Origin of the sequence: Citrobacter sp. RHB20-C16, from assembly GCF_013890155.1 — a bacterium.
GTDB lineage: Bacteria > Pseudomonadota > Gammaproteobacteria > Enterobacterales > Enterobacteriaceae > Citrobacter_A > Citrobacter_A amalonaticus.
In genome coordinates this window covers 2241150-2298820 of the sequence record NZ_CP057630.1, presented here as the reverse complement: position 1 = coordinate 2298820, position 57671 = coordinate 2241150, and the positions used below count along the sequence as shown (strand labels likewise).

At 54.2% G+C, this 57671-nt stretch carries 51 protein-coding genes and 1 other RNA gene (2 of these 52 cut by a window edge); 23 read left to right on the top strand and 29 right to left on the bottom strand.

Annotated features, from left to right (window positions below; genetic code table 11):
• The 5 genes from HVX64_RS11040 to ttrS all read right to left on the bottom strand — a co-directional run.
• Positions 1-1946: the 5' portion of an aldehyde ferredoxin oxidoreductase gene (locus HVX64_RS11040; protein ID WP_043000828.1), read on the bottom strand. Its footprint begins 157 nt before the window's first position; 1946 of the gene's 2103 nt are visible here — the first part of the coding sequence; it begins with the start codon at positions 1944-1946; its stop codon lies off the left edge, out of view.
• A 20-nt stretch (positions 1947-1966) separates the two neighbouring features.
• Complete coding sequence (locus HVX64_RS11035; RefSeq protein WP_043000829.1) at positions 1967-2593, bottom strand: ferredoxin-like protein; 627 nt, start codon at positions 2591-2593, stop codon at positions 1967-1969.
• 446 nt (positions 2594-3039) lie between these two features.
• The gene (gene fumD / locus HVX64_RS11030) at positions 3040-3249 is read right to left on the bottom strand and encodes a fumarate hydratase FumD (protein ID WP_044254724.1); all 210 of its coding nucleotides are present in this window, start codon (positions 3247-3249) and stop codon (positions 3040-3042) included.
• Positions 3250-3342: 93 nt separating this feature from the next.
• A complete protein-coding gene (gene ttrR, locus HVX64_RS11025) occupies positions 3343-3945 on the bottom strand; it encodes a tetrathionate respiration response regulator TtrR (RefSeq protein WP_044254727.1) in 603 nt (200 codons plus the stop codon).
• Positions 3920-5692: a tetrathionate respiration histidine kinase TtrS gene (gene ttrS / locus HVX64_RS11020; RefSeq protein WP_155985535.1), complete on the bottom strand. Its 1773-nt coding sequence runs from the start codon at positions 5690-5692 to the stop codon at positions 3920-3922. Before ttrS ends, ttrR begins: the two co-directional genes overlap by 26 nt.
• Positions 5693-5871: 179 nt before the next feature.
• Here ttrS and ttrB point away from each other — a divergent pair, with 179 nt between their 5' ends.
• From ttrB to ttrA, 3 genes are read left to right on the top strand one after another with little or no spacing between them, the layout of a single operon-like run.
• Positions 5872-6600 carry a tetrathionate reductase subunit TtrB gene (ttrB, locus tag HVX64_RS11015; RefSeq protein WP_043000833.1) on the top strand — a complete coding sequence of 243 codons (729 nt, stop codon included), beginning with the start codon at positions 5872-5874 and terminating at the stop codon, positions 6598-6600.
• The gene (gene ttrC, locus HVX64_RS11010; protein ID WP_099434105.1) at positions 6600-7622 is read left to right on the top strand and encodes a tetrathionate reductase subunit TtrC; all 1023 of its coding nucleotides are present in this window, start codon (positions 6600-6602) and stop codon (positions 7620-7622) included. Before ttrB ends, ttrC begins: the two co-directional genes overlap by 1 nt.
• Positions 7615-10680 (top strand): tetrathionate reductase subunit TtrA, encoded by a 3066-nt coding sequence (gene ttrA, locus HVX64_RS11005; protein WP_044254730.1) that lies wholly within the window; start codon positions 7615-7617, stop codon positions 10678-10680. Before ttrC ends, ttrA begins: the two co-directional genes overlap by 8 nt.
• A gap of 92 nt (positions 10681-10772) precedes the next feature.
• Here the strand turns inward: ttrA and HVX64_RS11000 are convergent, their stop codons facing one another.
• Genes HVX64_RS11000 through HVX64_RS10990 form a run of 3 tightly spaced genes read right to left on the bottom strand, consistent with a single transcriptional unit; the run spans position 10773 to position 13290 of the window.
• Positions 10773-11585 (bottom strand): MetQ/NlpA family ABC transporter substrate-binding protein, encoded by an 813-nt coding sequence (locus HVX64_RS11000; protein WP_043000836.1) that lies wholly within the window; start codon positions 11583-11585, stop codon positions 10773-10775.
• A 21-nt stretch (positions 11586-11606) separates the two neighbouring features.
• Positions 11607-12275: a methionine ABC transporter permease gene (locus tag HVX64_RS10995; protein ID WP_043000837.1), complete on the bottom strand. Its 669-nt coding sequence runs from the start codon at positions 12273-12275 to the stop codon at positions 11607-11609.
• Positions 12268-13290, bottom strand: a complete 1023-nt coding sequence (locus HVX64_RS10990; protein WP_043000838.1) for an ATP-binding cassette domain-containing protein — start codon at positions 13288-13290, stop codon at positions 12268-12270. Before HVX64_RS10990 ends, HVX64_RS10995 begins: the two co-directional genes overlap by 8 nt.
• A gap of 523 nt (positions 13291-13813) precedes the next feature.
• On the opposite strand from HVX64_RS10990, the gene pykF reads away from it, so the two are divergent.
• Both pykF and lpp read left to right on the top strand, forming a co-directional pair.
• Positions 13814-15226 carry a pyruvate kinase PykF gene (gene pykF, locus HVX64_RS10985; RefSeq protein WP_043000839.1) on the top strand — a complete coding sequence of 471 codons (1413 nt, stop codon included), beginning with the start codon at positions 13814-13816 and terminating at the stop codon, positions 15224-15226.
• Positions 15227-15534: 308 nt separating this feature from the next.
• Positions 15535-15771, top strand: coding sequence for a murein lipoprotein Lpp (gene lpp, locus HVX64_RS10980; protein WP_001082307.1), 237 nt, complete (start codon positions 15535-15537; stop codon positions 15769-15771).
• A gap of 76 nt (positions 15772-15847) precedes the next feature.
• Here lpp and HVX64_RS10975 read toward each other — a convergent pair whose 3' ends face one another.
• The 8 genes from HVX64_RS10975 to HVX64_RS10940 form a co-directional block, all read right to left on the bottom strand.
• Positions 15848-16843: a L,D-transpeptidase family protein gene (locus HVX64_RS10975; RefSeq protein WP_044254734.1), complete on the bottom strand. Its 996-nt coding sequence runs from the start codon at positions 16841-16843 to the stop codon at positions 15848-15850.
• A gap of 97 nt (positions 16844-16940) precedes the next feature.
• The gene (gene sufE / locus HVX64_RS10970) at positions 16941-17357 is read right to left on the bottom strand and encodes a cysteine desulfuration protein SufE (RefSeq protein ID WP_044254737.1); all 417 of its coding nucleotides are present in this window, start codon (positions 17355-17357) and stop codon (positions 16941-16943) included.
• A gap of 12 nt (positions 17358-17369) precedes the next feature.
• On the bottom strand, positions 17370-18590 hold the full coding sequence (sufS, locus tag HVX64_RS10965; RefSeq protein WP_044254740.1) for a cysteine desulfurase SufS: 1221 nt from the start codon (positions 18588-18590) through the stop codon (positions 17370-17372).
• Complete coding sequence (sufD, locus tag HVX64_RS10960; RefSeq protein WP_044254743.1) at positions 18587-19858, bottom strand: Fe-S cluster assembly protein SufD; 1272 nt, start codon at positions 19856-19858, stop codon at positions 18587-18589. The genes sufS and sufD overlap by 4 nt, the downstream gene beginning before the upstream one ends.
• Positions 19833-20579, bottom strand: coding sequence for a Fe-S cluster assembly ATPase SufC (gene sufC / locus HVX64_RS10955; protein ID WP_043000844.1), 747 nt, complete (start codon positions 20577-20579; stop codon positions 19833-19835). Before sufC ends, sufD begins: the two co-directional genes overlap by 26 nt.
• 9 nt (positions 20580-20588) lie before the next feature.
• Positions 20589-22076 (bottom strand): Fe-S cluster assembly protein SufB, encoded by a 1488-nt coding sequence (sufB, locus tag HVX64_RS10950; RefSeq protein WP_044254746.1) that lies wholly within the window; start codon positions 22074-22076, stop codon positions 20589-20591.
• A gap of 8 nt (positions 22077-22084) precedes the next feature.
• Positions 22085-22453 carry a Fe-S cluster assembly scaffold SufA gene (gene sufA, locus HVX64_RS10945; protein WP_044254749.1) on the bottom strand — a complete coding sequence of 123 codons (369 nt, stop codon included), beginning with the start codon at positions 22451-22453 and terminating at the stop codon, positions 22085-22087.
• Positions 22454-22926: 473 nt separating this feature from the next.
• Positions 22927-23802 carry a LysR family transcriptional regulator gene (locus HVX64_RS10940; protein WP_043000847.1) on the bottom strand — a complete coding sequence of 292 codons (876 nt, stop codon included), beginning with the start codon at positions 23800-23802 and terminating at the stop codon, positions 22927-22929.
• Positions 23803-23925: 123 nt separating this feature from the next.
• Between HVX64_RS10940 and HVX64_RS10935 the strand changes: the two genes are divergently transcribed.
• Positions 23926-24777, top strand: a complete 852-nt coding sequence (locus HVX64_RS10935) for a Vmh family MBL fold metallo-hydrolase (protein WP_044254752.1) — start codon at positions 23926-23928, stop codon at positions 24775-24777.
• A 68-nt stretch (positions 24778-24845) separates the two neighbouring features.
• Here HVX64_RS10935 and HVX64_RS10930 read toward each other — a convergent pair whose 3' ends face one another.
• From HVX64_RS10930 to HVX64_RS10920, 3 genes are all read right to left on the bottom strand, one after another.
• Positions 24846-25034 carry a YdiH family protein gene (locus tag HVX64_RS10930; protein WP_042282711.1) on the bottom strand — a complete coding sequence of 63 codons (189 nt, stop codon included), beginning with the start codon at positions 25032-25034 and terminating at the stop codon, positions 24846-24848.
• A 99-nt stretch (positions 25035-25133) separates the two neighbouring features.
• Complete coding sequence (menI, locus tag HVX64_RS10925) at positions 25134-25544, bottom strand: 1,4-dihydroxy-2-naphthoyl-CoA hydrolase (RefSeq protein ID WP_043000849.1); 411 nt, start codon at positions 25542-25544, stop codon at positions 25134-25136.
• A complete protein-coding gene (locus tag HVX64_RS10920) occupies positions 25541-28597 on the bottom strand; it encodes an FAD-binding and (Fe-S)-binding domain-containing protein (protein WP_044254754.1) in 3057 nt (1018 codons plus the stop codon). The genes menI and HVX64_RS10920 overlap by 4 nt, the downstream gene beginning before the upstream one ends.
• Positions 28598-28803: 206 nt before the next feature.
• Here HVX64_RS10920 and ydiK point away from each other — a divergent pair, with 206 nt between their 5' ends.
• The 9 genes from ydiK to HVX64_RS10875 all read left to right on the top strand — a co-directional run bounded on the left by ydiK (position 28804) and on the right by HVX64_RS10875 (position 38191).
• Positions 28804-29916, top strand: coding sequence for an AI-2E family transporter YdiK (gene ydiK, locus HVX64_RS10915; protein ID WP_043000851.1), 1113 nt, complete (start codon positions 28804-28806; stop codon positions 29914-29916).
• Positions 29917-30102: 186 nt separating this feature from the next.
• Positions 30103-30210: antisense sRNA RprA (gene rprA / locus HVX64_RS10910), an RNA gene on the top strand.
• 194 nt (positions 30211-30404) lie between these two features.
• On the top strand, positions 30405-30761 hold the full coding sequence (locus tag HVX64_RS10905) for a YdiL family protein (RefSeq protein ID WP_044254942.1): 357 nt from the start codon (positions 30405-30407) through the stop codon (positions 30759-30761).
• Between the two features lie 129 nt (positions 30762-30890).
• Entirely contained in the window at positions 30891-32114 is a 1224-nt protein-coding gene (locus tag HVX64_RS10900) for an MFS transporter (protein ID WP_044254757.1), read from the top strand.
• Between the two features lie 246 nt (positions 32115-32360).
• The gene (locus HVX64_RS10895; protein WP_043000853.1) at positions 32361-33605 is read left to right on the top strand and encodes an MFS transporter; all 1245 of its coding nucleotides are present in this window, start codon (positions 32361-32363) and stop codon (positions 33603-33605) included.
• 23 nt (positions 33606-33628) lie between these two features.
• Entirely contained in the window at positions 33629-34495 is an 867-nt protein-coding gene (ydiB, locus tag HVX64_RS10890) for a quinate/shikimate dehydrogenase (RefSeq protein WP_090050002.1), read from the top strand.
• 33 nt (positions 34496-34528) lie between these two features.
• Complete coding sequence (gene aroD / locus HVX64_RS10885; RefSeq protein ID WP_044254765.1) at positions 34529-35287, top strand: type I 3-dehydroquinate dehydratase; 759 nt, start codon at positions 34529-34531, stop codon at positions 35285-35287.
• Between the two features lie 143 nt (positions 35288-35430).
• Positions 35431-37026 (top strand): acyl CoA:acetate/3-ketoacid CoA transferase, encoded by a 1596-nt coding sequence (locus HVX64_RS10880; RefSeq protein WP_044254768.1) that lies wholly within the window; start codon positions 35431-35433, stop codon positions 37024-37026.
• Between the two features lie 13 nt (positions 37027-37039).
• Positions 37040-38191, top strand: coding sequence for an acyl-CoA dehydrogenase (locus HVX64_RS10875; protein ID WP_042319326.1), 1152 nt, complete (start codon positions 37040-37042; stop codon positions 38189-38191).
• A 70-nt stretch (positions 38192-38261) separates the two neighbouring features.
• On the opposite strand, the gene HVX64_RS10870 is transcribed toward HVX64_RS10875, so the two are convergent.
• Complete coding sequence (locus HVX64_RS10870) at positions 38262-39152, bottom strand: AraC family transcriptional regulator (RefSeq protein WP_044254771.1); 891 nt, start codon at positions 39150-39152, stop codon at positions 38262-38264.
• A gap of 328 nt (positions 39153-39480) precedes the next feature.
• On the opposite strand from HVX64_RS10870, the gene HVX64_RS10865 reads away from it, so the two are divergent.
• From HVX64_RS10865 to fadK, 5 genes are all read left to right on the top strand, one after another.
• Positions 39481-40248: an electron transfer flavoprotein gene (locus tag HVX64_RS10865; protein WP_044254775.1), complete on the top strand. Its 768-nt coding sequence runs from the start codon at positions 39481-39483 to the stop codon at positions 40246-40248.
• Between the two features lie 20 nt (positions 40249-40268).
• Complete coding sequence (locus tag HVX64_RS10860) at positions 40269-41204, top strand: electron transfer flavoprotein subunit alpha (RefSeq protein WP_044254778.1); 936 nt, start codon at positions 40269-40271, stop codon at positions 41202-41204.
• A 56-nt stretch (positions 41205-41260) separates the two neighbouring features.
• Positions 41261-42550, top strand: a complete 1290-nt coding sequence (locus HVX64_RS10855; RefSeq protein ID WP_044254781.1) for an FAD-dependent oxidoreductase — start codon at positions 41261-41263, stop codon at positions 42548-42550.
• A complete protein-coding gene (locus tag HVX64_RS10850) occupies positions 42547-42840 on the top strand; it encodes a ferredoxin family protein (protein WP_043000861.1) in 294 nt (97 codons plus the stop codon). Before HVX64_RS10855 ends, HVX64_RS10850 begins: the two co-directional genes overlap by 4 nt.
• Before the next feature lie 94 nt (positions 42841-42934).
• Entirely contained in the window at positions 42935-44575 is a 1641-nt protein-coding gene (gene fadK / locus HVX64_RS10845; RefSeq protein ID WP_181825407.1) for a medium-chain fatty-acid--CoA ligase, read from the top strand.
• Positions 44576-44612: 37 nt separating this feature from the next.
• On the opposite strand, the gene ppsA is transcribed toward fadK, so the two are convergent.
• Positions 44613-46991, bottom strand: coding sequence for a phosphoenolpyruvate synthase (gene ppsA / locus HVX64_RS10840; protein WP_043000863.1), 2379 nt, complete (start codon positions 46989-46991; stop codon positions 44613-44615).
• A 333-nt stretch (positions 46992-47324) separates the two neighbouring features.
• Between ppsA and ppsR the strand changes: the two genes are divergently transcribed.
• The 3 genes from ppsR to hemP all read left to right on the top strand — a co-directional run bounded on the left by ppsR (position 47325) and on the right by hemP (position 49688).
• Positions 47325-48158, top strand: coding sequence for a posphoenolpyruvate synthetase regulatory kinase/phosphorylase PpsR (ppsR, locus tag HVX64_RS10835; RefSeq protein ID WP_043000864.1), 834 nt, complete (start codon positions 47325-47327; stop codon positions 48156-48158).
• 156 nt (positions 48159-48314) lie between these two features.
• Positions 48315-49361, top strand: a complete 1047-nt coding sequence (gene aroH, locus HVX64_RS10830; protein ID WP_043000865.1) for a 3-deoxy-7-phosphoheptulonate synthase AroH — start codon at positions 48315-48317, stop codon at positions 49359-49361.
• A gap of 144 nt (positions 49362-49505) precedes the next feature.
• Positions 49506-49688 carry a hemin uptake protein HemP gene (gene hemP, locus HVX64_RS10825; protein WP_044254783.1) on the top strand — a complete coding sequence of 61 codons (183 nt, stop codon included), beginning with the start codon at positions 49506-49508 and terminating at the stop codon, positions 49686-49688.
• Between the two features lie 4 nt (positions 49689-49692).
• Here the strand turns inward: hemP and selO are convergent, their stop codons facing one another.
• From selO to pheT, 8 genes are all read right to left on the bottom strand, one after another.
• A complete protein-coding gene (gene selO, locus HVX64_RS10820) occupies positions 49693-51135 on the bottom strand; it encodes a protein adenylyltransferase SelO (protein ID WP_044254785.1) in 1443 nt (480 codons plus the stop codon).
• A 61-nt stretch (positions 51136-51196) separates the two neighbouring features.
• The gene (locus tag HVX64_RS10815) at positions 51197-51910 is read right to left on the bottom strand and encodes an EAL domain-containing protein (RefSeq protein WP_044254787.1); all 714 of its coding nucleotides are present in this window, start codon (positions 51908-51910) and stop codon (positions 51197-51199) included.
• Positions 51911-52131: 221 nt separating this feature from the next.
• On the bottom strand, positions 52132-52596 hold the full coding sequence (locus tag HVX64_RS10810) for an NlpC/P60 family protein (protein WP_043000869.1): 465 nt from the start codon (positions 52594-52596) through the stop codon (positions 52132-52134).
• Positions 52597-52674: 78 nt separating this feature from the next.
• Complete coding sequence (btuD, locus tag HVX64_RS10805) at positions 52675-53424, bottom strand: vitamin B12 ABC transporter ATP-binding protein BtuD (protein WP_044254789.1); 750 nt, start codon at positions 53422-53424, stop codon at positions 52675-52677.
• Positions 53424-53975 carry a glutathione peroxidase gene (locus HVX64_RS10800; protein WP_044254791.1) on the bottom strand — a complete coding sequence of 184 codons (552 nt, stop codon included), beginning with the start codon at positions 53973-53975 and terminating at the stop codon, positions 53424-53426. The genes btuD and HVX64_RS10800 overlap by 1 nt, the downstream gene beginning before the upstream one ends.
• Positions 53976-54038: 63 nt before the next feature.
• The gene (gene btuC / locus HVX64_RS10795; protein ID WP_043000872.1) at positions 54039-55019 is read right to left on the bottom strand and encodes a vitamin B12 ABC transporter permease BtuC; all 981 of its coding nucleotides are present in this window, start codon (positions 55017-55019) and stop codon (positions 54039-54041) included.
• Between the two features lie 100 nt (positions 55020-55119).
• The gene (ihfA, locus tag HVX64_RS10790) at positions 55120-55419 is read right to left on the bottom strand and encodes an integration host factor subunit alpha (RefSeq protein ID WP_001229265.1); all 300 of its coding nucleotides are present in this window, start codon (positions 55417-55419) and stop codon (positions 55120-55122) included.
• A gap of 4 nt (positions 55420-55423) precedes the next feature.
• On the bottom strand, positions 55424-57671 hold the 3' portion of the coding sequence (pheT, locus tag HVX64_RS10785; RefSeq protein ID WP_044254795.1) for a phenylalanine--tRNA ligase subunit beta. 140 nt of this gene lie beyond the right edge of the window; the window shows 2248 of its 2388 coding nt (coding positions 141-2388); its start codon lies off the right edge, out of view; its stop codon occupies positions 55424-55426.

Here is a 57671-nt window from a genome sequence, read left to right as displayed (position 1 = left end):
TTGTCGGTGCCTTCGCTAAAGACCGGAATCTTCGGATCCTTATCAAACACCCACGAGCAGATCAGATCGTGCGCATTGCGCATATCGTTGGTCTGCATCAGTTTCACCGTGTAGGCGCGATGTAGAGTGAAAATACGTTCTGCGGCTAAATCGAGACTGGCCTGAGTGGTTTCATCACCGGTTACGGCCTGAAAGAATTTGGCTTCCAGATCGAGATCCCCGCGATAGTTGCGACTTTTCAGCGGCGACACGGTCATCGGCCAGACCCAGTTACACAGCGTGACAGCGTTATGCAGGCACACTTTCAGCAACGTCCATTTGGCATATTTAATTTTTGCCGCGTTGATGGGCGTGTAATTTTTCGTTTCATCGTAGGCGTCTGGTGAACCAAACAGTTCCGCGGCGACTTCCCGCTGGAGTGTTAAAGGCAAACCCGAGCCGATGAAATTGATGTGGGTGTGGGTCATACAATCGCGGTTGAACATGCAGTTGGTGATGGCCCCCACCTGCGCCGAGGCTTCGTTGGCGTGGTGAACCGGAAAACCAAACGGTGACCACAGTTTATTTTTTTCATACGCCCAGTATTCATCACCCAGTTGCCAGCGCTCGGCAATGGCATACGACCCATCCGCCAGATGGCTAAGTTCACCCACGCGATGCGCCAGACGATAATAGAAATCCTTGATGAAATTCGGATCGCCCGCTTCCAGTTGATCCCAGCGGATCTGGGCATATTCTTCCGCCGGCAGGACGCGTTTAAACACCCCTTTGCTGTAGCAATACGTAAAGTCGCGGTGCAACTGGCCGTAGTTACACCAGATACCGTAGTCATCAAACAGATTCAGACCCACCAGGTTGCCGATGACCCGGCCATCGCCTTTGTCTTCAAAGTCCTTCGGACCGTTCGGGAAAATGGTGGTATGGACGAAGTTCGCCACGCAGGTATTCCCGCCGGTGCTCGGCACGCCAAAGTCCTTCACGCGAGGAATGTTCATCTGCGTCATGCAGCGAATCGGACAAGAATGGCAGCCGCTCATTTTCACCGTGTACTTTTCCGCTGCCGGACCTAAATCGAAGACCGATTTGTAGGTCCTGAAGCCGACGGTGTTCTGATTACCCGGCGGGATCTCGCCGGTCTCGATCGGCCCACCTTCCGCCGCGCCCCAGAACAACCCTTTGCGTGCAGTCCAGCGTGACGCGGGCGAGGAATATTCCGCCCATGCCTGCGGTGTGCTGGGCACAACATGGTTATTATTCGCGCCAATCAGCTCCGTCATCATGTAATCATTCAACCGCTTCATCTCTTTGCGATCGGCAATGTTGACGCCTTTGGTCCCTTCCACGGCGATGGCTTTCAGATTTTTCGACCCCATCACCGCGCCGGTCCCTGCGCCACCGCTGTGGTTGCGGCTATTGAGCATACAGGAGAGCGGCACGAGGTTTTCACCCGCCTGACCAATCGCCGCCACGCAGGTTTCTGGTGACGTCATCCGGCAAATTTCTTCCGTGGTTGCACGGGTGCCTTTCCCCCACAGAAAATCGGCTTTTTCAATCGTGACCTTGTCGTCTTTAATATTGAGCCAGACGGGGGATGCCGCCTTGCCTTCAATGATGATGGCGTCATAGCCGGCAAATTTCATTTGTGCGGCAAAAAAACCGCCCATATGTGCATCGACAACCAGATTGCCTTTTGTGAATGTAGAGAGCGACGTGATATTAACGCGAGAACTGCATGGAGCGCCGGATCCGGTAAGCGGTCCCGTCGCAAAAACTAATTTATTGCCTTCATCAAAGGGTTTAGTGCCAGCGGGAACTTCGTCGTACATAATTTTGTAGCCGAACCCCATACCGCCGACAAATTTTTTAAATTTACTGGAATCTTCAAGGGTAATATCGCCTGTTGTAAGATTGACCCGTAAAATATTACCTGTCCAACCGTTAGCCATAATGTTTTCCTTTGCAAGATTCAAACAGTAATATCTTTCCACTCGATGATTTTTAATGCCCCGGTCGGGCAGGCACTGGCGCACTCACCGCATAACACACATTTTGATGATTTCTTCGTTTCGGTATTGACGGTGGCCATCATCCAGGGACACGCGGTAGTACAGGCGCTGCAACCGATACAGCGTCGGTGGTCAACGGCAATGCAACCGTCTTCCTGGCTCCAGGTAATCGCCCCAATGGGGCACACCTTCATGCACTGCGGATCTTTGCACTGACGACAGGTGTCCGGGGTGTAGTTCAGATCGCCATACAGGCCGCCGCCGGAGCCTGGTCCCTTGTCGCCAAAGAAATAATGACGGTGAATTTTAATGCGGGAAAAGAAGGTGCCGACGGCACCATCATTGTAATTGGTACAAGAAATTTCACAGCGATGGCAACCGGTACAGCGGGCGCGTTGGGTTACCAGCACCCCTTTCGGCGTGGAGATCAACCCCACGGTGCCGCTATCGATATCTTCTTGCTTACAGCCAAAAAGTGACAGTAACGCGGGCGCGATGGTTAACCCTGCCAGGCCTTTTCCTGATATACGCAGGAATTCCAGCCGCGTTAAGCCAGTATCTAATAATGGACGATCAACCTGGTTCATTTATTTTGCATCCTCTTCGCAAACGCAGTGCCGACAACACGTCCCAGGCTGATGCTAATTATGCTGAAACAGAGCCTCTGATGTTGCCTCCCACAGCTGAAGTTCTGCCATAACCGGATTGCATAAATAACGCAACTTAACGCAAATAAACTAATCCTTTAGGGTTAGGCGAAATAAATAATGGGAGTTATTGGTAGGTATGACTTTGATCATTATCAATTAAAAATGGGAAGGGAAATATTAAATGCGTAGTGATATTTATTATCATAAAGACAGTGAAACACTGTTCCACCAGATTACAAATAAATGTGAAATTGTTCCCAACTATAAATTAAAAAGCGGCCGTGATATATTAAAAAATATAGCGAATTAGCCAATAACGGTAATATTGCCCCTGAATAATTCGCGTTTCAGGAAATAAGGGATGCGTTCATCCCCTAATGCGGTTAGCTGGCCAGCGCTTTGATTACCGTTTCCATTGCCTGTTTTTCGAGGTCGCTACGCTGAATACGCTGGTTCGCCAGTGCGGTTCTCAGTACCCCGGCAATCACGATATGTTTGGGTTCCTGTCCCAGATCGCGCATTTCCAGCACCACTTTGCCAACCACTCTGCACATCTCACGGTACAGTTCATCGTCTTTTGTCAGGTTTCCCATTATTGTCTCTCATTGCTGGTCCAGTTAAACAGCATATATCAGACTGCAGGCGATGACAAAAAACAAAGAAAATCAAATAAATAACTCGCGGTACTATTCAACGATATGCGTTTCTTTCAATTGTTGCCATTTGTTGACCAGTGCCGCCAGATTTGCCGCCTGCATTTTTTCCATCACCCTGGCGCGATGTACTTCTACCGTGCGTACCGCGATGTTCATCACCTGCGCAATCTCGCGGTTAATCAGTCCATTAACGACGAAACCTGCTAACTCACGTTCTTTTGCCGTAAGTGCGCGATAACAGGTGATGATCTGTTGTCGGGCTACGGCCTGTTCCGATACCACCAGCGCACGCTCCAGCGCCGTTTGCAGCGGTCTGGCACTGACCGGTTTTTGCAAAAAGTCTACCGCCCCCTGCTTCATCTGCTCGACGGCCATCGGCACGTCGCCATGTCCGGTCAGAAACACCACTGCCAGCGTACTTTCGCGCTGGCGCAACACCGCATGGACATGCTTACCATCCATGACCGGCATCCGCATATCCAGCAGCAGTACACCCGTCTGATACAAATCGGCCTGCGCAAGAAAAACAGCCCCTTCTTCCCAGCACGTGACCGGATAGCCCAGGCTCTCCAGAAGAAAGGCGCAGGCATCGGTGACCGCCACATCATCATCCAGTAAATGAATTATCGTCATTGCCGCTCCTGTCCTCCCGTTGAGTAAAATCCAGTACAACCGCCACGCCAGGCAGCCCGTCAGGCGCGGTCTGATTTCGCAGGTTAATCTCTCCCTGACCGTAACGTACCAGCCGCTGACAAATCACCAGCCCCAGTCCCATCCCCTCTTTCCGACTGGTTTTGAAGGGCTGAAAGGCTTGCTGCAATAAGGCATCGTTGATACCGCCGCCATTATCCTGCAACGTCATGTGCACGCCCTGTGTCGACGCTGAGGCGTCAATCCACAACGCGGTGGCACCCGCCTGCGCCGCGTTGAGGATCAGATTAGCCAGCACCTGCTCCAGCAAAACCGGCGGCAGCAACATCGTCAACGCGCGATCGATATTGCTGTGTAAAATTAACATCGGAAACTGCTGTGCCATGCGTAACAGTTGCCAGACATGTTGAACCGCCTCGCGAATGCTGATGTTCTCCCACTCTTCCGTGCGGATCGGGCTTCCCTGAGCCTGACTCACCCAGCGCCGCAAATTACGCAGCGTCTCGGCCCCGCGCTGCGCCTGCCGATCGATATGCTCGAGCGCAGGCAGTAACGCGTGCGCCGGATCCTGAGACTGCAGGCGAATCAGGCTGCCCTGCGCGTAATGGCGAATAGCCGACAGCGGTTGATTTAGTTCGTGCGCGAATCCGGAGGTCATTTCGCCGAGAACGCTCATCTGCCTGGCCGTTTCCAGCGCCTGCTCCTGCTGGCGCAACTGGACGCTGTTGCGTTCAAGTTGTTTACCACGGCGACGAACCAGCAGCATCACCCAGATGTAGTTCAGGGTCAGCAAAAGCAGGATCAGCGCAGTCCCGCCCATCAGCCACTGATGTTGTATCAGCCAGCTTTTCACATCCAGCCATAAGCGTCGCTGCTGTGGATGCTGCTGTACGTCGCGCAGTAACGCCTCCACCTGGCTGGTCGACGCCGGCGCCCCCCAATGGAAAGCGGAGGTGTCAGGTGCAGCCAGCAGCGCGCGGGTGACGCGATCGGCCAGCGCATCACTGACCGCAGGCAACGCGGCAAACGACCAGTCAGGATAGAGCGGCGTACTGGCTAAACAGGCAATATTTCCGGGACGGTTGAGCACCGCGACAAAATCGGTTTTATCAACCAGTCCCTCTTCGTCCATTTTTTCCAGCAGGCAGACCGGAACAATCACCGCCTGCACCGCGTTTTCACGGAGTAAATAAAGAAGCGCATCGGCTGGAAAACCAGTAAAACGCAGGTTGAGGTCGCGCTCCGGGCGCAGGCCGGCGTCGCTCAACGCTTTGTATCCCAGCAGGTAGCCGCCGAACGCCTGAGAATCAATGGCCCCCACTGTTTTACCGATCAGGTCGTGCACGCTGGTGATACCGCTGTCGCGCCGGGCAAGGATCGCACTGCCAATGACGTTCCCCGTGCCGCGCGCAGAACGCAGAGACGCCAGCCAGCGCAGCGGTGAATGGCTGTTCAGTTGCACAAACTGTGCCGGGTTGGTCACCACAAATTGTACGCCTGCGTTGTTGACCGCCGCCTGCATCTGGTGCAGATCCAGCGGCAGAATGTGGAACCGTTCTCCGGGAATCTGCTGATTAAGCTGCGTTTCCAGCGCCTGCCAGTGGTTACGGGTGGAGACCTCACCCCGCATCGCCAGAATCCCGATATTCCATGCGCCCGCCAGCGAAGCGCCGCTGAACATTAAGGCCGACGCCAGCAGCGTCAGCCTCATCACCTTTTTACCTCTCACACCCTTATCCCCGTTGATTATGTTGTTTTAGATCAACAACCCGCCGGGTATGTGGTTAACCACAATAGAGCTGCCCCCGCCACGATTTTTACACTGTAAATCATCGACATTCTTTATTCATCACACGCAACCCAACGGCGTGACAAATGTTTCGTTGTTGCCTTGAGACGGGAGAAAAAATGGACAGCAGTAAACGGCAGTTTCTCCAGCAACTGGGCGTCCTGACCGCAGGCGCGTCGCTGGTTCCACTGGCGCAGGCGAAATTTTCTTTTTCACCTGAACGCCACGGCGGTTCCACACAGCAGCGTTACGCGATGCTTGTCGATCTGCGCCGCTGCATCGGCTGTCAGGCCTGCACCGTCAGTTGCGCGATTGAAAACCAGACGCCGCAGGGCGAGTTCCGTACCCATGTGAATCAGTATCAGGTCCAGGTGGCGGATGAGGTGACCAATGTGCTGTTACCGCGTCTGTGCAACCACTGCGACAATCCGCCCTGCGTACCGGTTTGTCCGGTGCAGGCCACCTTTCAACGCGAAGACGGTATCGTCGTGGTCGATAACACCCGCTGCGTCGGTTGTGCCTACTGTGTGCAGGCGTGTCCTTATGACGCCCGTTTTATCAATCATGAAACGCAGACCGCCGATAAATGCACGTTTTGCGTCCATCGTTTAGAGGCCGGACTTCTCCCCGCCTGCGTGGAGTCCTGTGTTGGAGGCGCGCGCATCATCGGCGATATCCGCGATCCGCAAAGCCGTATTTCGCAATTAATCCGCACCCATCATGACACCATCAAGGTGTTGAAACCGGAAAACAACACCGTGCCCCATGTCTTCTATCTGGGACTGGATGAGGCGTTTGTCTCCCCGTTGATGGGCCGCGCACAACCCGCACTCTGGCAGGAGGTCTGATAATGTCACCCTTAATCATTGAAGAGGTGCTGACCCGTCCACAGGCGGTGAGTTGGCTTCCCTGGGCAGTACAGTATTTCTTTTTCATCGGTATTGCCGCCTGCGGGGCGCTGTCTGGTGCCGTCCTGCACTGGCGGAAAAAGGATAATCCCGCCCTGGAAAACCTGACGCTGCTGATTACGCTAACCTGCGCAATCACCGCACCGCTGGCGCTAACCGCCGATCTCCACCAGACAGCCCGTGTCTGGCATTTCTATGCGTACCCTACGCCGTGGTCATGGATGCCGTGGGGCGCCCTGTTTTTGCCGCTGTTTACCGCGTTCCTCGGACTCTGGTTTCTGGCGCAGGTTTACAGGCAACTCACTGGTAAAAGTTACGCTGTCACAAAATGGTTCGCGTGTGCCAGCGCGCTGACCGCGATAGGCTTGTTGCTCTATACCGGGCGGGAAGTCTCTGTGGTGCAGGCTCGCCCCGTCTGGTTCAGTTATGCCTTTGTGCTGGTGATGTTCCTGAGTGCGCTACAAACCTTTTTAGCGTTGTTAATCGTCGGGCTGCGCGATGATTTTCCAACGCAAAAGCGCCTCGCGCTCGGACAACTGCTGACACTGCTCGCCCTTGCAGCCGTCATTATTTTCTGGGTCTGCGGCGATACGCTTTCCGGTATGGCCATCCGCCAGTGGCTGGCAATCTCCGCATCGGCACGCCATTACGCCTCAGGCTGGCTGGCATTCTGGCTGATCTCATTGCTGTTTAGCGTTATCGCCCTGCGTCGTCCGCTGTCATTGCCTCTGCGTAGCCTGCTGGCGTTGAGCGCGATGGCGCTATGCTGGCTCATGCGCTGGACGCTGCTGATTCAGGGGCAGACGCTGCCGAAATTCAACGCCCAGTTCAACCCATACGCCCTGCCCGCCGGAACCGACGGTTGGCTTGCCATCCTCGGCACCTTCGGCCTGTGGATAGCGCTGCTTATTATTATTCGCGAAAGCGTGAACGGACTCGCAAGGAGACTGCAACATGGCTAATTTAACCCGTCGTCAGTGGCTCAAAGTCGGCCTGGCCGTCGGCGGTATGGCGACATTCGCCCTCAGCTATCGTGACGTCGCGAAGCGTGCCATTGACGGCTTGATCAACGGCACCTCGGGTAAAATCACCCGCGACCACATCATCGGTAACGCGCTGATCCCGGAAGCCAACGCGCACCCGCGCTGGCAGCAGAATACGCAGCAAACCATCGCCATGACCCAATGTTTCGGTTGCTGGACACAGTGCGGCGTCAGGGTACGCGTTGATCAACAAACCAACCGGGTGCTACGTATTGCCGGCAACCCGTATCATCCGCTTTCTCATGAGCATCATATTGACGCGTCGGTGCCATTCAGTACGGCGATGGCGCAACTGGCGGGCGAGAACGGTCTTGATGCTCGCTCGACGGCCTGCGCCAGGGGCGCGACGCAACTGGAAGGTCTGTACAGCCCGTTGCGTATTCTTGAGCCGATGAAACGCGTCGGTAAACGCGGCGAAGGTAAATGGCAGCGCATCAGCTTTGAACAATTGATCAATGAAGTGGTGGAAGGCGGCGACCTGTTTGGCGAGGGTCACGTTGACGGCCTGCGCGCCATTTACGCCCCGTCGACCCCCATTGATCCGCAACATCCGGGGTTTGGTCCTAAATCCAACCAGCTTCTGGTCACCAATACCAGCGACGATGGGCGTGATACATTTCTACGCCGCTTTGCTCTCAACAGTTTCGGTAGCAAGAACTTTGGCGCGCATGGCTCCTATTGTGGACTGGCCTATCGCGCAGGTTCTGGCGCGCTGATGGGCGATCTCGATAAAAACACCCACGTAAAGCCCGACTGGGATAACGTCGAGTTCGCGCTGTTTATGGGCACCTCGCCCGCACAGTCGGGCAACCCGTTTAAACGCCAGGCCAGACAGCTTTCCAGCGCACGCCTGCGCGATGATTTCAGCTATGTGGTCGTCGCCCCGGCGCTGCCGTTAACCACCGTGTTAGCTGACGATCACGGTCACTGGTTACCCGTGATCCCCGGCAGCGACTCTGCGCTGGCGATGGCAATGATCCGCTGGATTATCGAAAACCAACGCTACAACGCCGATTATCTGGCGCTGCCCGGCGCAAAGGCCATGCAACACGCTGACGAGAAGAGCTGGACCAACGCCACGCATCTGGTGATCGCCGACGATCTTCCCGGACTGGCGGGACAGCACTTAACGCGTCGCCATCTGGACCCTTCCGCGGCCAATGATCCACTGGTTGTTAATGAACACAACGAGCTGGTCCCCGCCAGTGATTGTCTGCACGCCACGCTGTTTGCCACGCGCCAGGTCACGCTCGCCGACGGACGTAGCGTGACGGTGAAGAGCAGCTTCCAGTGTCTGAAAGAATCGGCGGAAAAAATGACGCTCACGCAGTACAGCCAGCAGTGCGGTGTGGCTGAGGACAACATCATCGCGCTGGCGGATGCCTTTACCCGTCACGGACGTAAAGCGGCGGTCGTCACCCACGGCGGCATGATGGCAGGAAATGGTTTCTATAATGCGTGGGCGGTGATGATGCTGAACGCGCTGATCGGCAACCTCAGTCTGGAAGGCGGCGTCTTTGTCGGCGGCGGAAAATTCAACGGCGCAACGGACGGCCCACGCTACAACATGGCGAGTTTTCAAGGAAAGGTGAAGCCTAAAGGGCTGAGCATCGCGCGAAGCAAAACGGCGTATGAATCTTCTGAAGAGTACCGTGACAAGGTCGCCGCCGGGCGTTCCCCCTTCCCGGCTAAAGCACCGTGGTATCCGTTTGTCGCCGGTCAACTGACTGAGTTGCTGAGTTCCGCGCTGGAAGGGTATCCGTACCCGCTGAAAGCGTGGATCTCCAACATGACCAATCCCTTGTATGGCATACCCGGTTTGCGCGCGGTGGCTGAAGAAAAGCTGAAAGATCCGGCACGGTTGCCGCTGTTTATTGCCATCGACGCGTATATGAACGAAACGACGGCCCTTGCGGATTACATCGTACCGGACACGCATAATTTCGAAAGCTGGGGATTCAGCGCGCCGTGGGCTGGCGTCGCCAGTAAAGCTACCACCGCTCGCTGGCCGATTGTTACCGCTGCCACCGCCACAACCGCCGACGGTCAGCCGGTTTCGATGGAGGCATTCTGCATCGCGGTGGCAAAGCAACTGCATCTGCCGGGGTTTGGCGACAATGCGATATCCGACAGCGCAGGGAACCATTATCCGCTCAACCGTGCCGAAGACTACTATCTGCGCGTTGCCGCCAATATCGCGTTTATGGGGAAGGCCCCGGTCGCCGAAGCGGTAACGGAAGATATTGAACTCACAGGCGTCCGCCGCATTATGCCCGTCATTGAGCAGACGCTAAAGGCAGAAGAAGTGCGTCGGGTGGCGTTTATCTACTCACGCGGCGGGCGTTTCGCACCGGACAAGAGCGGACGGGCAGAAAACCGGGTCGGCAACGCGTGGGAAAAACCGCTGCAAATCTGGAACGCCGAGGTTGCCGCTCATCGTCATGCTATCACTGGCGAGCGCTACAGCGGCTGTCCGGCGTGGTATCCGGCAAGACTCTCTGACGGACGTTCGGTGGACGACCTGTTCCCGCTGGCACAGTGGCCGCTCAAACTTATCTCGTTTAAGTCCAATACCATGGCCAGTGCGTCTGCGGTAATCCCACGTTTGCACCACGTTAAGCCGGTCAATCTGGTGGCGTTGAACCCGCAGGACGGTCAGCGTTTCGGGCTTTCCCATGGCGACACGGTGCGGATCACCACACCGGGTGGACAGGTTGAGGCGCAAATTAGTTTGCTGCACGGCGTAATGCCTGGAGTCATCGCGATCGAGCACGGCTATGGGCATCGGGAGATGGGCGGCGCGCAACACACGCTGGACGGTGAACCGCTGCCGTTTGATGCGAAAGTGAAATCGGGGATTAACCTGAACGACCTGGGATTTGCCGATCCGACGCGAAAAATCAGTAACACCTGGCTGGACTGGGTGTCCGGCGCCGCGGTCCGTCAGGGGCTGCCAGCAAGAATTGAGCGGGTCTGACACTTGCACGGATGGCAATGCTCGCGCGTTTTACCCGGCCTACAGGACAACGTAGGCCGGGTAAGGCGAAGCCGTCTCCCGGCAAAAACGGATCAGTTATTCACCGGAATGACCGCGCCTTTGTATTTGGCGCGGATCCACTCCTGAATCTCTTTTGAGTGCAGGACGTTAACCAGTGCGACGATATCCTTTTTCTTCTCGTCGCCACGATGTACGGTAATGATGTTGGCATACGGGTTGTTCTCACCGCTTTCCACCGCGATCGGGTCGTGGACCGGATCCAGACCAGCGTCGATAGCGTAGTTGGCGTTAATCACCACCGCATCACCTTCATCGTTGTTGTACATTTGCGGCAACAGCGCGGCTTCCACGTTAGGCAGGAACTTCAGCTTCTTCGGGTTATCCACGATGTCGCTGATGCGTGCGGTCACTTTGTCCACGCCCGGCTTCAGTTTGATTACGCCCTCTTTCTCGAAGATAGACAGAATACGCCCCTCTTCCGACACCGCATCACGCATGATGATTTTGCCGCCTTCCGGCAGATCCTTCAGTGATTTAACCTTTTTCGAATAGATGCCGATAGGCTCAATGTGGATGGCGCCCGCACTGACGAAATCGTAGGTCTTATCCCCGGCATGGTCTTTCAGCACACTGTTCAGATAGGGAATATGCTGGAAGTAGTTGGCATCAATCTCACGGCCCGCCAGCGCGGTGTTCGGCAGGATGTAGTCCTGGAACGGTTTAATCTCCAGATCGATCCCCTGTTTCGCCAGAATCGGTTTGGCCTGTTCGAGGATTTCGGCATGCGGTACGTTGGACGCGCCCACGGTCAGCGTGTCCGCCCAGGAGGCGAAGCTCAGGGCACTTAAGGTGGCTGCGGCGAGAAGTGTCAGTGATTTTTTCATGATAATGGTTTCCGTATTTTATTAGCGTTTATCTAACAGAGAAGTGATCACATCGCCGCAGAACTGGATAATGAAGACGATAACCAGAATGGTCACTGTCGCCACCAGCGTGACGTCGTTGTGGTTGCGCTGGAATCCTTCCAGATAAGCCAGATTCCCTAAACCACCTGCCCCGATCACCCCAGCCATCGCGCTGTAACTGACCAGCGCAATCAGCGTCACGGTGATACCGGACACCAGAGCGGGTGACGATTCAGGTAACAAAACCCGAAAAATTAAGGTGCCAAGACGAGCGCCCATTGAACGTGTGGCTTCAATGACGCCCTTATCCACTTCGCGCAGGGCGATCTCAACCAGGCGCGCGTAGAATGGCGCGGCACCGACAATCAGCGCCGGTAAGGCGGCATTCGCGCCAAGAATGGTGCCGACAATCGCTTTGGTAAACGGGATCAGTAAGACGATCAAAATAATGAACGGGATCGAGCGGAAAATATTCACCACCAGCGAAATGCCGCTGTACAGCACACGGTTCTGGAACAGCCCGCCGCGTGCGGTAAGAAACAGCGCCAGTCCGAGGACGATACCGAGAACAAAGGTCGCAATCCCGGAGAGCGCGGTCATGTACAGCGTCTCCTGAGTAGCGGCAAACAATTGATCCCATTTCAGATGGGGAAACAGATTCTCAGCCATGTTGAATCACCTCACCGTCAATGCCGCTTTTTTGCAGGTCGTCCAGAATGTTATTGAGTTGCTCTTCCGACGCCACCACGTGCAGCCACAGCTGGCCGAACACGCCATGCGCCGTCTGGGTCATTTTGCCGTGCAGGATATTGAATGGCAGACCGTAGCGCAGGGTCAGTTCGCCAACGATCGGCTGATGCGTGCTGTGCCCGGTAAAGGTTAATTTAATTACCGTGCCGCCCAGTTCGCTCGCCAGTTGCGGGTTAAAGGCTTCTTCATCAGCATACTGTCCCACCTGGCGGACAAACTGCCGGGTAATCGGCTGTTGCGGATGCGTGAAGACGCTCAAGACGTCGCCCTCTTCCACCACCTGACCGTTCTCCATCACTGCCACACGATCGCAGATTTTGCGCACCACGTGCATTTCGTGGGTGATCAACACAATCGTCAGTTGGAAGCGGCGGTTGATATCAAGTAGCAGATCAAGAATTTGATCGGTTGTTTGCGGGTCCAGCGCCGACGTGGCTTCATCGCACAGCAATACATCCGGGCTATTGGCCAGCGCGCGTGCAATCCCCACGCGCTGCTTTTGCCCGCCGCTCAGCTGTGACGGAAAGGCATTTTCGCGCCCCGTCAACCCTACCAGTTCAATCAGTTCCGCCACGCGAGCCTGAATTTTTGCTTTTGGCGCACCGGCGATTTGCATTGAAAAGGCGATGTTGTCGCGCACGGTGCGCGACCACAGCAGATTAAAATGCTGGAAGACCATGCTGATTTTCAGGCGCGCCTGGCGCAGCGATTCGCCGCGAGCGGCAGTAATATCATGACCGTTGATGGTCACGCTGCCCGCGGTTGGTTTTTCCAGCCCGTTGAGCAGACGAATCAGGGTGCTTTTCCCGGCACCGCTGTAGCCAATAATTCCGTAAATCTGTCCCTGCTCCACGGTCAAATTGACATTATCAACCGCAGTAATGGATAGCCGGCCTGGCGTGAACACTTTCGAAATATTTTTCAGGACAATCATGTCGTTTGGGTATCCGCGGCTGCTTATTGTTATCCTGCCAGTGCTTTCAGCTATTTAGCAGTATGGATGTCCAAACGAGTGTAATCAGGGTAATTTAGATTTGAAATGATTTAAAAGTCATTTGTTATAACTTGAAGGAATAAGTTGGGTTGCGCAACACAGCCTGGTTTTTGCGTTTGCGCAATTGGCAGACACGACTTGTTTAATAACAATTTGTTGTGTAACTGCCTGGATGTATTCTGAAACACCGTTTCCATTTTCCTTTTGTGTCTGTTTCAGCGTATAATGCGTGACAATTGTCACTTGAATGGTTTCAGCACATTGACCTGTCATACTCAGAGACTACAAAACGTCCCTTTTTGTCGGGCTGAACGACGAGCACACATTCCTCTGCACGCTCTATCGATGTCACCTATCCTTAGTGCGAGGCATCACAACTTTCGTAATACAGGTTTAGCTTCCAGTCAGTGCGTTCCGGAAGCCGGCTTTCCATATCCTTCTCAACTTAAAGACTAAGACTGTCATGAAAAAGACGAAAATTGTTTGCACCATCGGTCCGAAAACCGAATCTGAAGAGATGTTAACCAAAATGCTGGACGCGGGCATGAACGTCATGCGTCTGAACTTCTCTCACGGTGACTATGCAGAACACGGTCAGCGTATCCAGAACCTGCGCAACGTGATGAGCAAAACCGGCAAGAAAGCGGCCATCCTGCTCGACACGAAAGGTCCGGAAATCCGTACCATCAAGCTGGAAGGCGGTAACGACGTTTCCCTGAAAGCGGGCCAGACCTTTACCTTCACCACCGATAAATCCGTGGTGGGGAATAACGAAATCGTTGCCGTGACCTACGAAGGTTTCACCTCCGATCTGTCCGTGGGTAATACCGTACTGGTCGACGATGGTCTGATCGGTATGGAAGTCACCGCGATCGAAGGCAACAAAGTCATCTGTAAAGTGCTGAACAACGGCGACCTCGGCGAAAACAAAGGCGTTAACCTGCCAGGCGTTTCTATCGCCCTGCCGGCGCTGGCAGAAAAAGACAAACAGGACCTGATCTTTGGTTGCGAACAAGGCGTTGACTTTGTTGCGGCCTCTTTTATCCGTAAGCGTTCTGACGTGGTTGAAATCCGTGAGCACCTGAAAGCGCACGGCGGCGAGAAGATCCAGATCATCTCCAAAATTGAAAACCAGGAAGGCCTGAACAACTTCGACGAAATCCTAGAAGCGTCTGACGGTATCATGGTTGCCCGTGGCGATCTGGGCGTTGAAATCCCGGTTGAAGAAGTGATCTTCGCGCAGAAGATGATGATCGAAAAATGTATCCGTGCGCGTAAAGTGGTTATCACTGCGACCCAGATGCTGGATTCCATGATCAAAAACCCGCGTCCGACTCGCGCTGAAGCGGGCGACGTGGCGAACGCCATCCTCGACGGCACCGATGCGGTGATGCTGTCAGGCGAATCAGCAAAAGGTAAATACCCGCTGGAAGCGGTCACCATCATGGCGACCATCTGTGAGCGTACCGACCGTGTGATGACCAGCCGTCTGGACTTCAACAATGACAGCCGCAAATTGCGCATCACTGAAGCCGTCTGCCGTGGCGCGGTGGAAACCGCGGAAAAACTGGAAGCACCGCTGATCGTGGTGGCCACTCAGGGCGGTAAATCCGCTCGCGCAGTGCGTAAATACTTCCCGGACGCCACCATTCTGGCGCTGACCACCAACGAAGTCACAGCCCGTCAGCTGGTGCTGAGCAAAGGCGTTGTGGCGCATCTGGTGAAAGAAATCGCGTCTACTGATGATTTCTACCGTCTGGGTAAAGAGGTTGCTCAGCAGAGCGGTCTGGCTCAGAAAGGTGACGTAGTGGTGATGGTTTCTGGTGCTCTGGTACCGAGCGGCACGACTAACACGGCATCTGTTCACGTACTGTAATAATTCTCGAGTGAATTAATTCGATTAAAAAGCGCCCTCGCGGCGCTTTTTTTATTTTTCCAATAGCCACTATTAATAAAAAAGCAAATCGGATTGAGCTATCTAATTACAGATTATCTAAGACGAATCCGATGGAAGCAGCCTGTTTTCACACGGTTTTTTAGCCGTTTTTGCGCATTTCGATGCTTCTTTGAGCGAACGATCAAAAATAAGCGTCTTCTCATCAAAAAAATATTCTCAACATAAAAAAGTTTGTGTAATACTTGTAACGCTACATGGAGATTAACTCAATCTAGAGGGTATTAATAATGAATCGTACTAAACTGGTACTGGGCGCGGTAATCCTGGGTTCTACTCTGCTGGCTGGTTGCTCCAGCAACGCTAAAATCGATCAGCTGTCTTCTGACGTTCAGACTCTGAACGCTAAAGTTGACCAGCTGAGCAACGACGTGAACGCAATGCGTTCCGACGTTCAGGCTGCTAAAGACGACGCAGCTCGCGCTAACCAGCGTCTGGACAACCAGGCTACTAAATACCGTAAGTAATAGTACCTGTGTAATAGAAATGGCGCACATTGTGCGCCATTTTTTTGTCTCGCGTTCTTCCTTCCCGCTACTCTCACTACTGCGTCTGCGTCTCTTCCTGTACTGATCCATTTTGCGCTGACTGAACAGCAGGTGTAGCTTCAACCGTTGGCGTTTGCCCGGCAGAGACCGCCACCGGATAACCCGCGCGACGATACAACGCTTTATCCACCAGAGCGTCATCCACCTCTTTCGTCGCCTTAAACTGGCTGAACCCGGCGGGCAGCACATACGGCATCGTCTGCACGTTTTGTTCTTCTTCCGGCGACAGTGGTCGGTGGACCTCAACGTAGCGCAGTCCGCTCGGCTCCACGGAATATTTCACCGGTTCATTAATCACTCTCACCGGCGTTCCCGTGCGAACCTGGGAGAACAGCGCTTTGATGTCCGGGGCATTCATCCGGATACAGCCGGAACTGACGCGCAGACCCACGCTGTCTGGTTGACTGGTGCCATGAATGAGATACTCGCCATTACCGTGCGCCAGACGAAGTGCAAAGAACCCCAGCGGGTTATTCGGCCCGGCGGGGACCACCGGCGGCAACGTAATGCCTCGCTCCAGAGAGCGCTTACGGATGCCTGCCGTTGGCGTCCAGGTCGGATTCGGGATTTTCTGCCCAACGCGGGTTTCCATCACCGGCGTTTCCAGTCCCTGTAAACCAATACCGATCGGATAGACCTGGACGATATTTTCGCCCGGCGGATAGTAGTACAGCCGCAGTTCAGCCAGATTAACGATGATGCCTTCTCGGGGCGCATCGGGCAGCAATAGCTGTGACGGGATCGTTACCAGGGTGCCCGGCTTTGGCACAGGCGCAATGGTATTATTTGCCTCCAGAATAAGCATCGCGGCAGTATCAAAACGACGGGCAATGGCCTGCAGGTTTTTATCGCCTTCCTGCACCGTATACGTTTGATTCTGTCCAACAAGGCGACTGCCTGCTGGCGGTAAGGGGTAATCCACCGCCCAGGCAGCCTGTATGGCGCTGTAAGCGCCGATAAGCATTAGAGTAATAAGAGACGCGCGTTTCATACCCAACCTCCTGTATTCACTGGCATGGCCAGAATGCTGATAATCCTGTAAGACAGCCGGCTGCCTTACCTGACAGGATGAAAGCTGTCTATTGAGTTTAGCTAAGCGTTGCTGCTTTGGTACGGATCGCGCGAATCATCGCTTCCAGACCCTGCGACCGAGACGGTGTGAGATGCTGCGCGAGCGCCATCTGTTCAAACCACGGCCGCACATCAAAATTCACGATATCCTGAGCCGTCATCTGGTGATACAGAATGAAGACGACCGCAATCAGTCCTTTCACAATGGCAGCATCACTGTCGCCCTGCAGCTCAATAACGCCTTGCGCATTCTGGCGCATCACTATCCAGACCTGACTCTGACATCCCTGAATCGTATTTTCAGGACAACGGTCCGCTGCGAATATTTCCGGCAATCGCTGTCCCAGCTCAATGATGTACAGATACTTCTCTTCCCAATTAGCGCAACGCTGAAAATTACGCAACAATTTTTCTCTATCCGGCAGCGCAGCCATAGTGCCTCCCTGTTACCCCAGTAAGCGATGAATTCGTTGCAAGCCTGTCACCAGGCGATCCACTTCTTCATGGGTGTTATACATTGCCAGCGACGCCCGGCACATCGCCGGCACCTGATAAAAAGCCATCAGCGGCATCGCGCAATGGTGTCCGGTCCGCACGGCGATCCCGTAATTATCGAGAAAACTGCCGACGTCATAGGCGTGATGTTTGCCGAGATTAAAGGCAATCACGCCCAGACGGTCAGTGGGGCCGTACAGCGTGAGATCCGGCACCGCCTTCAGTTGCTCCAGCGCATAGTGCATCAGGTTCTGTTCGTATTCGTTAATCGCCTCCAGTCCCAGCGCTGAAACATACTCCAGCGCGGCACCAAAGCCGATAATCCCGCCGGTATTCGGCGTCCCCGCTTCGAAGCGCCACGGCGCTTTCGTCCAGGTCGTCCCCTGCGTCAGGCTGACGGTGGCGATCATCGACCCGCCCCCTTCCCAGGGCGGCATCTGTTGCAACAGCGCCTCTTTGACATAGAGCACACCAATACCGGTCGGGCCATACAGCTTGTGACCCGAGAAGACGTAAAAATCGCAGTCCAGCGCCTGAACGTCTACCGGGTGGTGCATTACCGCCTGCGCACCGTCCACCAGCACCTTTGCGCCATGCTGATGCGCCAGCGCGATCATTTCGGCGACAGGGTTTTCCGTACCCAGCACATTAGAGACGTGCGTTATCGCCAGCAGCCGGGTTTTCTCATCAAACAGGGTGGGCAGGATCTCCTGTTGCAATGTGCCGTCGGCGTTCAGCGGGATCACCCGCAGCTCAGCGCCCACCCGCGCGCACAGCATTTGCCACGGCACAATGTTGGCATGGTGCTCCATCTCACTGATGATGATGTTATCGCCCGCGTGGACGTTCTCTGGCCCCCAACTGTTGGCGACCAGGTTAATGCCTTCCGTTGTACCGCGCACAAACACCAGCTCTTCCGCAGAGCGTGCGTTAATAAACAGCGATGCCAGCTTGCGCACGTTCTCCATTTTTTCGGTGGCCTGAGCGCTGAGGGTGTGGATCCCCCGGTGCACCGCCGCATAACCGTGACGATAAAACTCAGCTTCCGCGTCAATCACCTGCGCCGGTTTTTGCGCGCTGGCGGCGCTGTCGAGATACGCCAGCGGCAGACCATTCACTTCGCGCGTGAGGACTGGAAAATCCGCACGTACTGTGTCGATGGGAAATGTCATGCTACGCCTCCCGGCAGACGTTGGCCGATCCGCGCCAGCACCTGTTGTTTCAATGCCTCGTCGCTCAGCGCTTCCGTCAGTTCTGCGGCAAAGGCATAAAGAATCATCTGTTGCGCATCCCGTTGAGCAATCCCGCGCGAGCGCAGGTAGAACATCTGCTCATCGTCAATACGCCCTACCGTCGCCCCGTGACTACACTTCACGTCATCGGCGTAAATTTCCAGCTGCGGTTTGGTATCCACTTCTGCAAGCTTGCCGAGCAGCAGATTATTGTTCGTCATCTGCCCGTCCGTTTTGATCGCGTGTTGGGCAACGTTAATCAGCCCGTTAAATACCGCCCGCCCCTTATCGCTGACGATGGTTTTATGCAACTGACGACTGTTGCAATAGCCTTTGTTGTGCTCAAGCCATGTGCGGGTATCGCAGACCTCATTTTTCACCGGCATCGCCAGGCTGTTGATCCTGAGGGTCGTATTCTCGCCGTTCAGTTGTGTGCTGGTGTTGTGACGCAACACCGCATCGCCGAGCAGAAAGCTGTGGCTGTGCGCCGACGCGTCTGCCGCCAGCAAGATGTCGTTATGGGCGAAGTGATGGCTGAGCGGGTTTTCAAATACCAGCTTTATGTGATGCAGGTGCGCGTTTGCCGCCACGTTCATGGTCAGGCGCGCGCCGGTGAAATGTCGGGCATCATTCAGACTGACGTAATGCTCGATAATCGTCGCCTCCGCCCCTTCCGCCAGCTCAAGATGGTGACGATAGTGCGCCGTGTTCACCTCTTCTGCGGATACGCCCTGGGTGATGTGCATCAACAGCAGCGGTTTTGCCGGGCGCTGGTTACGCTTAACGCGAATATGGGTCACGCTACGCGCCAGGCTTTCGGTGAGATGCAAAAACACTTCCGGTTGTACCGCGACCGGCAGGGTCTGGCGCTCGTCGTTGATCGCCACCTCAAAACCGCTGTTCTCCCAACTGTCGCTGAGCGTCGGGTTGAACTGCCCGTCGACAAACACCAGTCGCAATGCCTCCACGTTAAGCGCTAACGCATCGCGCTGCGCCGGGGAAACATCGGCAGAACGACTGACGAACAAGCTGTTGCTGAGTCCTTCCAGCGGAGTGTATTTCCAGTTCTCATGTTTGCGCGTTGGCAGCCCCAGACGCAGAACCTGCTGGAGATGCTGTTGTGCCTGTTCAGAACGCGTCTCACCCTGTGCTTCAAACAGGTGATGCCATTGTTGCAGCGCATTACTGCTGTTCGGTAAGCCAGCCATATCCCTGCTCCTCCAGTTGTTTGACCAGCGTGAAATCGCCAGACTTCACAATCCGTCCCTGATACAGGACGTGGACAAAATCCGGCTTGATATAGTCAAGGATGCGCTGATAGTGGGTGACAATAATGAACGAGCGCTTACCGTCACGCAGTGAGTTGACCCCATCGGCAACCACTTTCAGGGCATCAATATCCAGCCCGGAGTCCGATTCATCGAGAATGCACAGTTCCGGCTCAAGCACCGCCATTTGCAGAATGTCATTCCGCTTCTTCTCGCCGCCGGAAAAACCGACGTTTACCGAGCGGGTTAGCAGATCTTCCGGCATCTTCAGCAGCGCGATTTTCTCTTCCATCAGATCCTGAAAATCGAAACGATCAAGCGATTCCTGGCCGCGATACGTACGCACCGCATTGAGCGCTGTTTGCAGGAAAAACTGATTGCTGACGCCGGGGATTTCCACCGGATACTGGAAGGCCATAAAAATGCCTTCTCCTGCTCTCTCTTCCGGCGCCAGGTCCAACAGGTCTTTGCCTTTAAACATCACCGACCCGCCGGTGACCTCGTAATCTTCACGCCCTGCCAGCGTCGCAGAAAGCGTACTTTTCCCGGAGCCGTTCGGTCCCATAATGGCATGCACTTCCCCCGGACGAACCTCAAGGTTCAACCCACGCAGGATGGCTTTTTCTTCCACACTGACCTGTAAATCTTTAATCGTTAACATGTTTCTTCCTTAACCGACGCTGTGTTCAAGGCTAATGGCTAAAAGTTTTTGTGCTTCGACGGCAAACTCCAGCGGCAACTCGGAAAACACGTCTTTACAGAACCCGTTGACGATCATTGAGATCGCATCTTCTTCGCTGATACCGCGCTGCAGACAATAGAACAGCTGATCTTCACCAATCCGTGAGGTGGTCGCTTCGTGCTCCAACTGCGCGCTGTTGTTGCGGCATTCAACATACGGGAAGGTATGCGCTCCGCAGTCGGCGCCAATCAGCATCGAGTCGCACTGGGTAAAGTTACGGGCATTGGTGGCGGTCGGCATAATTTTGACCAGTCCGCGGTAGCTGTTCTGGCTGTGTCCGGCGGAAATCCCCTTCGAAATAATGGTCGAGCGGGTGTTCTTGCCGATGTGGATCATCTTGGTACCGGTGTCCGCCTGCTGATGACCGCTGGTTAACGCCACCGAATAAAATTCGCCGATCGAGTTGTCGCCGCGCAGAATACAGCTGGGGTATTTCCAGGTGATGGCTGACCCCGTTTCCGACTGGGTCCAGGACATTTTGCTGTTCTCGCCCTCACACAACGCGCGTTTGGTGACGAAGTTCAGAATGCCGCCGGTGTTGTTATCGCCAGGGAACCAGTTCTGGACGGTGGAGTATTTCACCTCGGCGTCTTTATGGATGATGACTTCCACGACCGCCGCGTGCAGCTGATAGCTGTCGCGCACTGGTGCAGAACAGCCTTCGATATAGCTTACATAGCTGCCTTCATCCGCTACCAGGATCGTGCGTTCAAACTGCCCGGTCTTTTCGGCGTTAATGCGAAAATAGGTTGAAAGCTCCATCGGGCAGCGCACGCCTTTCGGCACATAGATAAAAGTGCCATCAGAGGCGACTGCGGCATTCAACGCGGCGAAGAAGTTATCGTTGCCGGGCACGACGGTGCCAAGATACTGTTTCACCAGTTCGGGATGATCGTGTATCGCCTCACCAAAGGAGCAGAAAATGATCCCCTGCTCCGCCAGTTTTTCACGATAAGTGGTGGCAACAGAGACGGAGTCAAAAATGGCATCCACCGCGACTTCACGGCCTTCGCGTACCGGTACGCCAAGTTGTTCAAACGCGGCCTCAACTTCTTTGCTGAGAAAGGCGTTTGCCCCGGTTTGCTGGACCGCCCCCGGCTCAGAGGCGCAGGTCTCATCGCAATTCCCGCACGACGGCGCGGAATAGTAGCTGTAATCCTGATAATTCAGTTTCTCGTAGTGCGCCTTCAGCCAGTGCGGCTCCGGCATGTCGACCCACGCTCTGTACGCATTCAGGCGAAACTCCAGCATCCACTCCGGTTCATTACGTTTGGCCGAAATGGCGCGCACCACCTCTTCGTTGATCCCTTTCGCCAGCTCGTCTGTTTGCAGTTGGGTAAAGAAACCCTCTTTATAATTCAGGGGGCCGCCGGTCCAGGTTTTGACATCGTCAGTTGCTTCAGTATTACGAGACATAGTACCGCCTATACCCCAAAGCTTTCGCCACAACCGCATTCGTTCTGGGCTTTCGGGTTATGAAATTTGAATAACTGGTTTAATCCTTCACGGACGTAATCCACTTCCGTGCCATCGATAAACGGCATCGCCTGTAACGGGACATAGAGCTTCGCGCCTTCAACCTCAAACAGCAGATCGTCTTTTTCCGGATCGCTGACGATATCCAGCACATAGCCAAAACCCGCGCATCCCGTCTGTTTAACGCCCAGGCGCACGCCCAGCATGCCCGGCTGCTTTGCGACCAGTTCGCGAATATGGGCCGCTGCCGCCGGGGTTAGCGTCAATCCGCGCCAGGCAAAATCGTCCGGATTAAATGTTCCTGAATGCAATTCCATAGGGTTACCTCGCATAGTGAGCCATCAGGCTATAACACCATGTTAGTGATAACGATTCTCACTTCAACCCCTCAACAGCAGGGGCATTACGGTGTTTCACCTGTTTTGACCGCTTTTATTAAGCATAGACCCTGCCACGTGGGTTAAAAGGAATGGATGAATTTGTTCAATTTACTGATTAATAATGACTTTAGCGTCTGTCATCGACCGGACTGGTCAAAACAGTAAAGATGTATAGAAAATGACTATTTCAGGGATAGGAATGACGTGAGAAGCGTGAAAGCACAGAAAAACAAAACCCTTAAGGTTGTCAGTAACAGCCCTAAGGGTTCCGGCCCCATCCGGCGCTTATCTCCGGCACTCATGATGGCTTAGCTCTTGAAGGGGCGATAAGAATAGTCTCATATCGGTAAAGGTCATTTTTAACACAAATTGCTATCTGCTGTTTTATACGTCAGATCAATTCATGGGCTTTACGGCATAGCGGTCTGGATCGCCTCCAGAAACAGCCGAAGCCCGGCGGGCTGATGTTCACGGGAAAGATACAGGCCGTACACGGCAAGGCGTCGGGGTTGCAAGGTTGGTAGCAGGCGAACCAGTCGTCCCTGAGCCAGTCCGTCACGCGCTTCCTTTTCCGGCACCAGCGCTATCCCCATGCCTGCCAGCGCGGATTCACAAAGTAAAGACGAGATCCCGGCACTCAAATTCCCCTTGATCGCCACCGAGACCGCCTCGCCCTGCTCGTTGAGAAAGTGCCACGATTTTCCTGCAAACCCACTGTAATACAGACAGTTATGCTGAGTGAGATCCTCCAGCGTCTGTGGGGTGCCGTGCTGACGCAAATACGCCTCTGATGCGCAGAGAACCGATTCGCAATCGCCAAGCCGACGGGCAATCGCGCCAGGCTCCGGGTTATCGGTAATGCGAATGGCGACATCAATACGTTCACCGACCAGACTGACTGGCTGATTGTTTATCTCAACTTCAATGCGCAGTTCGGGATAACGCGCTAAAAATCCCGGCAGCATCGGGGCGAGAATATGCATTGCCGTAAAGTGCGCGCAGGCGACGCGTAGCGTTCCGCTGGGAATATCTGCCGCCGACGCCGCGCCAATCGCTTGTGAGAGCTGCGCCAGCGTTCGCGTCTTCACCAGCGCCTCCTCCCCGGCGGGGGTAATTGTCAGCCTGCGCGAGGTGCGATGAATCAGCCGCGCCCCGGCCCATTTCTCCATCTCATCAAGATAGCGGCTCACCATCGGCCTGGAGAGACCCAGTGCCCGCGCCGCCGCACTCAGACTGCCTAAATCGCAGATATGATTGAATACCGTCGCCGCCATCACTCTGTCCATCGCCACCCATCCGATCGTTTTATGAAACTCAGCATGTTCTGATACGGGAATTCTAACAGATCTCAATTCCCTTAAAATACAGACCACACACAAGACCATTTCATCTGCATAAGGCTATTCCTCATGAAAAGTAAACTGCTGGCCCTGCTGTTGCCTGCTGTCGCCTCCCCCCTGTTTGCCGCGCCGCTGCAACTTGACGTCTATAACCCGCAGGAGAACGCCATTTTCCCTGTCTCCTCAACGTTAGTATCCGGTCCGACGGAAGCGATATTGTTTGATGCGCAGTTCAGCACTAAAGACGGTGGAAAGCTGGTGGAGATGATTAAATCCCGTGGCAAGACGCTGAAAGCCATCGTGATTACCTCCGGCGATCCGGATTTCTATTTCGGCCTGCAGCCGATTGTGAAAGCCTTTCCTGACGCGAAGGTACTGGCCACGCCACGGGTCGTTGAGCATATTCGAGCCACCAAAGAGGCTAAGTTGCAGTACTGGGGACCCCAGATGAAAGAGGGTGCGCCAACGGCGCTGACCGTCCCGCAGGCAACCACAGAAACGCGTTTTCGCATCGATGGTGAAACGCTGGAACTGCGTCATCCCAGTGATTACGCGGCCTATGTTTGGGTGCCAGCGAACCGGACCATTCTCGGCGGCACGGGCGTGGCGTCAGGCATTCACGTCTGGACCGCTGACACCCAGACACCAGCGCAACGCGCATCATGGCGTCATGTTCTGACTGAAATGGATAGTCTAAAGCCTGCACAGGTTATTCCGGGTCATTACCTTGGTGAGCGCCCTGAAGGCGATCGGGCCATCCGCTTCACGCAGGATTATCTGCAATCGTTCGAACAGGCGCTGGCGGCGAAGCAAGGTTCGCCCTGGGTCATTAAAACGATGAAAGCGGCGTGGCCGGGACTGGCAGAGGAAAGTTCGCTGGAATTGAGCGCGAAAGTGAATTCGGGCGAGATGGCGTGGTAATACCGCCAGTGAGGAACAAAAAAACCCGACGCGCATGTCGGGTTCTTTTTACGTTAACGATCGCTGAATCAATGAACGCCAAGGCGCCAGGCAAAGTAGATCTCTTCTTTTAATTCAGTGGAAGAGAGCGTCAGTAAATCGGCAAATTCCAGCTCAAGTTGTTTCAGTCTTTTGAGATACTGGGCTGGAGAAAGCTCTGTTTTATCACGACGTAAAAACTCAATTGCCAGTTGGGCCGGGTCTAGTTGGCTAGTCATATCATCCTCGCTTATGGTCAAAACCTGCACAGTATATCACCTTTCGCTGTGCAGATTATGACCAAAAGCAATACTGATCACACTTTTTTGGTGACAACGTCACACAACTGCCGTGGTCAGCCGCGAAGTACAGCACAGTCGCTGCTGCTCATCATAGATGTCAATCTGCCAGACCTGATGACGGGCGCCGGTATGAATCGCCTTACAGATCCCCTTCACGCGCCCTTCCCGCGCAGAGCGAACATGGTTAGCGTTAACTTCCAGCCCCACCACTTTCTGCTCGCCCTGGGTGCACAGATAACCGGCAACCGAGCCGATGCTTTCTGCCAGCACGACAGAAGCGCCGCCGTGCAGCAGACCGAACGGCTGCTTCGTGCGTCCGTCGACGGGCATTGACGCTTCAAGCGTATCGTCGCCGATATGCTCAAAGCGAATATCCAGCAGGCCGACCATATTGCCTTCACCCATCGCATTGAGGGCGTCGAGGGTCACTTCACGTTTCCAGATCATCCAATAATCTCCAGTAATGCCTGTACAGGATGACGCACGCCCGTGCCTTCAACCCGTTTCACCTGGCTGCGACAGGAATATCCCGTTGCAAGGCAACGGCTACGCGGCAGCCGTTCCATCGCCTGATGCCATGACAGTTCATAAATGCCCAGCGAACTCGCATGGTTCTTCGCCTCATGACCGTAAGTACCGGCCATGCCGCAACAGCCCACGCTCACGTTTTCCAGCTTCGCGCCAACGCGGGCAAAGATCGACGCCCATTGCGCGGGCGCGCCGGGCAGCGCGGTCACTTCGGTACAATGGCCAAAGAAATACCAGGATTCGCCGCTAACCTCGCGCGGTTCCTGCGAAGCCAGCGCGGTTGCCAGCCACTCATTGGCGAGCTGGACGTGGAAATCACCGCGCGCGTCACCTAACGCCAGCTTGTACTCATCGCGATAACAGAGCACCAGCGCCGGATCAACACCGACCATCGGCATCCCCAGTTTTGCCACGCGGTTCAAAAACTCAGAGGTCTTTTTGGCGGTCTTCGCAAAGCGGGTCAGGAATCCTTTAATGTGCTGCGCTTTACCGTTTGGCGAGAACGGCAACAGAACCGGCTGCATCCCCAGCTTCTCAATCAAACGGACGAAATCAGCCACCACCTGCGCATCGTAATAGCTGGTGAACGGGTCCTGCACCACCAGCACCGTATTGGCTTTCTGCGCAGCCGACAGCGCTTCAAGCTGTTCCAGCGTCATATTCGCCGATCGATGCCCGACCATCTGTTGTTGCAGCGACGGCGTCGAGAGCAATGGCAGATCGACCATGCCGATATGCTTTGCGGACAGCTTGCGCACCAGCGGCTGATTAATAAAGAAGTTAAAGGTTTTCGGCGCCCGGGCCATCAACGGCGCATAGGTTTCAACCGTCGCCACCAGATGGTCACGCAGCGGACGCAGGTAGCGGGTATGGTAAAGTTGCAGGAAACGCGAACGGAATTCCGGCACATCGATTTTGATCGGACACTGCGTCGAGCACGCCTTACAGGCCAGACAGCCGGACATCGCCTCTTTTACTTCATGCGAGAAATCATACTCGCCCTTGTTGGCGTGCCAGGTGTTACGAGTACGCGCGATCAGAGAACGCAGGCTGGGTCGTTTACTTGCCAGCGCATTTTCCAGTCGCACCGGATCGACACCGCGATCCGCCAACAAACGTAACCATTCGCGCACCAGTGTCGCACGCCCTTTGGGTGAGTGGATACGATTGAGGCTGATTTTCATCGATGGGCACATCGGGCTCTTTGCATCGAAATTAAAGCACAAACCGTTGCCGTTACATTCCAGCGCGCCGCGCCAGGTCTGGCGCACGGCCAGCGGAATTTGCCGGTCCCAGGTGCCGCGTTTAACCGCGTCGACTTTCATCATCGGTGCGTCGATGCCTTCAGGCGGACATATTTTCCCCGGATTCAGCCGGTTTTGCGGATCGAACGCCGCTTTAATCTTCCGCAGTTCCGCGAAAAGTTCATCACCGAAAAACGCCGGGCTGTACTCAGCGCGGAAACCTTTGCCGTGTTCCCCCCACAGCAGACCGCCATATTTTGCCGTCAGCGCCACCACTTCATCGGAGATTTGCTTCATCAGCACCTCCTGCTGTGGATCGCACATATCCAGCGCAGGACGCACATGCAGCACCCCGGCGTCAACGTGACCGAACATGCCGTAGCTCAGACCGTGACCATCAAGCAGTGCGCGGAACTCCGCGATGTAATCAGCAAGATGTTCCGGCGGTACGCAGGTGTCCTCGGCAAAGGGAATCGGTTTTGCCGCCCCTTTCGCATTACCCAGCAGGCCCACCGCTTTTTTACGCATGGCATAGATACGCTCAACGCCCGCCAGTTCAGTGCATAGCTGCCAGCCAATCACGCCAGCCTCTTCACGGGCAATCAGTTCATCAAGCCGCTCGCACAGGGAAGCCACCTGCGCGTCGATAACCGTTTCATCATCCCCGGCGAATTCGACAATGTTCAGGCCGAGCATTTCTTTGTCCGGGACATCGGTAATCAATTCGCTCACTGAATGCCAGACGATGTCTTCACGCGCCAGGTTCAGCACTTTTGAATCAACCGTCTCCACCGACAGCGCGCGCGCGTCCACCATAAACGGCGCATTGCGCAGCGCGGAGTCAAAAGAGTCGTATTTCACGTTCACCAGTCGACGCACTTTCGGCAGCGGCGTAATGTCCAGTCGCGCTTCCGTAATGAACGCCAGCGTCCCTTCCGAGCCGGTGAGAATTCGGGTCAGATCGAATTCGCTCATGTCATCGTTAAACACGTGACGCAAATCGTAGCCCGTCAGGAAGCGGTTCAGTTTGGGAAATTTATCAATAATTAACTGACGGTTATCGCGGCAGCGTTCAAACACAGTGCGATAGATACGGCCAATCGTGGTGTTGCTCTGACCGAGCGTTTGCGCCAGTGCGATCGGCAGCGGCTGAGTGTCGAGAATATCGCCGCCCAGCAGCACGGCCCGCACCCCCAGCACGTGATCGGATGTTTTCCCATAGACCAGAGAACCCTGTCCGGAGGCGTCGGTATTAATCATCCCGCCCAGCGTTGCCCGGTTACTGGTGGACAATTCCGGGGCGAAAAAATAGCCGTATGGCTTCAGAAACTGGTTCAGTTGATCCTTGATCACCCCCGCTTCCACCCGCACCCAGCCCTCTTCCGGGTTGATTTCGATGATGCGGCTCATATAGCGAGACATATCGACAATGATGCCCTGATTGAGCGCCTGTCCGTTCGTGCCGGTACCGCCGCCGCGCGGTGTGAAAATCAGCGAGGCAAAGCGCGGCAGCGCCGCCAGGCGGGCAATGAGCGCCACATCAGCCGTTGAACGAGGGAAAACCACGGCATCGGGGAGAAGTTGATAGATACTATTATCTGTCGACATTGTCAGACGATCGGCATAACTGGTTGCCGTATCGCCGGTAAATCCTTGTTGCTCCAGCTCTTGCAAAAAATTGAGCACCAGCTGAACGACGCCGGGTGCCTGAGAAATTTGTGGAATCATTATCGTGACCCTTTCCTGCGGTCTGTGTGTTGTGGGAGTTAATCGTTTGCTTATTGTTGTATCACATTTTTTTCTAATACACCCAACAGAAATACTGGCAGAATCCGCCTGTCAAAAACCGCTGAAATTGCTCATCATTATGAGACGTGTTTCGAGCGGTCGCGTCGCGTCAACGATCTGACGCACTACATAGGTGAAAAGAGTTTATGGTCAATATTCGTCAGCCCAGGGATATCGCACAAGTGCTGCTGTCGGTGCTGTTTTTAGCCATCATGATTGTGGCGTGTCTCTGGATTGTTCAACCTTTTATTCTGGGCTTTGCCTGGGCCGGGACGATCGTCATTGCGACCTGGCCCGTTCTACTGCGTCTGCAAAAATTACTCTGGGGCCGCCGTTCGCTGGCGGTTCTGGTGATGACACTTTTATTAGTACTGCTGTTTGTGATCCCGATTGCCCTGCTGGTCAACAGTATCGTTGACGGCAGCGGACCGCTGATCCACGCTGTCACGAGCGGGGATATGACGTTGCCGGACCTGGCCTGGTTGAACAGCATTCCGCTGGTTGGCGCCAAACTGTATGCCGGCTGGCATAACCTGCTGGATATGGGCGGTACGGCGATTATGGCGAAGGTTCGCCCGTACATCGGTACCACAACAACCTGGTTTGTCGGTCAGGCCGCTCACATCGGTCGTTTTATGATGCACTGCAGCCTGATGCTGTTATTCAGCGCCCTGCTGTACTGGCGTGGAGAGACGGTGGCGTTGGGTATTCGTCATTTTGCCTACCGTCTGGCGGCAAAACGCGGAGACGCAGCGATGCTGCTGGCCGCCCAGGCGATCCGCGCGGTGGCGCTGGGCGTGGTTGTCACTGCCCTGGTGCAGGCGGTGCTGGGCGGCATCGGTCTGGCCGTGTCCGGCGTACCCTATGCCACACTGCTCTCCGTGGTGATGATCCTCTCCTGTCTGGTTCAACTGGGGCCGTTACCGGTATTGATTCCGGCCATTATCTGGCTTTACTGGAGTGGCGATACGACCTGGGGCAGCGTGCTGCTGGCCTGGAGTTGCGTGGTGGGCACACTGGATAACGTCATTCGCCCGATGCTGATTCGTATGGGCGCGGACTTGCCGCTGATCCTGATCCTCTCCGGCGTCATTGGCGGCCTGATTGCGTTTGGCATGATTGGGCTGTTTATCGGTCCGGTACTGCTGGCCGTTTCATGGCGACTGTTCTCGGCCTGGGTTAACGAAGCGCCTGTGCCGACCAGCGAACCTGAAGAGATCCTCGAAGAACTGGGTGAAATCGAAAACCTTAAAAAATAGCACGATAGCAGGCGACTGCGGTCGCCTGAATGTTTAGCACAGCTAATCAATAGTGTAGCGCGATGCCTCTGTCTTTCCTGTTCCCGCTTCGTTGTCCCTGATTTGTATCGCAAATTCTTTACAGTCTTTAAACTATTGAGACGAATCTGATCGACGCTAAAACACCCCATACCCTATTATTAGCTCACGGTTATAGATCAAGACATTGATTTATAAGTATGGAAATCCCCTGAGTGAAACAACGAATTGCTGTGTGTAGTCTTTGCCCATCTCCCACGATGGGCTTTTTTTTATCCTGACATGGCGGCTGTCTCACCGCAAAATAATCCTTCCCTCTGCCTTTATCCCTCTTTTTTTCATGGGAATTCCCCTTTTCACATGCCGATAACAAATAATATTGCACAAGATACTGCGACTCTCTTCACGCCGAAATCAGCCTGATAATGTTATTTATGCTTTACTGTTTTTTAATATGAGGTCATTCAATGATGAACGCTTATGAGCTACAGGCATTACGTCATGTTTTTGCAATGACCATTGAAGAGTGCGTATCGTGGATTGCGCCAGATTATAATGCCGCCGACTGGCAGCGGTGGGAAAATGGCGAATGTGAACTCCCTCCCGCCATTGTTGAAACGCTGCTGGAAATGCGTAGAAAAAGAAAATTACGTATTAATGCTATTATAGAGAAGATAAACAATCGCATTGGTAATAATACCATGCGTTTCTTTTCTGATTTAACCGATTTTCAGTCGGTCTATCGTGATGGCAGTTTTCTTGACTGGAAGATTTATCAATCCGTTGCTGCCGAACTCTATGCCCACGACCTGGAACGATTGTGTTAGACCACATATTTCCTGCCACTGGCGATTCATACTAAGAAACTTCAAATATAGAGACCCATTGTACTTTTAAGGCACGGGTATTTACCCCGTACCAGGGAAAATCATTAGCCATTTCGCTGAGCAGGCATCATGAAAAATCACTATTTCCCCACTGCGATGGGGCTGTATCTCAATTACCTGGTGCACGGTATGGGAGTCATCCTGATGAGTCTCAACATGGCATCGCTCGAACAACAGTGGCAGACCAATGCCGCTGGGGTGTCAGTCGTGATCTCCTCATTAGGCATCGGGCGCTTAAGCGTGCTGTTTTGCGCCGGATTATTATCCGATCGGTTTGGCCGCCGCCCCTTCATCATTCTGGGGATGCTTTGTTATGTGACGTTCTTTTTCGGTATTCTGACGACCCATAATATCATCATCGCTTATGTGTTCGGCGTCCTCGCGGGCATGGCGAACAGTTTCCTGGACGCCGGGACCTATCCCAGCCTGATGGAGGCCTTTCCCTCTTCGCCGAGCACCGCCAACATTCTGATTAAGGCGTTTGTCTCCGGCGGACAGTTTTTACTGCCCATCATCATCAGTCTGCTCGTCTGGGCAGAACTGTGGTTTGGCTGGTCATTTATCGTTGCCGCCGCCATCATGCTGGTTAACGGTCTGTTTTTACTGCGCTGCGCCTTTCCACCGCATCCTGGACGCCGCCTCGCGCCGGTCACACCGACACACGAACCGCACCAGCGCCCGGCTGAAAGACATCGCTGCGCATTTATCGACCTTGCCAGCTATACGCTGTACGGCTACATCTCGATGGCGACGTTTTATCTCATCAGCCAGTGGCTGGCGCAGTATGGTCAGTTTGTCGCCGGGATGTCGTATACCCTGTCGATCAAACTGCTGAGTATCTACACCTGCGGTTCGCTGCTTTGCGTTTTGATTACCGCCCCGCTGGTGCGCAAAACGGTGCGTTCAACCACCTTGCTGATGCTGTACACTTTTGTTTCGTTTGTCGCGCTATTGACGGTGTGCCTGCATCCCACGATGTATGTCGTGATCGTCTTTGCCTTTGTGATCGGCTTTTCATCAGCCGGGGGCGTAGTGCAAATCGGTCTGACCCTGATGGCCGCCCGCTTTCCGCATGCCAAAGGGAAAGCCACCGGCATTTATTACAGTGCGGGCAGCATTGCTACCTTTACGATCCCGCTGGTCACGGCCCATCTCTCACAAAGGAGCATCGCCGATATTATGTGGTTCGATACCGGTATTGCCGCCGTGGGGTTCTTGTTGGCGCTATTTATTGGCTATCGCAGCCGTCTCGAAACGAAACGTCAATTGATGATGTCACCGGTGGCGGAATAAGGCTGAATCCGCCGAATGCAATATTCTTATCACTGACTGCAATATAGTTTGTATAACACCGTTATTAACAATAAAACGTCGCAGGATACGTGGGTTTTCACACTTTCGTCTGCAATATACCTGGTTACTAAAACGTCATGTTATGTAGTTCATGTCGTTTCACCATCGTATATTAATAAAAAATCGCCGGATATAAAAACGCTGGCGAAAGCAGAATTAAATTAACCGGCAAGGAGCTTTGAAAAAATGTCACAGAATAAGGCTTTCAGCACGCCATTTTTCCTGGCGGTCATCTGTATTTATCTCAGCTATTTTCTCCACGGTATTAGCGTCATTACGCTGGCGCAAAATATGACCTCACTCGCCGCGAAGTTTTCTACTGACAGCGCAGGGATCGCCTATTTAATTTCCGGCATCGGACTTGGTCGTCTGGTGAGTATTCTGTTTTTTGGCGTCCTGTCGGATAAATTCGGTCGTCGGGCGATCATTTTGTTGGGTGCCGCGTTATATATTCTCTTTTTCTTCGGCATCCCTGCCAGTCCTAACCTGATGGTGGCCTTTGTCCTCGCCGTCTGCGTTGGCGTGGCCAACTCTGCGCTTGATACCGGAGGCTACCCGGCACTGATGGAATGTTTCCCGAAAGCGTCAGGTTCCGCGGTGATCCTCGTCAAAGCAATGGTCTCCTTCGGACAGATGCTCTATCCGATGCTGGTCGGCTATATGCTGCTCAACAACATCTGGTACGGCTATGGCGTGATCATTCCTGGCATTCTGTTTGTACTGATCACCCTGATGTTACTGCGCAGTCAATTCCCCGGCCAGTTGGTGGATGCCAGCGTCGCTAAAGAGTTACCGCAGATGAACAGCAAACCGCTGGTCTGGCTGGAAGGAGTGGCTTCCGTCATGTTTGGCGTGGCGGCGTTTTCCACCTTTTACGTTATCGTGGTCTGGATGCCGAAATACGCCATGGCCTTCGCCGGAATGGAAGAAGCGGATGCGCTGAAAACCATCACGTATTACAGCCTGGGTTCGCTGGTCTGCGTCTTTATCTTTGCCGCACTGCTGAAAAAAATGGTTCGCCCCATCTGGGCTAACGTCTTTAATGCCGGACTGGCCACCGTTACCGCGGCCGTCATTTATCTCTGGCCGTCACCGCTGGTGTGTAACGCGGGCGCGTTTGTGATTGGCTTCTCTGCCGCGGGCGGGATTTTACAACTGGGCGTGTCGGTGATGTCGGAATTCTTTCCGAAGAGCAAAGCCAAAGTCACCAGCGTTTATATGATGATGGGCGGCCTCGCGAATTTTGTTATTCCGCTGATTACCGGTTACCTCTCCACCATCGGCCTGCAATACATCATTTTACTGGATTTCGCTTTTGCCCTGCTGGCCTTTATCACCGGCATTATCGTTTTTGTTCGCTATTACCGGGTCTTTAATATTCCACAAAACGATATCCGTCTGGGCGAACGTTATTTTTCAACAAAAAGTTAAGCGACAATTTAAGGAGTCATGTTATGGATGTAACCGCGAAATATGAACTGATCGGCTTAATGGCTTATCCCATCAGACACAGTTTGTCGCCTGAAATGCAAAATAAGGCGCTGGAGAAAGCCGGATTGCCGTTTACCTATATGGCCTTTGAGGTCGACAACAGCACCTTCGCTGGCGCTATCGAGGGGCTGAAAGCGTTAAAAATGCGCGGGACCGGCGTATCGATGCCCAATAAACAGCTGGCCTGTGAATTTGTTGATGAACTGACCCCGGCGGCGAAGCTGGTTGGCGCGATTAATACCATCGTCAATGATGACGGCTACCTGCGTGGTTACAATACCGACGGCACCGGTCACATTCGCGCAATTAAAGAGAGTGGTTTCGATATCAAGGGTAAAACCATGGTATTACTGGGTGCAGGTGGCGCCTCCACGGCCATTGGTGCGCAGGCAGCCATTGAGGGGATCAAAGCGATTAAACTCTTTAACCGCAATGATGAATTTTTCCAGAAAGCAGTGGACTTCGCTAAGCGGGTGAATGAAAACACCGACTGCGTGGTGACGGTGACAGACCTTGCTGACCAGCAGGCCTTCGCTGACGCGCTGGCGACAGCGGATATCCTGACCAATGGCACTAAAGTCGGCATGAAGCCGCTGGAAAATGAATCGATTGTCAGTGACGTGAGCCTGCTACGTCCGGAACTGCTGGTTACCGAATGCGTTTACAACCCGCATATGACGAAGTTATTGCAACAAGCGCAACAGGCCGGTTGCAAAACAATCGATGGTTACGGCATGTTGTTGTGGCAAGGCGCTGAACAGTTCAAACTGTGGACCGGCAAAGATTTTCCGCTGGAATACGTAAAACAGGTGATGGGGTTTGCGGCCTGACGGCCAGGAACTAAGACTGATAAAAGGTATTAAATGAAAACCGTAACCGTAAAAAACCTCGTGATTGGCGAAGGGGCTCCAAAAATAATCGTCTCGCTGATGGGCAAAGATATCGCCAGCGTCCGCGCAGAAGCGCAGGCCTATCGCGACGCGGATTTCGACATTCTGGAATGGCGCGTTGACCATTTCGCCGATGTCGCCTCTGCCGATGCCGTCCTGGAGGCTGTCCGCGCAATCCGCACTGAACTGCCCCAGACTCCCCTGCTGTTTACGTTCCGTAGTGCGAAGGAAGGGGGTGAACAGGCCATTTCAACCGACGCCTATCTCTCGCTGAATCGCGCGGCGGTCGATAGCGGCCTGGTGGATATGATCGATCTCGAACTGTTTACCGGTGATGAGCAGGTCAAGGCGACGGTAGACTACGCGCACAGCAAAAACGTCAGCGTGATCATGTCCAACCATGATTTCCACAAGACGCCAGCAGAAGAAGAGATCGTTGCACGGCTGCGCAAAATGCAGGAACTGGGTGCCGATATTCCGAAGATCGCCCTGATGCCGCAGAACCACAGCGATGTTCTGACGCTGCTTTCCGCTACGCTGAAAATGCAGGAACAGTACGCTGACCGTCCGGTGATCACCATGTCGATGTCCAAAACCGGTGTGATTTCGCGCCTGGCCGGTGAAGTCTTCGGCTCCGCGGCGACCTTTGGCGCGGTTAAAAAGGCTTCGGCACCGGGACAAATATCCGTTAGCGATCTGCGTACGGTATTAACGATATTACATCAGGCGTAATTAACGAAATAAAGGCGGGACAGATTCTCTCCCGCCATTAAATATATATTTTATTCCACAGTGAATATTCCACATGAATATTCAGCGGAGGCCTGCGCCTGAACACAGCGGCGTAGGGTTCTGCCGGGTATCCAGGAGTTTATATGAAACCTGAAAGACCACCACGCGTTAATGGTCGCGTGCCTGTGCTCTCGGCCCAGGACGCGGTAAATTATATTAAAGATGAAGATGTACTGTGTATATTAGGCGCAGGCGGCGGTATTCTGGAAGCCACCACCTTAATTACCGCTTTAGCCGATAAATATAAGCAAACGCAAACGCCACGGAATTTATCGATTATCAGTCCGACGGGTCTGGGCGATCGCGCCGATCGCGGAATCAGCCCGCTGGCCCAGGAAGGCCTGGTGAAATGGGCTCTGTGCGGGCACTGGGGGCAGTCGCCGCGTATTTCGGATTTAGCGGAACAAAATAAGATTGTCGCCTATAACTATCCACAAGGGGTGCTGACTCAGGCTCTGCGTGCGTCTGCCGCCCACCAGCCGGGGATCCTCAGCGATATCGGGATTGGCACCTTCGTCGACCCGCGCCAACAGGGGGGCAAGCTCAATGAGGTCACCAAAGAAGACCTCATCAAGCTGGTGGAGATTGATAACAAAGAATATCTCTACTACAAAGCGATTGCGCCTACCGTCGCGTTTATCCGCGCCACCACCTGCGACAGCGAAGGCTATGCCTCGTTTGAAGATGAGGTGATGTACCTCGACGCGCTGGTGCTGGCTCAGGCGGTGCACAACCACGGTGGCATCGTGATGATGCAGGTGCAGAAAATGGTCAAGAAAGCCACGCTGCATCCTAAATCCGTACGTATCCCCGGCTATCTGGTGGATATCGTGGTGGTCGACCCAGACCAGACGCAACTGTACGGCGGCGCGCCGGTGAACCGGTTTATCTCGGGCGATTTCACCCTCGACGACAGCACCCAGCTCTCTCTGCCCCTCAACCAACGCAAACTGGTTGCCCGTCGCGCCTTGTTTGAAATGCGTAAAGGTGCGGTCGGTAACGTTGGCGTCGGCATCGCGGATGGCATTGGACTGGTGGCCCGTGAGGAAGGCTGTGCAGATGACTTTGTACTGACCGTTGAAACCGGCCCCGTGGGTGGGATCACCTCCCAGGGTGTCGCTTTTGGCGCAAACGTCAACACTCGCGCCATTCTTGATATGACCTCACAGTTTGACTTCTACCATGGCGGTGGGCTGGACGTCTGCTATCTGAGCTTTGCGGAAGTTGACCGCCATGGCAACGTCGGGGTGCACAAATTTAACGGCAAAATCATGGGAACTGGCGGCTTTATCGATATCAGCGCGACCTCAAAGAAAATTGTTTTCTGCGGCACGCTAACCGCTGGCAGTCTGAAAACAGAAGTGGCCGACGGTAAATTAACCATCGTCCAGGAAGGCCGGGTGAATAAATTCATCAGCGAACTGCCGGAAATCACCTTTAGCGGAAAAATCGCCCTCGAGCGCGGTCTGGACGTGCGCTACATCACCGAACGCGCGGTATTTACGCTAAAAGAGGACGGTCTGCATCTTATTGAAATTGCCCCTGGAGTGGATCTGGAGCGCGATATTCTGGCGAAAATGGATTTCGCACCGGTTATTTCACCAGACCTGAAACTGATGGATGAAAGATTATTTATCGACGCCACCATGGGTTTTGAACTGCCGGAAGCGGCGAATTAAAAGGAGTATGATGATGGACTTTTCTTTAACCGAAGAGCAAGAGCTGCTGCTTGCCAGTATCCGGGAACTGATCACCAGCAATTTTCCGGAAGAGTATTTCCGCACCTGCGACCAGACGGCGACCTACCCCAGAGAGTTTATGCGTGCGCTGGCGGATAACGGGATTTCCATGCTGGGCGTACCGGAAGAGTTCGGCGGTATTCCGGCAGACTATGTCACCCAAATGCTGGCCCTGATGGAAGTGTCAAAATGCGGCGCCCCGGCCTTTCTGATCACCAACGGGCAGTGTATTCACAGCATGCGCCGTTTCGGCTCGCCAGAACAACTGCGGAAAACGGCGGAAAGCACGCTGGAGACCGGCGATCCGGCCTATGCCCTGGCGTTAACCGAGCCAGGTGCGGGTTCTGACAACAACAGCGCCACCACCAGTTACACGCGCAAAGACGGCAAGGTGTACCTGAACGGCCAGAAGACGTTTATTACTGGCGCCAAAGAGTACCCATACATGCTGGTGCTGGCGCGCGATCCCGAGCCAAAAGATCCGAAGAAAGCCTTTACCCTCTGGTGGGTGGAGTCCAACAAGCCTGGGATCAAAATCAATCCGCTGCACAAAATCGGCTGGCATATGCTCAGCACCTGCGAAGTCTATCTCGACAACGTTGAGGTGGATGAAAGCGACATGGTGGGCGAAGAAGGCATGGGCTTTCTCAACGTGATGTATAACTTTGAGATGGAACGTCTGATCAACGCTGCGCGCAGTACCGGCTTCGCCGAATGCGCCTTTGAGGATGCCGCACGTTATGCCAACCAGCGCATTGCGTTTGGCAAACCGATTGGACACAACCAGATGATCCAGGAAAAGCTGGCGCTGATGGCAATCAAAGTCGACAACATGCGCAATATGGTGCTGAAGGTGGCATGGCAGGCCGATCAGGAGCAGTCACTGCGTACCAGCGCCGCGCTGGCGAAACTGTATTGTGCCCGCACCGCGATGGAAGTGATTGACGATGCAATTCAGATTATGGGCGGGCTGGGTTATACCGACGAAGCGCGTGTCTCCCGATTCTGGCGCGATGTCCGTTGTGAACGGATTGGCGGCGGGACGGATGAGATCATGATTTATGTCGCAGGTCGGCAGATCCTGAAGGATTATCAGAACAAGTAATCGACAGGCCGGATACGGTACTTGCATCGTATCCGGCCATTCAAACGCTTACCGATGATGACACATATACTCAGACGTCGGACAACAGGCAGGCCTGCTCTGTCAGGCTGTTTTTAAACTGTTTACGATAATCGCCTGGCGAACAGCCGACGTGGCGCAAAAACAGCTTCGCGAAGTGGTCGACATTTTCATACCCGACGCGCCAGGAAATTTCGGCCTGTGAATAATCAGTATTGGTTAAGGCAAATTTCGCTTCGGTCATCCGCCGCTGAATCACATAATTAATCGGTGAAATATGGTACTCGCGGGTGAATTCGTGACAAATATAGCTGACGCTGGCACGAAATTTTTTTGATAACTGCTCAAGCGTAATTTTCTCCCGATAATTATTATTGAGATAGACCAGAATATCTTTAATCAGAACATCTTTTTTAATATGTCCTTGTTCCGAACGATACGCATTTTTAAAGTTCTCAAAGAAGAGCACCGTCAACGCATAGGCAAAAGCATCGCAGACGGACGACGTCAGGCCATTTTTACTTTGCGGCAGCATCACCCCGAGCTCATTAAAAATACTTTTGATCACTTCTTTTCCCTGGCCGACGGCAACCACCGGACAGGAATGCGATTGTAGCAGTTGGTTTTCCTCCCAGCCCTGAAAGCGAAAGCCATACAGCGCACAGGTGTAGGTGGTGGCTGGCGCGTTCACATCCGATGTCACGGCGTGTAACCGCCCCCGCTCCACCACGACAATATCATCTTCGTGAGCCACATAAAGGGAAGAGTCGATCGTTAATCTGACGATGCCTTTTTTGACATAAATGAGCTCGGTCTCATTGTCATGAACATGATGACCGGACTCCCAACGGGGATCATCACTAATGACAAATCGGGAAAACCGCGGGGTTTTGCCCTGGTCAAAAAGGCTTTCCATGGCATTATCAAAGCAGCGTTGATACATGACAACCTCCACAAGCAGAAATTTATCCTGAACAATATAATGAGGATAAAATAAAGCGAGTATGGCGGTTATACAACTGTATTTAGTAAGGGCAAAACAAGATTATTTCCCTCACCTGCAAGATAATACGTTTAATTTTCTCAAATGATTTTCTACTCATTTCTTTTGTACGAGCGATCCCACTTTTTTTGCAAGATACCTGGTAACGAAAACAGATTGCTCCGTCGATAAAAAGCCGCCGTCTGTCGCACACTATTTCCAGTCAATTTTCACTTTCCGCCGGGGTGGCCTGATTGTCACTGTCGGTATGCGACTCACAGGAGATGCCATGAAAATAATAACCTGCTTTAAGCTGGTGCCTGAAGAACAGGACATTGTTGTTACGCCCGAGCAAGCGCTGAGCTTTGACAATGCGGACGCCAAAATCAGTCAGTTCGATCTCAACGCCATTGAGGCCGCAACGCAGTTGGCCACCGAGGCAGAGGATGAGATCGTGGCACTGACGGTGGGCGGCTTATTATTGCAAAACTCTAAAGTGCGTAAGGATGTGCTCTCCCGCGGGCCACATGCACTGTATCTGATGCAGGATGCACAGCTGGAACACGCGCTGCCAAAAGACACGGCGCAGGCCATTGCCGCCACGGTGGAAAAAATCGGATTCGATCTGCTCCTGTTTGGTGAAGGGTCTGGGGACCTTTATGCACAACAGGTTGGTCTACTGGTCGGTGAGATCCTGCAACTGCCAACCCTTAACGCCGTCAGCAGCCTCCAGCGTCAGGGCGATAAGCTGCTTGTAGAACGTACGCTGGAAGAGGACGTTGAGGTGATAGAACTGACACTTCCGGCCGTTATCTGCGTGACATCGGATATTAACGTGCCACGCATCCCCTCAATGAAAGCCATTCTTGGCGCCGGGAAAAAGCCCGTACACACATGGCAGGCAAGCGACATCGGCTGGAGTCAGGGCGAGCTGCGAGCAGAACTGGTTGCCATTACCGTACCGCCACAAACGGCGCGTAAGCACATCATTCTGGATAACGATTCGCCGGAAGCCATCGCCGAACTGGCTGAACACCTGAAAAAAGCCCTGAACTGAGCCCAACGGAGAACACAATCATGAGTCAATTAACCCACGTCTGGGTATTTAGCGATAACGTTGAACGCTACGCAGAGCTGATGGCTGGCGCACGTCAGTGGGGTCAACAGGTCTATGCCATTGTTCAGGGTTCTGAGCAGGCGGCGCAGGTTAAGCCGCTCGGTGCTGACGGCATCATCGTACTGGATAAACCCTCCGACCTGCAGCGAATCGAAAATTACGCCGAAACGCTGGCCGCGCAAATCCGGGAAAAAGGCGACGGTCTGCTGCTGATGGCAGCAACCAAGCGCGGCAAAGCGCTGGGCGCGCGTCTGAGTATTCAGCTGGATGCGGCCATGGTTAACGATGCAACGGCAGTGAGCGTTGAAGAGAACGCACTGTTTGCCGAGCATCGTATGTATGGCGGCCTGGCGTTTGGCAAAGAAAAACTGAACAGCCCGCTGGCCATTATCACTCTCGCCCCTGGTGTACTGGAGCCGATTGAGGCGGATCACATGCATGACTGCCCGGTGGTTACCGCCGAGTGGGTGGCCCCGCGCCAGGAGATCTTGTGTCAGGAACGTCGCGCCAAATCGCTCAGCAGCGTTGATTTAAGCAAAGCAAAACGCGTGGTAGGCGTCGGTCGCGGCCTGGCGGCACAAGACGACCTGAACATGGTGCGCGAACTGGCCACCGTACTCGGCGCGGAAGTGGGCTGTTCACGCCCTATCGCCGAAGGGGAAAACTGGATGGAGCGCGAGCGTTACATCGGCGTTTCCGGCGTACTGCTGAAGTCCGAACTGTATCTGACGCTGGGTATTTCCGGACAGATCCAGCATATGGTGGGCGGCAATGGCGCGAAAGTGATTGTCGCCGTGAACAAAGATAAAAACGCGCCAATCTTTAACTATGCCGATTACGGACTGGTGGGCGACATCTACAAAGTGGTCCCTGCCCTGATCGCGCAATTGCGCTAATTCTCACCTTGACCCACATCTCCCGCTGTGCAAACGGCGGGAAGGGAGCTTTAAGCATGTCGGATGAAAAATTTGATGCCATCGTCGTCGGTGCTGGCGTAGCGGGCACGGTGGCGGCGTACATCATGGCAAAAGCCGGACTCGATGTTCTGGTCATCGAGCGCGGTAACAGCGCGGGCAGTAAAAATATGACCGGGGGGCGTCTCTACGCCCATGTGATTGAGCGGATTATGCCCGGATTTGGCGAGAAGGCGCCCGTTGAACGCAAAGTCACCCGCGAGAAAATCTCGTTTATGACGGAAGAAAGCGCGATCACGCTGGATTACCATCGCGAACAGCCGGATGTACCGACTCAGGCATCGTACAGCGTGTTGCGCAACCGTCTCGACCCGTGGCTGATGGAGCAAGCCGAAGCGGCTGGCGCACAATTTATCCCTGGCGTGCGCGTGGATGCGCTGATTCGTGAAGGCAACCAGGTCACAGGCGTACAGGCTGGCGACGATATTCTCGAAGCCAACGTGGTGATCCTCGCTGATGGCGTCAATTCAATGTTGGGCCGTTCGCTGGGCATGGTACCTGCCTCATCGGCGCACCATTACGCTGTCGGTGTGAAAGAGTTGATTGGCCTCTCCCCGGAGCAAATCAACGACCGTTTTAATCTGTCCGGAAATGAAGGCGCGGCGTGGTTATTCGCAGGATCACCGTCAAACGGCCTGATGGGCGGCGGGTTCCTCTATACCAATCGTGACTCCATTTCCCTCGGTCTGGTATGCGGGCTGGGCGACATGGCCCATGCGCAGAAAAGCGTGCCGCAGATGCTGGAAGATTTTAAACAGCACCCTGCCGTTCGTCCGTTGATTCAGGGCGGCAAATTGCTGGAGTACTCGGCACATATGGTGCCAGAAGGCGGACTGGCGATGGTGCCGGAGCTGGTAGGCGACGGTGTGATGATTGTCGGTGACGCTGCGGGCTTTTGTCTGAACCTCGGTTTTACGGTACGCGGAATGGATTTAGCCATCGCCTCTGCCGAAGCGGCGGCACACGCCGCGATTGGGGCCAAAGAGCGCAAGGACTTCTCTGCTCGCACGCTTGCGCAATACAAACACGAGCTGGAGAAAGGGTGCGTTATGCGTGATATGCAGCATTTCCGTAAGATCCCGGCGCTGATGGAGAATCCGCGCCTGTTCACCCAGTACCCGCGAATGGTGGCGGACATCATGAATGACATATTCACCATTGATGGCAGCCCGAATCAGCCGATGCGCAAAATGATCCTGTCACATGCAAAACAGATCGGGCTGATGAATCTGCTCAAAGATGGCATTAAGGGAGTCACGGCGCTATGAGCCAGGAAAATCGCGTTAACGTCGACGTCAAACTGGGCGTCAATAAATTCCATGTTGATGAGGGCCATCCGCACATCATTCTGGCGGCGAACCCGGACAGCAAAGAGTTTCAAAAATTGCTGAATGCCTGCCCTGCCGGACTCTATAAGCAGGATGAGGCAGGTACGATTCACTTTGATTCCGCGGGCTGTCTGGAGTGCGGAACCTGCCGGGTGCTGTGTGGTGAGACGATCCTCGAAAAATGGGAGTACCCCGCAGGCACGTTTGGCGTGGATTTCCGCTACGGCTGAAACGACGGATGGGCACAAATGCCGGAGAGTGACGCCAGGCGTCTTATCCGGCCTGCAATCCCCTACTACCCCCTTGATAGACCGGGAACCTCCGATGAGTGTCACATTAACGTTTGACGCCGGGCGGCGGGACGCATACCGCAAGCTTGGCTTTTGGGGCGATGCCTCGCTGGGAGACTACTGGCAACATACCGCGCGCAGCGTGCCAGACAAAATCGCCGTCGTGGATAACCACGGTACGGAATTCACTTACGCCGCCCTCGACCACGCGGCAAGCTGTCTGGCGAGCTGGATGTTGGCGAACGGCATTCAGCCCGGCGACCGCGTCGCTTTTCAGCTTCCCGGCTGGTGCGAATTTACCGTTATCTATCTCGCCTGTCTGAAAACCGGCGCCGTATCCGTTCCCCTGCTGCCCGCCTGGCGCGAAGCCGAGCTGGTGTGGGTGCTGAACAAGTGCCAGGCAAAACTGTTTTTCGCCCCAACCGTGTTTAAACAGACGCGCCCGGTCGATTTGATCTTGCCCCTGCAAAACCAGTTGCCACATCTGCAACACGTTATCGGCGTCGATAAACTGGCACCGGCGACAACCTCGCTCGCCCTCAGCCAGATCGTTGCGGACAACGCGCCACTTGCCCGTCACATTCAGGTTCACGGCGACGAGCTGGCCGCCGTGCTGTTTACCTCTGGCACCGAGGGACTGCCAAAAGGCGTCATGCTCAGCCACAACAATATTCTCGCCAGCGAGCGGGCCTACTGCGCGCGTCTGAATCTGACCTGGCTGGACGTCTTTCTGATGCCAGCGCCGCTGGGACACGCCACCGGTTTTTTACACGGCGTGACGGCACCGTTTCTGATCGGCGCGCGCAGCGTGCTACTGGATATTTTTACCCCAACGGCCTGCCTTGCGCTTCTGGAGCAACAGCGCTGTACCTGCGTCTTAGGGGCGACGCCGTTTGTGTACGACCTGCTCTGTACCGTGGAACAGCAGCCTGCCGACCTCTCTTCGCTGCGTTTCTTTTTGTGCGGAGGAACGACCATTCCGCAGCGCATTGCTCGCGACTGCCAGCAGCGCGGCATTAAACTGCTCAGCGTTTATGGTTCGACGGAAAGCTCGCCGCATGCGGTAGTGAATCTCGACGCCCCCCCTTCCCGTATGATGAATACCGATGGCTACGCGGCGGCAGGCGTGGAGATCAGAATTGTTGATGAGGCGCGTAATCCCGTGCCTCCGGGCGTTGAAGGGGAAGAGGCATCACGCGGACCAAACGTCTTTATGGGCTATCTTGACGAGCCTGAGTTAACCACCCGGGCGCTGGATAGCGAGGGCTGGTACTACAGTGGCGATCTCTGTCGGATGGACGAGGCGGGCTACATTCAGATAACCGGGCGCAAGAAAGATATTATCGTTCGGGGCGGAGAAAACATCAGCAGTCGCGAAGTGGAAGATATTCTGTTGCAGCACCCCCGCATTCACGATGCCTGTGTGGTTGCTATGCCGGACGAACGTTTAGGCGAGCGTTCCTGTGCCTACATCGTGCTGAAAGCGCCGCATCATTCACTGTCGCTGGAAGAAGTGGTTGCCTTCTTTAGCCGTAAACGGGTAGCGAAATATAAGTATCCAGAGCACATTGTGGTGGTCGAAAAGTTACCCAGAACGGCATCCGGGAAGATCCAAAAGTTCCTGTTACGCCAGGATATTATTCAGCGGTTAGCGTCGGAATGCCGTGAGGCATAAATTGCCGGATGGCGGCGCATCGCCATCCGGCTGTACCTTACTTCTTCAGTTCCGCCAGGCTCAGCCAGGTCTGGACAACGGTATCCGGGTTCAGCGACAGGCTGTCGATCCCCTCTTCCATCAGCCAGGCGGCAAAGTCTTCATGGTCAGACGGACCCTGACCGCAAATCCCGACGTATTTACCCTGTTTCTTCGCGGCACGAATCGCCATCGACAGCAGCGCTTTCACCGCGTCGTTACGCTCATCAAACAGCTCTGATACCACACCAGAGTCACGATCCAGACCCAGCGCCAACTGTGTCATGTCGTTAGAACCGATCGAGAAGCCGTCAAAGTATTGCAGGAACTGTTCAGCCAGCAGGGCGTTGGACGGGATCTCACACATCATGATGATCTTCAGACCATTTTCGCCGCGTTTCAGCCCCTGACGCGCCAGCTCTTCCACGACCGCTTTTGCCTGCTCAACGGTACGGACGAACGGGATCATGATTTCGACGTTAGTCAGTCCCATCTCATTACGCACGCGTTTCACCGCGTCGCATTCCAGCGCAAAGCAATCACGGAAGCTGTCCGACACATAGCGACCCGCGCCACGGAAGCCCAGCATCGGGTTCTCTTCCTCTGGCTCGTAGCGTTCACCACCCACCAGGTTTGCGTACTCGTTCGACTTAAAGTCGGACAAACGCACAATCACGCGTTTCGGCCAGAACGCCGCGCCAAGGGTGGCGATCCCTTCCGTCAGGCGCCCCACGTAAAATTCACGCGGAGAATCAAAGCCTTTCATCATCTCGCGGATTTCGTTTTGCAGTTTGGCATCTTGATCGTCAAACTCCAGCAGCGCACGCGGGTGGACGCCAATCATACGGTTGATGATAAATTCCAGACGCGCCAGGCCAACGCCTTCGTTTGGCAGACAGGCGAAGTCAAACGCCCGATCCGGGTTACCGACATTCATCATCACCTTCAGCGGCAGATCCGGCATCGTATCGACGCTGGAGCTCTTAACGCTGAAGTCGAGCATGTCGGCGTACACGTAGCCTGTATCGCCTTCTGCGCAGGAAACGGTGACCTTCTCGTCATCCTTCATGCGCTCAGTGGCATCGCCGCAGCCTACCACCGCCGGGATCCCCAGCTCACGGGCGATAATCGCGGCGTGACAGGTACGACCGCCACGGTTAGTGACAATCGCCGCCGCTTTTTTCATGATCGGTTCCCAGTCCGGGTCGGTCATGTCGGTGACCAGTACGTCGCCAGGCTCAATGCGGTTCATCTCGCTGATATCATGAATGACTTTTACCGGGCCTGCCCCGATGCGGTGACCGATAGCACGGCCTTCCGCAATGATTTTGCCCTGCGCGTGCAGCGTGTAACGCTCCATCACCTGGCCGCGAGAACGCACGGTTTCCGGACGAGCCTGGACGATGAACAGTTTGCCGGTATGACCATCTTTCGCCCACTCGATGTCCATCGGACGACCGTAGTGTTTTTCAATCTGTACCGCCTGCTTCGCCAGTTCCTGCACTTCGTCGTTGGTGAGGGAGAAAATATCACGGCTTTCCTGCGGCACATCTTCAATGGTGACCTGTTTGCCGTGTTCCTGGGTCGGCGCATAGACCATGCGGATTTTTTTCGAGCCCATCGTGCGGCGCACAATAGACGGGCGATTGGCCGCCAGCGTCGGTTTATGGACATAGAACTCATCCGGGTTTACCGCGCCCTGCACCACCATCTCGCCCAGCCCCCACGCGGAGGTGATAAACACCACCTGGTCAAAGCCAGATTCAGTATCGATGGAGAACATCACGCCGGACGACGCCAGATCGGAACGCACCATCCGCTGGACACCCGCAGAGAGCGCCACGCCACGGTGGTCATAGCCCTGGTGAACGCGATAGGATATTGCGCGGTCGTTAAACAGCGAGGCAAACACGTGCTTCACGGCGACCAGTACGGCGTCAAAGCCCTGGACGTTGAGGAAGGTTTCCTGCTGCCCGGCAAAAGAGGCATCCGGCATATCTTCCGCAGTGGCAGATGAACGCACGGCGAAAGAAGCATGTTGATCGTCCGCGGAGAGTTGTGCGTAGGCATCGCGGATAGCATTTTCCAGCTCAGGCTGGAAAGGAGTGTCGATAATCCACTGGCGGATCTGCGCGCCGGCCTTCGCCAACGCGTTAACATCGTCAATATCCGTTTGATCCAGCAGTTCATAGATGCGCTGGTTTACACCGCTCTGGTCCAGAAACTGGTTAAACGCATCGGCGGTTGTGGCAAAACCATTCGGTACCGATACACCCATACCGGAAAGGTTAGTAATCATTTCACCCAGGGAGGCATTTTTGCCCCCAACTCTGTCTACATCATTCATGCCGAGTTGGTTATACCAAAGCACCAGCGGTGACGAGCCATTGTTGGACATCGAACAATCCTTTTGTGATAAATGAACGAGTTTAGGAAACGCTTAATTACGTATTTATCTTTGCATATTTAACCCGCTTAAAAAAACGGTGAATCGTTCAAGCAAATATATTTTTTATTTTTTCGGACAGTTTACCCATTTGCGCAAACCCGCGAATGGCGGGCGATCCCCACAAAATGTGTCGGTATAAACATCTGTTCCATAAAATGAAATGCACTTTTCATAAAATATAAAAATACCATTTCATTTTCAAAATAAGCGTTATTTTCTACGCTTCAGAGTAATTTTAATTTATGCTTTCAGAGAATTATGACTGACTTTCAGGGTGTGAAAATGGATAATGCTGTAGATCGTCACGTGTTTTATATTTCCGATGGAACGGCAATTACCGCTGAAGTGTTGGGCCATGCGGTGATGTCACAGTTCCCCGTCACTATCAGCAGTATTACGCTGCCGTTTGTTGAAAATGAGAACCGCGCCCGCGCCGTTAAAGACCAAATCGACGCCATTTATCAACAAACCGGCGTGCGCCCTTTGGTGTTCTATTCGATTGTATTACCGGAGATCCGTTCCATCATTCTGCAAAGCGAAGGCTTCTGTCAGGATATCGTGCAGGCGCTGATCACCCCGCTACAGCACGAGATGAAACTCTACCCCACGCCGATTGCTCACCGGACGCACGGGCTGAATCCGGGTAACCTGAACAAGTACGATGCGCGAATCGCCGCCATTGATTATACCCTTGCCCACGATGACGGCATTTCGTTGCGCAACCTGGACCAGGCGCAGGTGATTTTGTTGGGCGTCTCGCGCTGCGGCAAAACGCCCACCAGCCTCTACCTGGCAATGCAGTTTGGCATCCGCGCGGCAAACTATCCTTTTATTGCCGACGACATGGACAATCTGGTTCTGCCTGCATCGTTAAAACCCCTGCAACATAAGCTGTTTGGTCTGACGATTGACCCTGAACGTCTGGCCGCCATCCGCGAAGAGCGCCGGGAAAACAGTCGCTATGCCTCCCTGCGTCAGTGCCGTATGGAAGTGGCCGAAGTCGAGGCGCTCTACCGTAAGAACCAGATCCCGTGGTTGAACAGTACTAACTATTCAGTTGAAGAGATTGCCACCAAAATCCTCGATATCATGGGATTAAGTCGACGCATGTACTAATAAACTAGTTCGCGAGTTCTGTTTTTTTGTTATCATACCGTTCTGCCGCGAGGTGTGACGCACCTCGCACTTGAAATCAGCAGGGATTGGTTTAAGGTTGTGCCCATCACTTCCCGGTACCTCTGCCGTAGAAGCCACAAATTTCTGAGAATTGTCATGAACAGAACCGATGAACTGCGTACCGCGCGTATAGACAGTCTGGTCACGCCCGCTGAACTTGCGCAACGGCATCCTGTGTCGCCCGCCGTCGCCAGCCACGTCACCGACTCCCGACGCCGGATAGAAAGAATATTGAATGGTGAAGACCGCCGCTTGCTGGTTATTGTAGGTCCGTGCTCCATTCACGATCTCGATGCCGCGCTGGAGTATGCCACGCGTTTACAGGCGCTGCGCACGCAGCATCAGGCGCGCCTGGAAATCGTCATGCGCACCTATTTTGAAAAACCACGTACCGTTGTCGGCTGGAAGGGACTCATTTCCGACCCGGATCTCAACGGCAGCTATCGCGTGAATCACGGCATTGAACTGGCGCGTAAACTGCTGTTGCAGGTCAATGAACTGGGCATCCCAACCGCGACGGAATTTCTCGATATGGTGACCGGTCAATTTATTGCCGACTTGATCAGTTGGGGCGCCATTGGCGCGCGGACCACCGAAAGCCAGATCCACCGCGAAATGGCCTCGGCGCTCTCCTGCCCGGTCGGCTTTAAAAACGGGACCGACGGAAATACCCGTATCGCCGTTGACGCGATCCGCGCTTCCCGCGCCAGCCATATGTTCCTCTCACCCGATAAAACCGGTCAGATGACCATTTATCAGACCAGCGGCAACCCTTATGGCCATATCATTATGCGCGGTGGCAAAAAGCCGAACTACCATGCTGAAGATATTGCTGCAGCCTGCGATACGCTGCATGAATTTGATTTACCAGAACATCTGGTCGTCGATTTCAGCCACGGCAACTGCCAGAAGCAGCATCGCCGTCAACTGGATGTCTGTGATGATATTTGCCAGCAAATCCGTAACGGATCGACAGCCATCGCCGGCATTATGGCGGAAAGCTTCCTGCGTGAAGGTACGCAGAAAATTATCAGCGGGCAGCCGCTGGTTTATGGTCAGTCGATAACCGATCCTTGCCTTAACTGGGAAGACACTGAACTGCTGCTGAGCAAACTGGCCTCGGCGGTGGACAGCCGCTTCTGATCGTCCGCCCATCCGTACAGGGTGGGCATATTCTCCCCTCCCTTTTCGCAAACTACCACATTTAATACTTGTTGTTATCGTGCACTTTATTGATAATAAAAATCATTGTTACATTAATTATTATTAATAAATCGTGATACCCGTATGGATAACATTGAGTCACCCCGCCTTAAGGAACGAGAAAACGCGGCTCTCCCACCTGCGCCCATCCGCAAGATCAGCAGTCAGAAACTGTTAGGTGATGACGGTAAAGTGATTATCGATCACAACGGTCAGGAATACCTGCTGCGTCAAACGCAGGCAGGTAAACTCTTGCTGACCAAATAGCGCTTCAGCTTGAACAGCTGACTTCCAGGCGTTTGCCCCAGTCCGGCGGACGCTGGCTGTAGTCATCATCGCGATCGCGGAAAGGCTCGCGCAATATGGCATGTAAGCGATGCAGTTCACTCATATCGCCTTTCTCCGCCGCCGCAATCGCCCGCTGCGCCAGCCAGTTACGCAGCACCACCGCAGGATTGGCGCTCAGCATTAGCGACTGACGCGCAGCATCATCGACTGCATCGCGCTGCAAACGCGTTCTGTAACGTGTGAACCAGTCATCAAAGGCGTCGCGATCGATAAATTCGTCGCGCAGTGGAGAGGCGGCATTCTGCTGCTCTGTCATGCTTAGCATGCGGAAAGTACGGGTATAGTCACTGTGCTCGCGGGCCATCAGGCTGAACAATTCGTTCAACAGATCGTTGTCATCTTTTTGTTCGGTCATGAACCCCAGTTTCTGCCGCATCCGCTGACCGTAGCGCGTCAGTAGCGCCACCTGGTACCCGTCGAGGGCATCATTGAGCGCCTCAACGGTGATGAAGGGCGACAGACTTTGCGCAAGGCGCTGAAGATTCCACAAACCTACCGCCGGTTGATTGTCAAAGCTGTAGCGCCCCTGGTGGTCAGAATGGTTGCAAATGAAGCCCGGTTCATAGTCGTCCAGGAACCCAAACGGACCGTAGTCCATCGTCAGCCCGATGATCGACATGTTATCGGTGTTCATCACCCCGTGCGCGAAACCCACGGTTTGCCAGTCGGCGATCAGTGACGCGGTCCGCGCGACCACGTCGCGAAACCAGAGAATGTACTTATCGGCGTCTTGCAGGAGATGCGGCCAGTAATGACGAATGGCGAAATCCGCCAGTTGCTGAACTTTTTCCGGCTCGCGACGGTAATAGAAATGCTCAAAATGACCGAAGCGCAAGTGGCTTTGCGCCAGTCGCATCAGCATCGCCCCCGCCTCCACCGTTTCGCGGTAAACCGGTGTTTCACTGGTGACAATCGTCAGCGCCCGGGTCGTCGGTATCCCCAGGTAGTGCATCGCTTCACTGGCAAGGCTTTCTCGGATCGTGGAGCGCAATACCGCACGACCATCACCCATGCGCGAATACGGCGTCAAACCCGCGCCTTTCAGGTGCCAGTCCATTGTGCTGCCATCGGCAAGCAACTGCTCACCGAGCAGAATGCCGCGCCCGTCACCCAGTTGACCCGCCCAGACGCCGAACTGATGACCGCTATAGACCTGCGCCAGCGGAGACATCCCCGGCAACAGCGCCTCGCCGCCCCAGACACCCGCCGGGCTGTCAGGATGAAAAAGGGAATCGGGGATGCCCAGTTGTTCGGCAAGCGCATCGTTGTGCCAAATCAGTCGCGAGTGATTCAGCGGTGTTGGCGGCAGTGCGGTAAATGTTGCTGGCAGTTCATCGCGCCAGCGGGCTGTGAAAGACAGGGTCATAGGGCCTCCTGCCTGTAGTGTAGACGGTTAATTCCGTCATAAACACCAGCAAACAGAAAGGTTATCTGTGGAGTAATTGGGTGACCTGACTGGCCGAGACGGCAGGCCACAGCCCGCCCTGCATACCGCTAAAACCGAATGGCGTCACGCGGGTCAACATCGCTTCGCTGTCGATACCGGCGATCATCAGCGATTCGCAATAAGGCGACACTTGCGTAAGGATGGCGCGCATGAACGGTTCGAAGGAAAGACGAGTGGCCCGACGATGGACAAAATTCCGGTCCAGGATAATTCGTTTAAATAATCCATCGAATATGGCTTTGTTGGCACTTTCCCCTGCACCGAAATTGGCCAGTACCAGAGGAAAACGTTCAGCCAGCGCATGCAACGTTTTATTCTCTTTACCTTCAGACAGTTCGGGAAAATTCTCATTAATCATGAGTTCGAGAAACGAAAACCGTTTAACGGCAGAAACGCACTCACTATTGGTTAATAATAACGGTACAACTGCCGGGGTTATATAAATCCAGGCGACAAGTTTATGTTGAATAAAAAAATGTTGGCACGTTTCGATCAGCGCTAGCTTTTCGATAAATAACTGGCACTGTTCTTCGGGAGAAAGTCGCGGAAGCACCAGTTCAGTTGGGATACGAACGTCACCGTCTTCACTGACAAAGTTCGCGATAACGCTTAAACCGATAAGTTTTCGTTGTACATTCCTGGCGGGCTGAAAATAGAGTTCAGAATGATACACGTTATCCAGTGAAACATTCATCACGGCAGTCCCACATACAGGGAGTGATTCGGCAACCTATTACACAGGATGTCGTCATCCATCTTTTTTAATGCCAGAAGGAAAATGTTCATGTTGTCCTTTTCACCCGGAGCCCCGGTTCCTTAGTATTCAGCTTATCCTGATTATAAACGCTTATCCAGCATTGTTCTTTTTCGGCAATAAAAGCGAGGGACATCCTCAATCGAAATAACGCCCTACGACTAAATGCGTCTCGCCTGCCAAAAGTTTTTCCGCCAGTAGACATTATCCAGCGACGAACGCATCACACCACGACTGGTTGATGCATGAATAAACTGACCGTTAGTATCATAAATACCCACATGTAAACCGCTCTCTCCCGACCCGGTTTTGAAAAACACCAGATCGCCAGGCAACAAGTCGTCCTTATCGATTTCCGTCCCCAGTTTTGCCTGTTGACGGGTTTCGCGCGGCAGCTGCAAAGAGAACTGATCGCGCATGGTCATCAGCACAAAACCGGAACAATCCACGCCACCGCGACTCATGCCGCCGTAACGATAGGGCGTCCCACGCCAGGTCTGCAGTTGATCATTTAAGCCGGCAATCACGGTAATGGAATCAGAGAGCCGGGCATTGGGCGGCGGCGCTCGGTGGCTACTACATCCGGCCAACAACAGTGCTGTGCAAAAAAGAAACCAGAAACGCATTCAGGCGAATCCTCTGTATTTTTTATTCTTCACCCCTTATAGCGGGTATTTACGCGGGTTTTCAAGAAACCATTTCGTTTAAGTGGTTGATATAATCATTCTGTGACCTTCGATGTCAAGACGCCGGAAGTGCAGACCATACGCCTGCGCTAAATGCGCTGGCGTCAGCACTTCATCACGTGGACCGCTGGCGAGCAGTTTCCCCTGTTTGAGCAACCACGCCCGGTGCGCGTGGCGCAAGGTATGATTCAGGTCGTGACTGCTCATCACGATGGCAATCCCCTGCTGGCACAAGCGGTGCAGAATGCGATCCAGCGCATTTTGCTGCGCGACATCAAGGCTGTTCATGGGCTCATCGAGGAGCAATAGCTGCCCCTGTGGGTTGGTCTCTGGCGCGATTTGCAGGATCACCGCGGCAAGACGGACGCGCTGCCATTCCCCACCTGAGAGCTCCTTCGCATTGCGTTCAAGTTTGTCCGCCAGCCCCAGCGACTCGGCCACCGCCATCAACTGGTCTGTGCGCGTTTTGTCTGGCTGATGTAGCGTCAGGAAGTGCCATACCGGCATCGCGAAGGGCGGATTTTGCTGCTGCGCCAGATAAGCACGATGGCGGGCAAGTTTAGCGGCGGGCCACAATGCCAGCTCAGTCCCCGCCAGAGCGATCGTTCCCGCCCCACTGGTTAACCCTGCCATCCGCGCCAGCAGCGTGCTCTTTCCGGCGCCGTTCGGCCCCACAAGATGCAGGATCTCCCCTGCCCGAATCTCGCCGGACAGAGGCCCTAACCGGGTCGATTCCGCCACATCCTGTAACTGCATCACTGAAGACATTATTTAGCCAACGCGAGTTTGATGCTTTCCATCACAATCGGATCTTCCGGCGTCATATCCGGAGAGAAACGCTGTATCACTTTGCCATCACGGCCTACGAGGAACTTCTCAAAGTTCCACAGGATATCGTCAGGATAGAGCGGCGCACGCCCTTTGCTGGCCATTCGCTCATAGAAACCACTCTCTTCAGGGGCTACAGCCGTCGGTGCCGCCTCAATCAGTTTCTGGTACAGCGGATGACGCCCCTCCCCGTTTACCTCAATCTTGCTGAACATCGGGAAGGTCACGCCCCAGGTCGTCGCGCACCAGGTTTTGATCTCGTCATCACTGCCAGGTTCCTGCCCAAGGAACTGATTGCAGGGAAAGCCCAGCACAATAAAGCCACGGTCGGCCCACGCTTTCTGAATATTTTCCAGTTGCTCATACTGTGGGGTAAGTCCGCATTTTGAAGCTACGTTAACAATCAGCAGAACATTACCTGTGTATTTCTCAAGCGTGGTCACTTCGCCATCAATCGTTGTCACTACCGTGTTCAGAATCGAGTCTTGCATAGCCTCTCCAGGATCGTGAGTGATTCAAATACCAGCTTCTAATCATAGACTGTCTTGTCGTACCTAACGTCCGGCTTTGAGTAACAGCCAGATAAAAACCGGTGCGCCGAGCGTCGCGGTGACCACGCCAATCGGCAATTCGGCGGAGGCCAGCGCCAGGCGAGCGACCACATCGGCCAGCAGCAGCGCAATGGCCCCCGCCAGCGCACAGGCAGGTAACAGCACGCGATGGTCCGTTAAGCCGCACAGGCGTAAAATATGGGGGATGACCAGGCCAATAAAACCAATTGCCCCGGCCAGCGCCACGCTGACACCGACCATCCATCCGGTGGCAACCACCAACAGATTTCGCCAGAACCACAAGGGGAGTCCCAGTTGTCGGGCAGAGGTTTCCCCCAACGCCAGCATGTTCATCGCCTGCGACTGGCAGCAGATCCACACCAGCACCGGAATCAGGGCCAGCATCAGCCAGGACTGCTCCCAGTTAACGCCGCCAAATCCCCCCATCATCCAGTACATCAACTGACGCAGATCGAATGAGGTAGAAAAATAGATGGCCCAGGTCATCAGCGCACTACAGATAATCCCCAGCGCCACGCCAGCAAGCAGCAGGCGGCTGGTCGAAAGATGACGACGGGCAAAACGCAGGAGGATCAACGTGATGACCAGCGCACCGGCAATCGCGCACAGTCCAAGCGCCCAGTGCGGCAGTATGCCCTTCCCCAGCAGCACGGCGGCGATCAGCCCCACGCCCGCACCGTTGGAGACGCCGAGCAACCCCGGCTCCGCAAGCGGGTTTTCAAACAGCGCCTGCATCACTGCGCCGGACAAAGCCAGCGCCGCGCCCACCAGCAGAACCGCCAGCGCGCGCGGAAGGCGAATTTGCCAGACAAAGAGTTCACCACGCGGCGTCAGCCAGTCAGCGGGCGATATCCACTGCTCTCCGGCGCACAGGCTCAACCACAGTGTCAGTAACATCAGTACCGACAGACTCAGGATCCAGCGCACATGTTGTCGCTGTTGTTGACGGGCAAAAGTCAGCATGATTTCCGTTCAACTGAAAAGGATGTCATTGATTCTACGGTGCGATACCCCCGCAGAAAAGAAAAAAGGCCGCAAAAGCGGCCTTTTTGGTTAGATCTGATTACTCATCTTTGGGCGAAGCGTTTTCGACTCGGCTCTTTAACTTCTGTCCGGGTCTGAAGGTCACCACGCGCCGTGCTGTAATGGGAATATCTTCGCCCGTTTTCGGGTTACGTCCCGGACGTTGATTCTTATCACGCAGATCGAAGTTACCAAAACCAGAGAGTTTTACCTGCTCACCGTTTTCCAGAGCACGACGGATCTCTTCGAAAAACAGTTCGACCAGTTCTTTGGCATCCCGCTTGCTAAGCCCAAGCTTATCAAACAGATATTCTGACATTTCAGCTTTTGTAAGCGCCATAGGTTCAATCCCTCAATGATGCCTGGAATCGCTCTTTTAATGCCTCTACACATTTGGCGACGGTAGCGGCAATCTCCTCTTCTTCGAGTGTACGGCTGGTATCCTGAAGGATCAGGCTAATGGCGAGGCTCTTATACCCCTCCGCAACACCCTTACCACGGTACACGTCAAATAAGTTTACGCCAACTACCTGATTTACGCCAACTTTCTTACACTCGGATAAAATATCAGCAGCGGGAACGTTTTCGGCGACGACCACAGCGATGTCGCGACGGTTCGCCGGGAAGCGTGAAATCTCGCGCGCCTGAGGCACCACGCGGTCTGCGAGCTTGTTCCACTCCAGTTCGAACACTAGAGTACGGCCATTGAGATCCAGCTTACGTTCCAGCTCAGGATGAACAACACCAATGAAACCAATGCGTTCACCTTTCAGATAAATCGCGGCTGACTGTCCCGGATGCAGTGCCGGATTGGCTTCTGCTCTGAACTGAATGTCACCGAGTTTACCGGTCAGATCCAACACCGCTTCCAGATCGCCCTTCAAATCATAGAAATCAACGGTCTCTTTTGCCAGATCCCAGTGCTCATCATAGCGGTTACCGCAAATAACCCCCGCCAGCATCAGATCCTGACGAATGCCCAGATTGGCCTGGGTATCCGGCACAAAACGCAGCCCACTTTCAAAAATACGTACGCGGTTCTGTTGACGATTCTGGTTATAGACCACCGTTGCCAGTAACCCCGTCCACAACGACAGACGCATTGCCGACATTTCACTGGAGATTGGGCTTGGCAGCAGCAGCGCCTCTTCACCCGGATGGAGCAACTGCTGCACTTTCGGGTCAACAAAGCTGTAAGTAATGACTTCCTGGTAGCCTTTGTCATTCAATAGCGTTTTCACACGCTTCAGCGACAAATTCGCTTCACGGTGCGTCCCCATAATCAGACCCGCCTGGATCGGTTCATCAGGGATGTTGTCGTAGCCATACACGCGGGCGACTTCTTCAACCAGGTCTTCTTCAATTTCCATGTCGAAGCGCCAACTTGGCGCAACGGCTTGCCACTCGCCTTGACCTTCGGTCACTTCACAGCCCAAACGGCGCAGGATATCGCTGACCTGTGCATCGGCAATGTGATGGCCAATCAGACGATCCAGCTTGCTGCGACGCAGCGTAATGGTCGCGCGCTTCGGCAGCGTGGTTTCATCCGTCACATCAATGATCGGACCAGCTTCGCCGCCGCAGATGTCAATCAGCAAACGGGTAGCACGTTCCATCGCTTTGTACTGCAAAGCCGGATCCACACCGCGCTCATAACGGTGAGACGCATCGGTATGCAGACCATGACGACGTGCGCGACCGGTAATTGACAGTGGGCTGAAGAAAGCGCATTCCAGCAGCACATTTTGCGTTTCATCATTCACGCCAGAATGCTCACCACCGAAGATACCGCCCATCGCCAGCGCTTTATGATGATCGGCAATTACCAACGTATCAGCGTTAAGCTTTGCTTCTGTGCCATCAAGCAGTACCAGCGTTTCGCCCTCTTTCGCCATGCGCACGACAATCCCGCCTTCAATGCGGTCTTTATCAAAGGCGTGCATCGGCTGACCCAGCTCAAGCAATACATAGTTGGTCACGTCAACCACGGCATCAATGGAGCGGATACCGCAACGGCGCAGTTTTTCTTTCATCCACAGCGGGGTTGGCGCTTTCACATTGATGCCTTTGACGACGCGACCCAGATAGCGCGGGCAGGCGTCGGTGGCGTCTACGGTAATCGGCAGAACATCAGTGATGGTTGCTGCTACCGGCGTGATTTCCGGCTCAACCAGCGGCGCTTTGTTCAGCACAGCCACGTCACGGGCGACACCGATGATGCCTAAGCAGTCAGCACGGTTAGGGGTCACGCTGATCTCAATGGTGTTGTCATCAAGCTTCAGGTATTCGCGGATGTCGGTACCGATCGGCGCATCGGCCGGCAGTTCAATAATGCCGCTGTGATCGTCGGAAATCCCCAGCTCGGAGAAGGAGCACAGCATGCCTTCAGACGGCTCGCCACGCAGCTTAGCGGCTTTAATTTTGAAATCGCCCGGCAGAACGGCACCGATGGTGGCAACCGCCACTTTCAGCCCCTGACGGCAGTTTGGCGCGCCGCAGACGATGTCCAGCAGACGCTCACCACCGACATTCACTTTCGTCACGCGCAGTTTGTCCGCATTCGGATGCTGGCCGCATTCAACCACTTCACCC

Excerpts from the sequence above, each read along its gene's own strand:
- HVX64_RS11035 (WP_043000829.1), bottom strand. The coding sequence starts at position 2,593 with ATGAACCAGGTTGATCGTCCATTATTAGATACTGGCTTAACGCGGCTG.
- fumD (WP_044254724.1), bottom strand. The coding sequence starts at position 3,249 with ATGGGAAACCTGACAAAAGACGATGAACTGTACCGTGAGATGTGCAGA.
- ttrR (WP_044254727.1), bottom strand. The coding sequence starts at position 3,945 with ATGACGATAATTCATTTACTGGATGATGATGTGGCGGTCACCGATGCC.
- ttrB (WP_043000833.1), top strand. The coding sequence starts at position 5,872 with ATGGACAGCAGTAAACGGCAGTTTCTCCAGCAACTGGGCGTCCTGACC.
- ttrA (WP_044254730.1), top strand. The coding sequence starts at position 7,615 with ATGGCTAATTTAACCCGTCGTCAGTGGCTCAAAGTCGGCCTGGCCGTC.
- HVX64_RS11000 (WP_043000836.1), bottom strand. The coding sequence starts at position 11,585 with ATGAAAAAATCACTGACACTTCTCGCCGCAGCCACCTTAAGTGCCCTG.
- HVX64_RS10995 (WP_043000837.1), bottom strand. The coding sequence starts at position 12,275 with ATGGCTGAGAATCTGTTTCCCCATCTGAAATGGGATCAATTGTTTGCC.
- HVX64_RS10990 (WP_043000838.1), bottom strand. The coding sequence starts at position 13,290 with ATGATTGTCCTGAAAAATATTTCGAAAGTGTTCACGCCAGGCCGGCTA.
- pykF (WP_043000839.1), top strand. The coding sequence starts at position 13,814 with ATGAAAAAGACGAAAATTGTTTGCACCATCGGTCCGAAAACCGAATCT.
- lpp (WP_001082307.1), top strand. The coding sequence starts at position 15,535 with ATGAATCGTACTAAACTGGTACTGGGCGCGGTAATCCTGGGTTCTACT.
- HVX64_RS10975 (WP_044254734.1), bottom strand. The coding sequence starts at position 16,843 with ATGAAACGCGCGTCTCTTATTACTCTAATGCTTATCGGCGCTTACAGC.
- sufE (WP_044254737.1), bottom strand. The coding sequence starts at position 17,357 with ATGGCTGCGCTGCCGGATAGAGAAAAATTGTTGCGTAATTTTCAGCGT.
- sufS (WP_044254740.1), bottom strand. The coding sequence starts at position 18,590 with ATGACATTTCCCATCGACACAGTACGTGCGGATTTTCCAGTCCTCACG.
- sufD (WP_044254743.1), bottom strand. The coding sequence starts at position 19,858 with ATGGCTGGCTTACCGAACAGCAGTAATGCGCTGCAACAATGGCATCAC.
- sufC (WP_043000844.1), bottom strand. The coding sequence starts at position 20,579 with ATGTTAACGATTAAAGATTTACAGGTCAGTGTGGAAGAAAAAGCCATC.
- sufB (WP_044254746.1), bottom strand. The coding sequence starts at position 22,076 with ATGTCTCGTAATACTGAAGCAACTGACGATGTCAAAACCTGGACCGGC.
- sufA (WP_044254749.1), bottom strand. The coding sequence starts at position 22,453 with ATGGAATTGCATTCAGGAACATTTAATCCGGACGATTTTGCCTGGCGC.
- HVX64_RS10940 (WP_043000847.1), bottom strand. The coding sequence starts at position 23,802 with ATGGACAGAGTGATGGCGGCGACGGTATTCAATCATATCTGCGATTTA.
- HVX64_RS10935 (WP_044254752.1), top strand. The coding sequence starts at position 23,926 with ATGAAAAGTAAACTGCTGGCCCTGCTGTTGCCTGCTGTCGCCTCCCCC.
- HVX64_RS10930 (WP_042282711.1), bottom strand. The coding sequence starts at position 25,034 with ATGACTAGCCAACTAGACCCGGCCCAACTGGCAATTGAGTTTTTACGT.
- menI (WP_043000849.1), bottom strand. The coding sequence starts at position 25,544 with ATGATCTGGAAACGTGAAGTGACCCTCGACGCCCTCAATGCGATGGGT.
- HVX64_RS10920 (WP_044254754.1), bottom strand. The coding sequence starts at position 28,597 with ATGATTCCACAAATTTCTCAGGCACCCGGCGTCGTTCAGCTGGTGCTC.
- ydiK (WP_043000851.1), top strand. The coding sequence starts at position 28,804 with ATGGTCAATATTCGTCAGCCCAGGGATATCGCACAAGTGCTGCTGTCG.
- HVX64_RS10905 (WP_044254942.1), top strand. The coding sequence starts at position 30,405 with ATGAACGCTTATGAGCTACAGGCATTACGTCATGTTTTTGCAATGACC.
- HVX64_RS10900 (WP_044254757.1), top strand. The coding sequence starts at position 30,891 with ATGAAAAATCACTATTTCCCCACTGCGATGGGGCTGTATCTCAATTAC.
- HVX64_RS10895 (WP_043000853.1), top strand. The coding sequence starts at position 32,361 with ATGTCACAGAATAAGGCTTTCAGCACGCCATTTTTCCTGGCGGTCATC.
- ydiB (WP_090050002.1), top strand. The coding sequence starts at position 33,629 with ATGGATGTAACCGCGAAATATGAACTGATCGGCTTAATGGCTTATCCC.
- aroD (WP_044254765.1), top strand. The coding sequence starts at position 34,529 with ATGAAAACCGTAACCGTAAAAAACCTCGTGATTGGCGAAGGGGCTCCA.
- HVX64_RS10880 (WP_044254768.1), top strand. The coding sequence starts at position 35,431 with ATGAAACCTGAAAGACCACCACGCGTTAATGGTCGCGTGCCTGTGCTC.
- HVX64_RS10875 (WP_042319326.1), top strand. The coding sequence starts at position 37,040 with ATGGACTTTTCTTTAACCGAAGAGCAAGAGCTGCTGCTTGCCAGTATC.
- HVX64_RS10870 (WP_044254771.1), bottom strand. The coding sequence starts at position 39,152 with ATGTATCAACGCTGCTTTGATAATGCCATGGAAAGCCTTTTTGACCAG.
- HVX64_RS10865 (WP_044254775.1), top strand. The coding sequence starts at position 39,481 with ATGAAAATAATAACCTGCTTTAAGCTGGTGCCTGAAGAACAGGACATT.
- HVX64_RS10860 (WP_044254778.1), top strand. The coding sequence starts at position 40,269 with ATGAGTCAATTAACCCACGTCTGGGTATTTAGCGATAACGTTGAACGC.
- HVX64_RS10855 (WP_044254781.1), top strand. The coding sequence starts at position 41,261 with ATGTCGGATGAAAAATTTGATGCCATCGTCGTCGGTGCTGGCGTAGCG.
- HVX64_RS10850 (WP_043000861.1), top strand. The coding sequence starts at position 42,547 with ATGAGCCAGGAAAATCGCGTTAACGTCGACGTCAAACTGGGCGTCAAT.
- fadK (WP_181825407.1), top strand. The coding sequence starts at position 42,935 with ATGAGTGTCACATTAACGTTTGACGCCGGGCGGCGGGACGCATACCGC.
- ppsA (WP_043000863.1), bottom strand. The coding sequence starts at position 46,991 with ATGTCCAACAATGGCTCGTCACCGCTGGTGCTTTGGTATAACCAACTC.
- ppsR (WP_043000864.1), top strand. The coding sequence starts at position 47,325 with ATGGATAATGCTGTAGATCGTCACGTGTTTTATATTTCCGATGGAACG.
- aroH (WP_043000865.1), top strand. The coding sequence starts at position 48,315 with ATGAACAGAACCGATGAACTGCGTACCGCGCGTATAGACAGTCTGGTC.
- hemP (WP_044254783.1), top strand. The coding sequence starts at position 49,506 with ATGGATAACATTGAGTCACCCCGCCTTAAGGAACGAGAAAACGCGGCT.
- selO (WP_044254785.1), bottom strand. The coding sequence starts at position 51,135 with ATGACCCTGTCTTTCACAGCCCGCTGGCGCGATGAACTGCCAGCAACA.
- HVX64_RS10815 (WP_044254787.1), bottom strand. The coding sequence starts at position 51,910 with ATGAATGTTTCACTGGATAACGTGTATCATTCTGAACTCTATTTTCAG.
- HVX64_RS10810 (WP_043000869.1), bottom strand. The coding sequence starts at position 52,596 with ATGCGTTTCTGGTTTCTTTTTTGCACAGCACTGTTGTTGGCCGGATGT.
- btuD (WP_044254789.1), bottom strand. The coding sequence starts at position 53,424 with ATGTCTTCAGTGATGCAGTTACAGGATGTGGCGGAATCGACCCGGTTA.
- HVX64_RS10800 (WP_044254791.1), bottom strand. The coding sequence starts at position 53,975 with ATGCAAGACTCGATTCTGAACACGGTAGTGACAACGATTGATGGCGAA.
- btuC (WP_043000872.1), bottom strand. The coding sequence starts at position 55,019 with ATGCTGACTTTTGCCCGTCAACAACAGCGACAACATGTGCGCTGGATC.
- ihfA (WP_001229265.1), bottom strand. The coding sequence starts at position 55,419 with ATGGCGCTTACAAAAGCTGAAATGTCAGAATATCTGTTTGATAAGCTT.